Raw genomic sequence first — 57,305 nt, 5'->3', positions numbered from 1 at the left:
CCGCCGTGGCGTAGCAGCGCACTCCGAGCTCCTGCTCCTGCTCGTCGACGGAGTAGCCCCGCTCGCGGATGCGGTCGAGCTCCTCCTCCAGTTCTTCGAGCGAACGGATGCTGTGATCGGTGTGCGGCGGCAGGCCGGCGGTGTTGATGATCTGGCGGACCTGCTCGACGGGCAGCTGCGCGAGGATCGCCTTGCCCGCGCCGGTGTCGTGGGTGTGGGCGCGGCGGCCCACCTCGGTGAACATGCGCATCTGGTGCGGCGACGGGACCTGGTCGACGTAGACGACCATGTCGCCGTCGAGGGTGGCGACGTTGGCGCTCTCGCCGAGCTGATCGACCAGCGTGCGCAGATGAGGCCGGATGAGCGCGCCCAGCTGACGTCCGGCGAGTTCGCCCAGGCGTGCCAGCTCCGGGCCCAGGGCGTAGCCCCGGTCGGGTAGCTGCCGCACCACACCGATGCCGAGTAGCGTCTTCAGCAGGCGGTGGATCGTGGGAATCGGCAGGTCGACGGCCGCGGCCAGCTCGCTGAGTGTGGTGCGGCCACCGGAGGCGGCGATCACCGAGAGCAGGTCGAAGACGCGCTCGACGGATTGGACTCCGCCGCGCGTCGGCCGGTCGGCAGGGGTGCTGCTGACCATGGCGTCGGCGTCCTCCTCGAGGTCGGGAGTGGGCGCGGCGGGCTCCACCGGCACTCTAGATCGACTCTGGTGTGTCCGACTCTATCCGGTATCGGCCTCCGAGCCCCGACGGGGCGTTGCGGTGCGGCCGGATTCGCGCTGTGGGGTGGGCGGCGAGAGCCATCTAAGTTACCGTATCGCGGAGAGTATAGTTCGCATTGCGGAAAACCCTCCGGTGTTGAACCTCCCTGTGGAACGATGATCACTGTTGATCGGAAAGGCCCACTCCATGACACAGCCGAGCCCCGGACACTCCATCACGCTGCGGGTGGCGACACCCGCCGGACCGTCGTCGGCCACCGATCTGGTGGCGGCGGTCGCGGATGCCGGCGCGGCGCTGACCGCCTTCGACGTCGTCGAAGCCGCTCAGAACGAGCTGCTCGTCGACATCACCTGCGACACCCTCGGCGCCGAGCACGCCGCAGAGGTGGCCTCCGTCCTCTCCGCACTCGAGGGCGTGACGGTGAAGAAGTCCTCGGACCGCACGTTCCTGGTCCACCTCGGTGGCAAGCTGGAATCGACGCCGAAGGCGCCGATCCGCACCCGCGACGACCTCTCCCGCGCCTACACCCCGGGCGTCGCGCGCGTCTGCCGCGCCATCGCGGCCAACCCCGCCGACGCCCGCCGGCTCACCATCAAGCGCAACACCGTCGCCGTCGTCACCGACGGCTCCGCGGTGCTGGGACTCGGTGACATCGGCCCCGAGGCCTCCATGCCCGTCATGGAGGGCAAGGCCGTGCTCTTCAAAGAGTTCGCCGGCGTCGACGCCTGGCCGGTACCCCTCAACGCCCGCGACACCGAGCAGATCATCACGATCTGCAAGGCTCTCGCCCCGGCCTACGGCGGCATCAACCTGGAGGACATCGCCGCGCCCCGCTGCTTCGAGATCGAAGCCCGGCTGCGCGAGGAACTCGACATCCCGGTGTTCCACGACGACCAGCACGGCACCGCCATCGTCACGTTGGCGGCCCTGAGGAACGCGCTGAAGGTCGTGACCAAGCGGCTCGACGACGTCCGCATCGTGATCTCCGGGGCCGGCGCGGCCGGCCACGCCATCGCGAAGCTGCTGCAGGCCGCCGGCGCGCGCGACATCGTCGTCTGCGGCCGCAGTGGTGTGCTCGACCCGCGGGCCGAGTACGCCGACGCCCACCGCGGCTGGCTGGCCACACACACCAACCCGGAGGGCGTCACCGGCACGCTGAAGGAAGCCGTGGTCGGCGCCGACGTGTTCATCGGTGTCTCCGCACCCGACCTGCTGGACGGCGCCGACATCGCGGCGATGGCCTCGGACGCGGTGGTCTTCGCGATGTCCAACCCGGACCCCGAGGTCGACCCCGCGGTGGCGGGCCGCACCGCCGCCGTCGTGGCCACCGGGCGCAGCGACTACCCGAACCAGATCAACAACGTGCTGGCCTTCCCCGGCTTCTTCCGCGGCCTGCTGGACGCGGGGGCCAGCGACATCACCGATGACATGCTGGTCGCCGCCGCCGAGGCGATCGCGGGGTGCATCTCCGGCGAGGCGCTGAATCCGCACCACATCATTCCCACGGTCTTCGAACACGGGGTGGCCGAGCGCGTCGCAGCCGCCGTCGCCGAGGCCGCGCGCCGGGACGCGGTCGCGGCACGGTCCGCCGCGAAGGTCGTCGAGGACCACGCCCCGGTCGTCGCCGAGGGGGCGAGTGCATGAGTGCGCCGAGTTTCCACGGCGTGCTCGGCGAGGAGCTCGCCGCGGACCTGGATACGCGTCTGGCCGGTGTCGACGCCGAACTGGCAGCCCGCCACGACGGGGTCGCCGCACCGCAGCCGGTCCACACCGTCTACGTCCCCGCCGACTCCTGGCACCCGGGCCTGCCCGGGGAATGGGGCGAGCGCGCCCTCACGGCCGTCGAGCGACACGGCGGTATGCAGGCGCTGGCCGAGCGTGTGCTGCGCGCCGCGGAACGGGAGCCCGGCCCGGTGCGCACCACCGGATCGGCGCCGGACTCACCGGCCGGTGCGGCAGCCCGCGAGCAGGCGGCCGCCGGGCTCGCCGAGGCGGTGACCGCCAAGCTGCACAGCGAGCCGATCGAAGACCTGCGACTGGACTTCGAGGACGGTTTCGGCGACCGGAGCGACGAGGAGGAGGACCACTGGGCCGCCGAGGCGGGCCGCCGCGTCGGCCGGACATCGGGAGCGCCGGCTCCTCGCCGGATCGGACTGCGGATCAAATGCTTCGAGGCCCCGGTACGCCGCCGCGCACTGCGCACCCTCGACCTGTTCGTGGCCCACGTGCTCGAGGCCGCAGGGACCTGGCCGCGCGGCCTGGTGATCACACTGCCGAAGGTCTCCACCCCAGAACAGGTCAGCGCCATGGTGCAGGTCTGCCGCACGCTCGAGCGGGCCCACGGCCTCGGCGACGGCGTCATCGGGTTTGAGATCCAGGTCGAGACGCCACGGTTGATCCTCGGGCCCGACGGGACGGTGCCGCTGGCCGCGGCCGTGCGGGCCGGCGAGGGCCGGGTCACCGGGCTGCACTACGGCACGTTCGACTACAGCGCCGCCGTCGGAGTGCCGGCGGCGCAGCAGGCGCCCGATCACCCGGTGGCCGACGTCGCCAAGCACCAGATGCTGTTGGCCGTCGCAGGCACCGGCGTCGAGATCTCCGACGGGTCGACCAACGTGCTGCCCCTCGGCGACGACGACGCCGTGCTGGCCGCCTGGGACCTGCACGCCGCGCTGGTGCGGCGGCAACTGCAGCACGGCATCCGGCAGGGTTGGGACATGCACCCGCACCACCTGCCCACGCGGCACCTGGCGACCTTCCACTTCTTCCGGCTCGGTTTCGGCCCGGCCGCCGCCCGGCTCCGCGCCTACGTCCGCCGCGAGCACGGCGCGGTGCTCGACGAACCGGCGACCGCGATGGCCCTCGCAGGCCACATCCGCCGCGGACTCGACTGCGGCGCACTCGCCGTCGCCGACCTGGAGTGCTCGGTCGGCATCGACCGGGAGGAGCTGGAACACCTCACACGCACCGGACGGACGAGGATGCCCGGCTGAGCACATTCGGTTCCCTGACCGTCGTCCCTTCGAGGAAGGAGCCCCTGTGGCAGACCATCGAGACGCACCGGAGCGGCCCGCGGCCACGACCGGCTACTACGCCCCGCACGGCGGCCACCCGCCGCAGACCGACCTGCTCACCGACCGGGCGCGGGTCACCGAGGCATACACGGTGATCCCGCGTGGGGTGCTGCGCGACATCGTCACCACCGTGCTGCCGGAATGGCGCGACACCCGGGCGTGGGTGCTCCACCGGCCGGTCGCCGGGGGAGCGGTGACCTTCTCGCAGACCATCCTCGAGATCTCCCCGGGCGGCGGTTCCGACGATCCCGAGCCGCAGCCGGAGGTCGAAGGTCTGCTCTTCGTCATGGAGGGCGAGCTGGACCTGACCCTCGACGGCGCCGCGCATCGTCTCGGCCCCGGCGGATACGCCTTCGTGCCGCCTGCGGCGGCGTGGACGCTGCACGCCGCCGGCGAGCAGCCGGCCCGGCTGCACTGGTTGCGCAAACGGCACCAGCCGCTGCCGGGCAGGCGGCCCGGCCCCGTCGTCGGGCGGGAACAGGACATCGAGCCCAGCCCGATGCCGGGCACGGAGGGGCGGTGGCGCACCACGCGGCTGCTCGATCCGCAGGACGTCGCCTACGACATGCACGTCAACATCGTCACCTTCGAGCCCGGCGCGGTGATTCCCTTCTCCGAGACGCACGAGATGGAGCACGGGCTGTACGTGTTGCAGGGCAAGGCCGTCTACCGGCTCAACGAGGACTGGGTGGAGGTCCAGGAGGGGGATTTCCTCTCGCTGCGCGCCTTCTGCCCGCAGGCCTGCTACGCCGGTGGCCCCGGTCCCTTCCGTTACCTGCTCTACAAGGACGTCAACCGGCAAGTGATGCTGTGAGCGCGACGGCAGGCTGACCACCGCGTCGTTCCGCCGGCAGCTGCCGGTTTCGTCGCCGGTTCGTCGCGGCGGTCTGCGGCGCCCGGGCCGAGGTTTCGCACATCGGCCCGGGCGCCGTCGTGTCCGGACCGTCGTTCGTGGACAGCCGCTCCCCGGGCAGCCGGTTTGGGGAGGGCCGGTGGGCCGACGGTTCCGGGGGTCCGTGGGGCCCGGACCGTGTCGCGTGCGCCGGCGTAACGGCAGCGGGGACGACGGCTGCCGCCGTGTCTCGAAGCCGCGGCGTGCAACCCGCAACAGGCGCACACCCCGAACCCGCAACACGAGCCCCGACATCCGCAACACGGCCCCCGGAAAGCGCGACACGGCCCCCGGAAAGCGCAACACGATGGCGGGGCCGAGGTGCGTGCTGCACCTCGGCCCCGGATGTTCGTCGCCGCCCCGTGCCCGTACCCGCGTCCGGCAGGCCGGTGTGCGGCCGGTTCAGTCCTGGCGTTCGGCCGTGCCGTGGACCTGGGGCTCGCGCCGGGGCCGGGGCGGCTCCTGCGCGGCGCCTGTCTCGTCGGTGCGTCCGGTGCCGCCGCCGTCGGGTCCTGCATCCGACGGGTCGTCTCCGTCGGGGGCGACCACCTCGGGAATCTGGCTGGTGTCGGTGATCTCGCCGCACTCGATCTTCGCGCGGACCTCCTCGAGCTTGTCGTCGGGCACCAGCGGGACCTCCTCGCCGTCGCAGTCGACGAACCGCCCGTCGACGAACACGTCGCCTTCGCGCAGGTCCCGCAGATCCGACGGGGAGAGCACCCGCACCGGTTTGGCGGCGAACACCGACGGGTTGCGGGAATTGCCGGCGGTGAGCTCGTTGAACAACAGGTTCAGCAGCACCGCCATGATGGCCGCCGACGAGATGCCGGAGTGGAAGATCGTCTGGAACCACTCGGGGAAGTGGTGGTAAAAGTCCTCCTTCACCACCGGGATCATCGCGAACGCCAGCGAGGTCGACACGATGATGAGGTTCATGTTGCCGTCGTAGGACACGCTGCGCAGGTTCCGGATGCCGGACCCGGTCACCGTGCCGAACAGGACGACGCCGGCCCCGCCGAGCACCGGCATCGGGATCGCCGAGATGACCTGGCCGAAGATCGGCAGCAGCCCCAGCACGATCATGATGACACCACTGCTGGCGACCACGAAGCGGCTCTTGACCCCGGTCAGGGCCACGAGGCCGACGTTCTGGGCGAAGGCGGACTGGGTGAAGGAACCGAACAGCGGGGCCGCGGCCGAGGAGAGCATGTCGGCGCGCAGACCGTTGGCGATCCGGCGGCGGTCGACCGACGTGCCGATGATCTCGCCGACCGCGATGATGTCGGCGGCGGTCTCGGTCTTGATCACCAGGATGACGATGGTCATCGAGATGATCGAGGCGATGTCGAATTCCGGCACGCCGAAGGCCAGGAACTCCGGTGCGGCGACCGGCGAGCCGGAGCCCACCTCGCTGAAATCGGTCAGCCCGAGCAGTGCGCCGACGAGGGTTCCGCCGACGAGACCCAGCAAAATGGACAGTCGCGACAGCGTCGCCGAGCCGACCTTGCTCAGCAGCAGGATGATCACGAGCGTCAGGAACGCCAGGCCGATGTTGGCCAGCGAACCGTAGTCGTCGGACTCGGAGTCACCGCCCATCGCCCAGTCCGCGGCCACCGGTACCAGCGTCAGGCCGATGGCGGTGATGACCACTCCGGTGACCACCGGTGGGAAGAACCGGATGATACGGGCGAAGAACGGCGCCACCACGAAACCCAGGATGCTGGCCGCGACGATGGAGCCCGCCACCGTGGACAGGTCGTTGCCGGGTCCGGCGAGGATCGCCACCATCGTCGCGACCGACGCGAAGGACACGCCCTGCACCAGGGGCAGTTTGGAGCCGAGGAACGGTAGTCCCACGCTCTGCAGCACCGTGGCCAGGCCGCCGATGAACAGGCTCGCGGTGACGAGCACCGCCGTGCGGTCGGCACTCAGCCCGGCGGCCCCGCCGACGATCAGGGGGACGGCGATCAGCCCGCCGTACATCGTGAGCACGTGCTGCAACCCGAACGTGGCGAGCTTGCCGAGGGGCAGCCGTTCATCCTCCGGGCGCACCGGGGAGGGCGGGTTCGCCTGCCGCGGCTGCGCGTCTCGGGAGGTCTTCTTGCTCATCGTTGAGCACCTTTCTGAGGTGTCGTGCCTACCGCCGCCCGGGTCGTACGGCATCGATGGGGCTCGCGGCGGCGCGGGCGCCGGAGGCCGTGGGGCGGCGGTCTTGCACGGTCGAAGCTTGAACTCCGCGATGCGATATTGGCATTCCGTATGGTGATTCAGTCACCTGCTCGCGGTCAACAGGCGATGCGCCGACGCCTTGCGAGTTCAGCGATGAGCGACCGGCGTGACGGCGGCCGCGCTTCTGATGTGAATCGGATCGTCCCTGTTCGCGGCGGGTTCCACGGCGACTTCAGGCTGGCCGCGCCGCCGGTCCGGAATGTCTCCGGGGGTGTCGGTCATCCGTCCGTCGTCCGGGGTCGACCGGAGTGGGGTGGTTGACCACGCTTCGGCCCCCGCCCTATGCTTTTTTCATCTTACGGAGTCAAACTTCCACAATGTGGAGTTCTCCGCATTTGGATGTCCCACTCAGGTGTCCCACCGAGATCCCCACAGGAGGCCCTCATGGCATCGCGCATGAACGTCACCTCACCCGAGAGCTACATCGTCAACTGCTCGACACTGCTGACCGAGCATGCGGTCGTCGATCGCGCCGCGGCGGCTGCCCGTGCCGGCTTCACCCGCGTCGAGTTCTGGTGGCCGTTCGACGGCGAGCCCCACCCCTCCGACGCCGACGTCGACGCCTTCGTCGATTCGCTCTCCGCCGCCGGGGTTTCCTTGGCAGGCCTGAACTTCTGGGCCGGCAACATGGCGGGCGGTGACCGCGGCATGGTCTCGGTGGCGGGCCACCGCGCCGAATTCGCCGACAACGCCGCCCTCGCCGCCGAGATCGGCCGTCGCACCGGCTGCACGGCGTTCAACGCCCTGTACGGGCTGCGTCAGGGCGACCAGGAGCCGCAGGCCCAGGACGAGCTCGCCGTCGAGAACCTGATCACCGCCGCCCAGGCGGTGGCGCCCATCGGCGGCACCGTCCTCGTCGAGCCGGTGTCCGGCGCGGAGGCCTACCCGCTGAAGACCGCCGCCGACGCCCTCGCCGTCGTCGAGAAGGTCCACCGAGCGGGGGCGACCAACGTCGCGCTGCTGGCGGACTTCTTCCACATGGCCGTCAACGGCGACGACGTCGCCGCGGTCATCGAGCAGCACGCGCCGCAGTTCGGTCACGTGCAGATCGCCGACTCCCCGGGCCGCGGCGCGCCGGGCACCGGTGACCTGCCGCTGCAGGAGTGGATCGACCTCGCCTACGCCCGCGGCTACACCGGCTCCGTGGCGTTGGAATACAAGCAGGAGCAGGACACCGCGTTCGACTGGCTCCGGCAGCCCGCCGGTAGCTCGCTGGGCTGATCACCGGCCCGCGCGGACGCGCATACATCGCACCACCCGCCCCGCGCCGGGGGAGGCCGGCGTGGGGGACACACGTCGAGAGGACACCGAACTCATGAGCAAGAACATCGCCGTCATCGGACTGGGCATCATGGGCCTGCCGATGGCCAAGAACCTTGTCGGCGCCGGCTTCGCGGTCAGCGGCTACAACCGCTCCCCGGAGAAGGCGAAGGCGCTCGCCGCCGCGGGCGGCACCGCCGCCGGCTCGATCGCCGAGGCCGTCGCCGAGGCCGACGTCATCATCACCATGGTCCCGGACTCCCCGGACGTCGAGGCCGTGTTGACCGGTGACGACGGCATCCTCGCCAACGCCAGGGCGGGGACCACCTGGATCGACGCCTCCACGATCCGTCCGGACACGGCAATCGAGCTTGCCCGCCAGGCCCGCGAGGCCGGTCTCAAGCCGCTCGACGCCCCGGTTTCCGGCGGCGAACAGGGCGCGATCGACGGCGTGCTGTCCATCATGGTCGGCGGCGAGCAGGCCGACTTCGACGCCATGGCCGAGGTCTTCGACGCCGTCGGCAAGACGATCGTGCGCGTCGGCCCCTCCGGCTCCGGGCAGACCGTCAAGGCCGCCAACCAGCTCATTGTCGCGGTGAACATCCAGGCGCTCGCCGAGGCCGTGGCCTTCCTCGAGGCGTACGGCGTGGACACCACGGCGGCGTTGCAGGTCCTCGGCGGTGGGCTGGCGGGTTCCAAGGTGCTCGACCAGAAGGGCCAGAAGATGCTCGACCGTTCCTTCGAGCCGGGCTTCCGGCTCCAGCTGCACCACAAGGACATGGGCATCGTCACCTCCGCCGCCCGCGAAGCCGGCGTCGCGACGCCGCTGGCCGCGTCCGTGGCCCAGCTGGTCGCCGCGACGGTCCAGCAGGGCAACGGCCACCTCGACCACTCAGGGCTGTTCACCCTCGTCGAGCAGCTCTCCAGCGGTTCAGGGGACTCCGGCAGCACGCGGAACGTCGCCTGACCGGCGGCGGATCCGTGGTCGTGTCCCAACCACCCAGCCACGATCCACATCCCAGCAGACGTCCCACAGAGAAGGAGGCGCGCGATGACACGCATGCGCGCAGTTGATGCGATAGCGCTCATCCTCGAGAAGGAGGGCGCTGTGGAGACCTTCGGGCTGCCCGGTGCGGCGATCAACCCGCTGTACTCGGCGATGAAGGCCCGCGGAGGGATCCGCCACACGCTGGCGCGCCATGTGGAGGGCGCCTCCCACATGGCCGACGGCTACACCCGCGCTGCCCCGGGCAACATCGGGGTCTGCATCGGGACGTCGGGCCCAGCGGGCACCGACATGATCACCGGCCTCTACGCCGCGCAGGCCGACTCGCAGCCCATCCTGTGCATCACGGGACAGGCGCCGGTGGCCGTGCTGGACAAGGAGGACTTCCAGGCGGTGGACATCGCCTCCATCGCGGCGCCGCTGACCAAGATGGCCAAGACGGTGCTGGAGGCCGCCCAGGTCCCCGGCACGTTCCAGAAGGCCTTCCAGCTGATGCGGTCCTCGCGGCCGGGGCCGGTGCTCATCGACCTGCCGCTGGACGTCCAGCAGACCGAGATCGAGTTCGACATCGACACCTACGAGCCGCTGCCGGTGATCACGCCGAGGGCCACCGAGGCCCAGGCGGAGAAGATCCTGGACATGCTCGCGGAGGCCGAGCGGCCGCTGATCGTCGCCGGCGGGGGCGTGCTGAACGCCGACGCGGCCGATGAGCTGGTCGAACTCGCCGAGCTGCTGGACATCCCGGTCTCGCCCACGCTGATGGGCTGGGGTGCCATCCCGGACGACCACCCGTTGATGGCGGGCATGGTCGGCATCCAGACCCACACCCGCTACGGCAACGCCACGTTCCTCGAATCCGACGTGGTGTTGGGTCTGGGCAACCGCTGGGCCAACCGGCACACAGGCGACCTGGAGACCTACCGGTCGGGACGGCGCTTCATCCACGTCGACATCGAGCCCACCCAGATCGGAAGGGTGTTCGCGCCCGACTACTCGGTGGTCTCGGACGCGGGAGCCGCGCTGGAGGCCCTGTTGACGGCCGCGCGCCGTCGAGCGGAGGGCGGCCGCGGGCTCGGCTTCGCCGACTGGGCGCGCCGGTGCGCCGCACGCAAGGGCACGCTGCAGCGCAAGACTCACTTCGAGGACGTGCCGATCAAGCCGCAGCGGGTCTACCAGGAGATGAACGCGGCCTTCGGGCGCGAGGTCACCTACGTGACCACCATCGGACTCAGCCAGATCGCCGGTGCGCAGATGCTGCACGCCTACCGGCCGCGGTCCTGGATCAACGCCGGCCAGGCAGGGCCGCTCGGATGGACCGGGCCCGCGGCGCTCGGGGTGGCCCGCGCCCTGCCGGACACGACCGTCGTCGCGCTCTCGGGCGACTACGACTTCCAGTTCATGGTCGAGGAGCTCGCCGTCGGTGCCCAGCACCGGATCCCGTACGTCCACGTCGTGGTCAACAATTCGTACCTGGGGCTGATCCGCCAGGCCCAGCGCGGCTTCGAGATGGACTACGAGGTCTCCCTCGCCTTCGACAACATCAACGCGACGGGGCGCAACGCCGGTTACGGCGTGGACCACGTCGCCGTCGCCGAGGGGCTCGGCTGCAAGGCCCTCCGCGTCGAGGACCCGGAGAAGATCCGCGGGGCCCTCGAGAAGGCGGTGAGCCAGGCCGAGGAGTACCGGGTGCCGGTGGTCGTGGAGGTGATCCTCGAGCGTGTCACCAACATCTCGATGGGCACCTCGTTGAGCGCCATCAACGAGTTCGAGCCGATGGCCGAGCGGCCGGAGGACGCGCCCACGGCGCTCACGGCGCTCGCCGTCTCGGAGTGACGCCGATGGCGGGGGCGGCGGCCGGCGGGTCACCGGGCGGGTGCGCGGGCCGATCACCGGGCACGGTGGTGATCGCTCCGGACACGTTCAAGGGCTCCGTCCCCGCCCGGGACGTGGCGGCGGCGCTGAGCTCCGGGATCCGCCGGGCAGCACCGTCGGCCCGGGTGGTGGCCGTCCCGATGGCGGACGGGGGCGAGGGCACACTCGCGGCCGTGACCGCGGACGGGGAGGCGGACTGGGACATCGAGGTCCACCGGGTCACCGGCCCGGACGGGCGACCGGTCCCGGCACGGTGGGGTACCCGTGCCGGGACCGGGGGCACGCTCGCGGTCGTGGAGCTGGCCGAGGCATCCGGGCTGGGCGACATGGGCCCCGACGCGGATCCCATGCGTGCCACCAGCCGCGGGACCGGGGAACTGGTGCGGGCGGCGCTGGACCGTGGAGCGCGCAGCATCGTGCTGGCGCTCGGCGGAAGCGCCTGCAGCGACGGCGGAGCGGGGTTGCTGTCCGCGCTCGGAGCCCGGCTGCTGGACCACTCAGGACGGCCCGTCACCGAGGGGGCGGCGGGGGTGGCCGACCTCGCCGCGGCGGACCTGCGAACGCTGGATCCCCGGTTGCGGGACACCCGGATCGTCATCGCCGCCGACGTGGATTCACCGCTGGCCGGCCCGGGTGGGGCGGCCGAGGTCTTCGGTCCGCAGAAGGGACTCGACGCGCAGCAGGTGCGCCGCACCGCGCAGGCCCTCCGCAGGGCCGTGCCGATCCTGGCGGAGGCGGCGCGGCGGTCCGGGGGAGTGGCCTGGTCCGAACGGGTCGTCGGCGCCGCGGACGAACCCGGCGCGGGGGCGGCGGGTGGTGTCGGCTTCGCCGCGCTGGGACTGCTCGGGGCGGTCCGCCGACCGGGCGTGGAGGTCGTCTCCGAGCTCGTGGGGCTCGAGGACAAGGTCGCGACCGCGGATCTGGTGGTCACGGGCGAGGGCAGTTTGGACACGCAGTCGCTGGCGGGCAAGGTCCCGGTCGGGGTCGCAGGGTGCGCCGCCCGCCGCGGCGTCCCGGTGGTCGCGGTATGCGGGCGCAACGTCCTGGACCCGGCACAGTCGGCGGCCGCGGGGATCGACCGCGTCTGGGCGCTGAGCGACCTGGCCGCCGACGAGACGGAGTCGATGGCCCGGGCACGTGAGCTGCTGGAGACCGTGGGGAGTCGGATCGCGAGCGACCGTAGCCGCCTCGCCGCGGGGGTACCGGTGCAGGCCGGCTCCGGGGGCTCCCGGGAGGAGTGACGAGCGCTGCGCGGGTTCGGCGCTGCTGTCGGCCGGATGCCGGGCCGCAGAGAGCACCGCGACGGCCGGTGATCGCCACGGCGGCCGGTGCTCCGGCTCGGCCGCGCCGCCGGTCGCCGTCCGGTCGCCGTCCGGTCGGTGCACGCCCCAGAGCCGGACTGCACGGGCGACCATTCGACGACGCGGGTCCCGGCCGATTCAGGCCGGAACCCGCGTCGTCGGTGTGACCGTGCTCAGACTCCGAGCGTGCGCCGCAGCTCGGCGACGTGGCCCTGTGCGTCGACCTCGTAGGCGACGTGCGCGAGGGTGCCGTCGGGACCGATGACGAACGTGGACCGCAGCGTGCCCTCCACGGTGCGGTTGCCGAGCGTCTTGGTGCCGTACGTGCCGTAGGCGCGCGCCACGGACTGGTCGGTGTCGGAGAGCAACGGGAACGTGAGTGCCTGATCGTCGATGAACGTCCGCAGCGCCTCGGGCTCGTCGGGCGAGATCCCGACGACGGCGTAACCGGCGGCCTCCAGGGACGCCAGGTTGTCGCGGAAGTCGCAGGCCTCGGTGGTGCAGCCCGGGGTGGCGGCCTTGGGATAGAAGTAGACGATCAGGTGCCGGCCGGCGTAGTCGGCCGAGCTGACCTGCTGCTGACGGGCATCGGTCAGGGTGAAGGCGGGGGCCGGCTGACCGGCCTGCAGTCGAGTCATGGGGCACTCCTGGTCCGACGAAAGATGACACCCAACCCTATCGCAATGCAGAAGAAGTTATCCACGATGCGAAGTTTCGATGTCGGGGTGTCGATGCTCCAGGGCATGCGGCCACACCCCGGGTCGGACCGGGGGACGGGTACGGACCTGGCGTTACTCGGACTGATTGCGGGCGCGCGGGATCACGTCCGCGACGAGTGTGCGGAGCACGTGGGACAGCACCGTGTGCACCTGACCGCGGTTGAGCGTCTCGCGGTCGAGCCATTCGCGGCTGGCGGCCTTCACCATGCCCGCGTAGGTGCGCACGATCGCGATCAGCTGCTCCCAGCGCTCGTCCCCGCGGTCGAACCCCATCGCTTCCAGCACCAGACCCGCCGCCTCGCGATCGGCCTCGTCGAGGATGCGCTCGACCTCCTCGTCGCGGCCGATGCCTTCCGGGGTGATCGCGGCCAGCCACGTCTTCTGCTGTTTGCTGACCATGTCGAGGAACCAGTCGACGGCCGCGTCGGTGCGTTCGGTGAGGGAACCGTCCGGCAGGGTGGCCACGGCCGACGGCGGCAGGGTCAGCGCCCGCCGGACGACCGCGAGATACAGCTCCCGCTTCGTGCCGAAGTAGTGGTTGATCAGCCCGCGGGCGACACCGGCACGCGCCGCGATATCGCCAGTGGACACGGCGGCGTACGGCCGCTCGCCGAACAGCTCGGCGGCGCAGGCGAAGATCTGCTCCCTGCGTTCGTCGGGCTCGAGCCTGCGCCACTTCGGCGCGGATCCGGCGGTCATGCCGTGCAGTTTCGCATGTGCGCGTCCGGTTCACGCCGGTGACAGGGGGAGCCGCAGCGCACCCGGCGCGGCCTCGGGGACAACCGGGTTCTTCGGGGGCACCGCCCGGACGCGGCGGTAGTCGGAGCCGAGCGCGGGCCGCGGATCGGGCTCGCCCTTGTTGGGCCACAGCGCCATCGCTCGCTCGGCCTGCGCTGTGATGGTCAGCGACGGGTTCACTCCGAGGTTCGCCGAGATCGTCGAACCGTCCACGACGTGCAGTCCCTCGTACCCGTAGAGCCGCTGGTAGGGATCGACGACACCGGTCTCCGCGGAGTCGCCGATGGTGCAGCCGCCGATGAAGTGCCCGGTCAGCGGGACGTTGGCCAGGTCGTTCCAGCCGCCGCCGGGCAGTCCGCCGATCTTGTCGGCCACTCGCCGGGTGACATCGTGACCCGCGGGGATCCACGTCGGGTTGGGTTCGCCGACGCCCTGTCTCGTCCTGAGCCTGCCGCGCCTGGTGTAGGTGGTGACCGAGTTGTCGAGGGTCTGCATCACCAGGAGTGCGATCGTCTGCTCCGACCAGCGTTTCGGGTTGTGCAGTTTCGGCAGGTCCCGCCGCCGGCGCCACATCTCCAGCAGTCCGAGCAGCCAGCGCGGCCTGCCGGGCTTCGGGTCGACGAGCACCGCACCGAGCAGGGCGAGCAGGTTGCTGCCCTTGCCGTAGCGCACGGGTTCGACGTGTGTCACCTCGTCGGGGTGGATCGACGAGGTGATGGCGACGCCGCGGTGGTACTCGGTGTCCTCCCGGAGGGAGCGGGCGGCGAGAATCGCCTCCGAGTTGGTGCGTGCCAGTACCCCGAGCCGGTCCGAGAGCCGCGGCAGAACGCCGCGGTCGCGCATGCGGTGCAGCAGCCGTTGTGTGCCGAGGGCGGCCGCCGAGAAGACGACCTGTTCGGCGTGCAGCGTCCGCTTCCGCCATGGTTTCCCGGTGGCGGCGGTCTCGACGGCGTAGCCACCGCCGGGCCGGGGCCGCACCGCGGTCACGGTGGTGAGCGGGTGGACCCGTGCGCCAGCCCGTTCGGCCAGATACAGGTAATTCTTGACGGTCGTGTTCTTGGCGTTGTGGCGGCAGCCCGTCATGCACTCGCCGCAGTGGGTGCAGGTGCGCCGGTGCGGACCGGCGCCGCCGAAGTAGGGATCGGGCACGGTCACGCCGCGTTTCGTGCCCTCCTCACCGAAGAACACGCCGACCGGTGCGGGGCCGTGGGTGTCGCCGATCCCCATGTCGTCGGCGACCGAGCGCATGACCTCGTCGGCGGGCGTCGTGCACGGATAGTTGGTGACTCCGAGCATGCGGCGCGCCTGGTCGTAGTACGGCTCGAGCTCGGTCTTCCAATCGGTGATGTGAGCCCACTGCGGGTCGGCGTAGAACGCGTCGGGCGGTTGGTAGAGCGTGTTGGCGTAGACCAGTGACCCGCCGCCGACGCCCGCCCCGGAGAGGATCATCGCCTCCGTGAGTGGGGTGATGCGCAGAATGCCCGTGCAGCCCAGCGCGGGCGCGAACACGTAGTCGCGCAGCCGCCACGAGGTCCGGGGCAGTTCGTGGTCGGCGAACCGGCGGCCCTGTTCGAGAACACCGACCGAGTAGCCCTTCTCCGTCAGCCTGAGTGCGCTCACGCTGCCGCCGAAGCCGGAGCCGATGACCAGGACGTCGTAGTCGAACTGCGTCATGAGCACACGCTCGCCACTTGTTGGCGAAGTGTCAAGAGGAGGAGGTCGCGCGGCCGGGTCTTCGGTTGTGTGCGCGGAGTGCGGAGGTGCCGCGCCCCTCCCGTCCCGACCGGTGGTACGGGTGGGTGCATCCGGGTTTACCTAAGGGTAGCCTTACTTCTGGGAACGACGTGAGGTGAGGAGTGCACGGATGGTCGAGAAGCGAGGTCGCAGTAGGCCGGTGATGCGCGCCGAGGTGCGGCGCACCGAACGTCTCACCCCGCACCTGATCCGCGTCGTCTGTGGCGGCGACGGCCTCGCGGCGTTCACGCCGAACACGTGCACCGACAGCTACGTCAAGGTGCTGTTCGCGCCGGACGGGGTGACCTATCCGGATCCGCTCGACCTGGCCGACCTGCCCGCCGAGCAGCGGCCCCGGATGCGGACCTACACCGTGCGCGGATTCGATCCGGATGCCCGCGAACTCGTCCTCGACTTCGTCCATCACGGCGATCGCGGGCTGGCGGGCCCGTGGGCGGCCCGGTTGGACAAGGGCGACGAGGTGCTGCTGGTCGGTCCCGGCGGCGGCTACGCGCCGTCGGACGAGGCCGACTGTCACCTGCTCGTGGGCGACGAGAGTGCGCTGCCGGCCATCGCCAACGCGCTCGAGGCGATGCCGGACGGTGCCGATGCCCGGGTCTTCGTACTGGTCGAGGACGAGCACGAACAGCTGCCGCTCGTGACGAAGGCCGACGCCCAGGTGCACTGGTTGCACCGGTCCCGCGGCGACGACCTCGTCGCCGCGGTGCGCGAGCTCGACTTCCCCGCGGCAGGGGTGCAGGCGTTCGTCCACGGCGAGGCGGGGTTCGTCCGCGACCTGCGCCGGTACCTGCTGCACGAGTGCGATGTCTCCCGCGACCGGGTGTCGATCTCCGGGTACTGGCGCCGCGGCGCCGACGACGAGACCTGGCGCGAGGAGAAGGCCGCCGAGCGGGCGGCCGAGGAGGCCGCCAACGGCTGACACACCGTCGGAACTGTCGGTGGCCGCGTCCGGAGGTCGTCCGAGAGGCGGACGGCGGGCCCGGATCGTGGGCCGGGCGGCGGCCACGATGCCGACGGCAGCGGTCGCGTCCGGTCGAGACGTGGCTGGCCGGTGTTCCGGCGGCCGAACCGCCGGAACACCGGCCGGGGTCATGCGGCGAGCTTGCCGATGACGTCGCGGCCGTAGGCTCGCAGTGTCTCCTCGCGCCGGTCGTGCATGAGGTAGACGGCGAACTGGTCGACACCCAGCTCGGCGAGTTCCTCCAGTCGCCGGACATGGGCCTCGGCGGGACCGGTCAGGCAGAATCGGTCGACGATCTCGTCCGGTACGAAATCCGTCGACGGGTTGCCGGCGCGACCGTGATGGGCGTAGTCGTACCCGTCCCGCGCCGCGATGTAGTCGGTCAGCTCCTTCGGCACGGGCCCCGAGTCGCCGTAGCGTGCGACGAGGTCGGCCACATGGTTGCCGACCATGCCGCCGAACCAGCGCAACTGCTCCCGTTGGTGCGCCACGTTGTCGCCGACGTAGGCTGGAGCAGCGACACAGATCGTGATGCCCTCCGGATCACGGCCCGCGGCGCTCGCCGCGTCGCGCACGGCACCGATCGTCCACCGTGCGATGGCCGGGTCCGCGCACTGCAGGATGAAACCGTCGGCGTGTTGTCCGACCGTTTGCAGCGCCTTCGGCCCGTAACCGGCCATCCACATCTCCAGCCTGCCGCCCGACACCCACGGTATGCGCACCGCGGTGTCGTGCAGGGTCGTCTCGCGGCCCTCGGCCAGATCCTTCACGGTAGCCATGCAGTCGCGGAGGGTGGCCAATGTGGACGGAGGTTTGCCGATGACGCGGTGCGCCGAATCGCCGCGGCCGATGCCGCACACCGTGCGGTTGCCGTACATCTCGTTGAGCGTCGCGAACAGTGAGGCCAGCACCGACCAGTCCCGCGTACCGGGGCTGGTCACCATCGGCCCGACCGTCATCGACGACGTCGCGGCGAGGATCTGCGAATAGATGACGAACGGTTCCTGCCACAGCACCACCGAGTCGAACGTCCACCCGTAGCGGAAACCCTCGTCCTCGGCCAGGTCAGCCAGCCGCACGACGTCCCGCGCGGGCGGATCGGTCTGCAGCACCACTCCGAAGTCCACACCCGGCTCCTCTCAGTTCAGGTACTGGCACAGGTCGCGTTCGAGGAACCGGCCGTGTCCCGCTCGGCCGTGGTAGGTGCCGCGGTCGACCACGACGCTGCCGCGGGAGAGCACGGTCTCGCACCGGCCGGTGACCGTCATGCCCTCGTATGCGGAGTAGTCGACGTTCATGTGATGCGTCTCGGCCGAGATGGTCTGCTCGGCCGCCGGGTCGTAGACGACGATGTCGGCGTCGGCGCCCGGTGCGATCACGCCCTTGCGGGGATACAACCCGAACATGAGGGCCGGCGTCGTCGAACACGCTTCGACCCAGCGGGCCAGGGAGATCTCGCCGGCCACCACACCCTGGTGCAGCAGGTCGATGCGGTGCTCGACACCGGGTATGCCGTTCGGGATCTTGGTGAAGTCGCCGCGCCCGAGCTCCTTCTGGTCCTTGAAGCAGAACGGGCAGTGGTCGGTGGAGACCACCGACAGGTCGTTGGTACGCAGGCCCCGCCACAGGTCGGGCTGGTGGTGCTTCTCGCGCAGCGGGGGAGAGGCGACGTACTTGGCTCCTTCGAAATCGGGCTTTCCGAGGTCCTCGATGGACAGGTACAGATACTGCGGGCACGTCTCGGCGAAGACGTTCTGCCCCTCGTCCCGCGCCTCGGCCACGGCCGAGAGTGCCTGTGCGGCCGACAGGTGCACGATGTACAGCGGTGACCCGGTGACCTTGGCGAGGGTGATCGCACGCGACGTCGCTTCGCCCTCCAGCTCCGGGGGACGGGTGACACCGTGTTGGTACGGCTCGCTCCTGCCCTCGGCGAGCGCGCGGGCGACGAGTTCGTCGATCGCGATGCCGTTCTCGGCGTGCATCGCGATCGTGCCGCCGATGTCGGCCGCCTTGTTCATCGCGCGCAGGATCTCGCCGTCGGTCGAGTAGAACACCCCGGGATAGGCCATGAACATCTTGAAGCTGCTCACCCCGGCGGCCACGCACGACTCCATCTCCTTGAGCGTCGCGTCGTTGACGTCGGAGACGATCATGTGGAAACCGTAGTCGACGGCACAGTCGCCGTCGGCCTTCTCGTGCCAGTTGTCCAGTGTGGACAACAGGGAACTGCCCTTGGGCTGGACGGCGAAGTCGATGATCGTCGTCGTTCCGCCCCACGCGGCGGCACGGGTTCCCGTCTCGAACGTGTCGGCCGAGAACGTGCCCCCGAACGGCATCTCCATGTGCGTGTGGGCGTCGATCCCGCCCGGCATGACGTACTTGCCCGTGGCGTCGAACTCGGTGTCGACCTCCACGTTCTGCCCGGCCAGCATGCCCGGGGCGGTCACGGCGGCGATCGTCTCGCCGTCGACGAGGACGTCGGCGGTCACGGCACCGGTGCTGCTGAGCACGGTGCCGCCGCGGATCAGGGTGCGCATCGGATCGGCCTCCTCAGGGTTTCACCAGCGGGTCGTACGAGTCGGGCCTACGGTCGCGGTAGAACGCCCACAGGTTCCGCACCTCGGCGAGCTTGCCCATGTCCAGGTCACGCACGACGACCTCGTCGTCGGTGTCCGAGGCCGCGTCACCGACCAGCTGTCCCCGCGGGTCGGCGAAATAGGTCTGGCCGTAGAAATCGTTGTCGCCCAACGGTTCCACGCCGACCCGGTTGATCGCGCCGACGTAGTACTCGTTGGCCACCGCCGCGGCGGGCTGCTCGAGCCGCCAGAGGTACTGCGACAGGCCGCGGCTCGTCGCCGACGGGTTGAACACGATCTTCGCGCCCGCCAGGCCCAACGCCCGCCAGCCCTCCGGGAAGTGCCGGTCGTAACAGATGTACACCCCGATGCGCCCCACGGCCGTGTCGAACACCGGATAGCCCGTGTTGCCGGGACGGAAGTAGAACTTCTCCCAGAATCCCTTCACCTGGGGAATGTGGTTCTTGCGGTACTTGCCGAGATAGGTGCCGTCCGCGTCGATCACCGCTGCCGTGTTGTACAGCAGGCCCGGCTGCTCCTGCTCGTACATCGGGGCGACGACCACGATGCCGTGCCGTTCGGCCACCTCCTGCATGAGCCGGGTCGTCGGGCCGTCGGGAACCGCTTCGGTGTAGGAGTAGTACTCGGTGTCCTGTACCTGGCAGAAGTAGGGTCCGTAGAACAGTTCCTGCAGGCACACCACCTGCGCGCCCTGCGAGGCCGCCGAGGCGATGGCGTCGACGGACGCCTGGATCATCGAATCCTTGTCACCGGTCCACCGCTGCTGGACCAGGGCGGCCCTCACCACTTCGTTCACCTGTTTCCTCCTCCGGAATCGGGTTGTGCGACTTGGGGTTGTCCGAGGTCGGGTTGTTCGACCCGCCGCCACCGGGCAGCGAGAGCGCGAGGAATGCCAGGAACGCGACCACGAGGCCGACGATCCAGCTGTAGTCGTAGAGGGGCTGAAGAATCGGGATGAGCCCGTCCGCGGGGAACGGCCCCTCGCCCGGCGCGGAGTACGCCCCGCCGACGGCGAAGACCGCACCGATGACAGTCGCCGCGAGGGCGCGCCAGTTCCAGCCGCCCGTGAACCAGTAGCGTCCGCCGCCGTCGGCGAACAGATCGGTCAGCGACAGCGTTCGGCGTGCCTGGACCCAGTACCCCGCGGCGAGCACTCCTGCGGTCGTGGCGAGCACGCCGCCGTAGAAGCCCAGCCAGGCGTAGATGTAGATGTTCGGATCGGAGATGAGCCGCCACGGCTGGATCACGACGCCGATGACGCCGGTGATCAGCCCGCCCATGCGGAAGCTGATCCTGCGCGGGAACGCGTTGGAGAAGTCGTAGGAGGGGCTGACCGTGTTCGCCGCCAGGTTGGTGGTGATCGTGGCGAGCACGATGCCGAGGAGTGCGGCGATCACCACGATCGGCGAGTCGAACCGGCTGGCCAGTTCGACGGGGTCCCAGATGGCCTCGCCGTAGACCACCATGCCGCCCGAGGTGATCATGATCGACATGATCGCGATGAACGACATCGTGGTCGGCAGCCCGAGCACCTGCCCCCACGCCTGTTTCCGCTGGCCCTGCCCGAACCGCGTGAAGTCCGGCATGTTCAACGACAGCGTCGCCCAGAAGGCGATCATGCCGGTCAGCGACGGCGCGAACACCGCCCAGAACTCCGCGCCCCAGCCCAGCTGCGACTCCTGCGAGAAGATCGGGCCGAAACCGCCGGCCTTGATGAGGATCCAGATCAGCAGGATCACGAAACCGACGGTGACCAGCGGTGCGGCCCAGCTCTCGAGCCGTTTGATGGCCTCCATGCCGCGCCAGATGATCGCCATCTGCAGCGCCCAGAACGCGGCGAAGCACAGCCACAGGGTCCACGGCTGGTCGTAGAACTCCGCGGCGCCGGTCCAGCCGTCACCGAACAGTTTGCCGAGGATGACGAAGACGGCCTGGCCGCCGACCCAGGTCTGGATGCCGAACCAGCCACAGGCCACGAGCCCGCGCAGCAGCGCGGCCAGATTCGCGCCGCGAACACCGAAAAACGCCCGGGCGAAGACGGGGAACGGAATACCATATTTCGTTCCCGCGTGGCTGTTGAGCAGCATCGGCACGAGAACGATCACATTGCCGATCGCGATCGTCATGAAGGCCTGCACCCAGTTCATGCCGATGGCGATCAGGCCGGACGCGAGCAGATAGGACGGAAGGTTGAAGGCCATTCCGTTCCACAATGCGAAGTAGTTGTAGGTGGTCCAGGTTCGTCGCTCGACGGGTACCGGGGCTAGTTCGTCGTTGAAGAACCGGCTTCCGTGAAGTGACGACGCATCGCGTAGTTCCACCCGACCGTCCGGGTGGCGGAGTTGTGCGGTCGTCGACGCCATTGGCGCATCGTGCGCGCCGTGGCGTGACGGCAGGGATTGGCAGAGTGTTCAAAGATGTGTGACCGCGGCAACAGAATGTCGATTGCGCCGCTCGGGGAAACCCGGCCGATATCACGCACGAAACCGTTGAGAAACGAGAATACCGGGTCCGATCGCCACCGGCGGATGCCGGTGGCGACGGCGGCCTCCGGGAGGGAGTCAGAACCCGAACACACCGCCGGACTCGACGTCGGCGAGACACGCGTTGTTGTAGGTCGTGGTGAAGTGCACCGGCTCGCCGCGCCAGTGCCCGTGGGCCGAGGCACGCACCGGCGCGTGGATCATCGGGCATGCGGTGCCGGGTCGCACGGCTTCGAGAGCCGCGGGCTCGCCACCGGCGTCGTCGAGCGCCGCGCAGGCCTGGGCGCTGGCCGGGTGTGACCCTCCCGCCGGGTCGCAGAGCAGCTGCGTGATGGCGACCGCGCCGTCGTTGTGATGCAACGACAGGGTCAAGGACGATTCCGGCGGTGCGGCGGTCGCCTGGCTGCCCAGTCCGAGCACGGCGAACGTGCACGCGGCGGTGGTCAGGGTCCGGGACAGGCGGGCGCTGAACGTACGCATGCCCTCCCTATCGGCAGGCCCGCGGGGTCGACTGTGCTACTCCGTCGAGTGGTTGTTATCGCCCGATGGGGTGAGTACGTCGTGGATCAGCAGGGCGACATGCAGTGAGACGAGGGACTCCGGGTCCTCGAGCGAGACGTTCAGCGCCGCTTCGATGCGCGCCAATTGCTGGTAGTACGCCGTCCGTGAGGTGTGTGCCGCCGCGGCCGCCGCCGACTTGTTGCCGCCGTGGTCGCAGAACCGGCGCAGCGCTTCGACGAGGCGGCTGCCGGTCGCCGCGTCCTTCGCCAGCAACGGGCCGAGCTCGCGCCGGGCGAAAGCGCCCAGTCGGTCGTCGTCCGAGAGCAGATGCAGCAGACCGTGCAGCCGCACGTCGTCGAGCCGGTGATAGCCGCCGGGCGGATTCTCGTCGCGGTGCAGCGCCGCCGAGGCGACGTGCCCGGCCTCGGCGAGGCTGCGACCGGCGTCGGCGGGCCGGTCCACGGCGGTGCCGACGGCCAGCACGAGCGGCACCGCCTGCTTCGCCTGCCGCACCTCGCCGGCAAGACGGCGCAGTACCGCGTCCGTGTCGGCCCGGGGCGAGAGTGCCAGCAGTACATGGACGCCGATGCCGTCGAGGTCGGCGACCAGCGCGGCCGCGCGCGCCCGGCGGGTCGCCAGTGCCGTCGCCTCCGCGAGGTCGCGCAACAGTGGCCCGGTCGACGCCGCCGCAGGCGGGCCGGGCAGGTCCGACAGCCGCGGCCGGATCGCGGCGCCGATCAGGCGGTGGCCGGTCAGCGGCACGTGCAGCGCTTCGGCGCGCGCGACCAGCTCGGCGAGCGGGGTGACCGTCGACGGTGTGGCGAGCAGTTGCCGGAGCACGTCACGGTGGGCCTGCCGCTCCAGACTGTCGCCACCGGCGGCCAGCAGGTGGTGCACGGCGAGTGCCGACGCGGCACGTTCGGCCACCACGACGTGCCGGTGCGGCGGCTGCTCCCCGCACAGCAGCACCAGCCGTCCCCAGTCGCGCCCGCGGGCGCCCACGATGGCCACCAGCCTGCCCGAGGCGCGGTCGTATCCGGTGCGTTCGCCGGTCCGTACCCGGCGTGAGCGCTGCTGCCAGTCGGCCAGCAGCTCGGCCGGGTCCGCGCCCGCCGCGTCGTAGGCCAACACCTCGTGGCTGAGCGTTTCCAGCACCACGGCGTGCCCGGTCAGGCGCGCCACCTCGCGCAGCACCACCTGCGGTTCCGCGCCGGAGACGGTGAGCTCGGTGAACGTCTCGTGCACCTGAGCCGCGGCCCGCAGTTCGTCGACCTGGGCGTCGACGATGAGCCCGTTCACCGTCTCGGTCACCGTCACGTACCGCGTCTCCCGCGACAACGTCACCAGCGGCAGCCGGTGCTTGTCCGCCGCGACGACCAGCGCCTGCGGCAGCCGGTGGTGCCAGTGCCGCACGAGCTCCACGACCACGCCCGCCACGCCGACGGCGGCCAGGTCGTCGACGTACCGAGCCAGCGTCGCGTCGTCGTCCGGCAGCGCGACCCCGGTGGTGAGCACCAGCTCGCCGCCTTTCAACAGCGGGGCGATCTCGGCGATCTCGGCGACGTGGACCCATCGCACCGGGGTGTCGAGACCGTCGGCGCCCGCCACGACGTGGGGCCCGCCCTGCCGCATCACGGGCAGTGCGAGTACGTCGCCGACCGTCGGGTACATGTCACCTCCGCGAGGGACCTGCCGGAACGGCAGACTGTACGGGCCCCGAGGGGAGTCCGTACAGATTGTGTGTGGCCTCGGTGCACGGCGCGCGCCGAAACTCGGAGGCATGACGGAACCGGACCTGTCGCGAAGCCACCCGCCCGACCGCCCCCTGCTCGACCGTCACCGTGCCGTGCTGCCGAGCTGGCTGTCCCTCTACTACGACGAGCCGATCGAGATCGTGAGCGCCGACGGCAGGCGGGTCACCGACGGCGACGGCCGGACCTACCTCGACTTCTTCGCCGGCATCCTCACCAACGCGATCGGCTACGACGTGGCCGAGATCTCCGACGCCGTGCGCCGGCAGCTCGACTCGGGCGTGCTGCACACCTCGACGCTGTATCTGATCCGCAAGCAGGTCGAACTCGCCGAGCGCATCGCCGAGCTGTCGGGCATCCCGGACGCGAAGGTGTTCTTCACCAACTCCGGCACGGAGGCGAACGAGACCGCGCTGATGCTGGCCACGCAGTACCGGCGCAGCAACCAGATCCTGGCGTTGCGCAACTCGTACCACGGCAGGGCGTTCGGCACGGTCGGCATCACCGGCAACCGCGGGTGGTCGGCGAGTTCGCTCTCCCCGGTGAAGGTCAGCTACGTGCACGGTGGCTACCGCTACCGCGGTCCGTTCTCCGGATTCGACGACGCCGGCTACATCGAGGCCTGCACCGAGGATCTGCGCGACGTACTGCGCACGACCACCTCCGGTGACGTGGCGGCGCTCATCGCCGAGCCGATCCAGGGCGTCGGCGGTTTCGCCACGCCGCCCGACGGCCTGTTCGGCGCGTTCAAGGAGGTGCTCGACGAGCACGGCATCCTGCTGATCTCCGACGAGGTCCAGACCGGTTGGGGCCGCACCGGCGAACACTTCTGGGGCATCGACGCGCACGGCGTGACGCCGGACATCATGACGTTCGCCAAGGGGCTGGGCAACGGCCTGGCCATCGGCGGTGTCGTCGCCCGCGGCGAGGTCATGGACTGCCTCGGGGCGAACTCGATCTCCACGTTCGGCGGCAACCCGATCGCCACGGCGGGAGCGCAGGCGACCCTCGAGTACGTGCTCGACCACGACCTGCAGGGCAACGCCGCGAAACAGGGCGCGGCGCTGATGGTCGGCCTGCGGGACATCCAGGGCAGGTACGCCCTCGTCGGCGACGTCCGGGGCAAGGGCCTGATGATCGGGATCGAACTGGTGCGGCCAGGCGGCGACGAACCGGACCCGGCCGCTGCGGGCAGGGTCCTGGAGGAGACCAAGGCGCGCGGCCTGCTCATCGGCAAGGGCGGACTGCACGGCAACGTGCTGCGCCTCGCCCCGCCGATGACGCTCGCCGACGAGGAGACCACCGAGGCGCTCGGCATCCTCGGCGAGTCGATCGCCGCCGTCTGAGCTCACCGGCCGCCCACCGGCTCGCACCGTCCACCCGATCGCATCGAACGCCGAGGAGTACGTCGTGACCGAGCACATCACCCACCGGATCGCGGGCAAGCCGTGGAACGGAACCGCCGAGCGCACGGGGGAGGTGTACGACCCGGCCACCGGCAGCGTTCGGGCCTCGGTGGACTTCGCGGGGCCCGCCGAGGTCGGCGAGGCCGTGCGTGCCGCAGCCGCCGCCTTCCCCGCGTGGCGCGACACCTCGCTCGCCGGCCGCGGTCGGGTGCTGTTCCGGTTCCGCGAGCTGCTCGCGCAGCGGCAGGACGAGCTCGCCCGGCTGATCACCGCCGAGCACGGCAAGGTCGTCTCCGACGCCGCTGGCGAGGTCGCACGGGCACTGGAGAACGTCGAATACGCCTGCAGTGCACCGCAGCTGCTGAAAGGTGAGTTCAGCGAGAACGCCTCGACGGGTGTCGACGTGCACTCCACGGCCCAGCCGCTCGGGGTCGTCGGCGTGATCTCGCCGTTCAACTTCCCGGCGATGGTGCCGCTGTGGTTCGTGCCGGGCGCGATCGCCTGCGGCAACACCGTCGTCCTCAAGCCCAGCGAGAAGGATCCCTCGGCGTCGCTGCTGATCGCCGAGCTGCTCGCCGAGGCGGGCCTGCCCGACGGTGTGCTGAACGTCGTCCACGGCGACAAGACGGCGGTCGACGCGGTGCTCGAGCACCCCGAGGTGGCGGCCGTATCGTTCGTGGGCTCCACCCCGATCGCGCGCTACGTCTACGAGAAGGCCACCGCTGCGGGCAAGCGCTGTCAGGCCCTGGGTGGTGCGAAGAACCACATGGCCGTACTGCCCGACGCGGACCTCGACGGTGCCGCCGACGCCGCCGTGTCGGCCGGCTTCGGCTCGGCGGGGGAACGGTGCATGGCCGTGTCGGTCGTCGTGGCCGTCGACCCGATCGGCGACGAGCTCGTGGCGAAGATCACCGAGCGGATGCGCAGGCTGCGCGTCGGCGACGGCCGCGACCCGGACTCGGAGATGGGACCGCTGGTGACGGCCGCACATCGCGAGCGGGTCGCCTCCTACGTCGACGCCGGGGCCCAGGCGGGGGCCACCCTCGCCGTCGACGGCCGTGAGCCCGGCATCGACGGGGACGGATTCTGGCTCGGGCCGACCCTGTTCGACCACGTCCGGCCGGAGATGTCGATCTACACCGACGAGATCTTCGGCCCGGTGCTGTCGGTGGTGCGGGCCGAATCGCTGGACGCGGCGCTGGAGCTGATCAACGCCGGTCACTACGGCAACGGCACCGCCGTGTTCACCGGCGACGGCGCCGCCGCCCGCCGGTTCACGCGGGAGGTCGAGGTCGGCATGGTCGGCGTCAACGTGCCCATCCCGGTGCCGGTCGGCTACTACAGCTTCGGCGGGTGGAAGGACTCGCTGTTCGGCGACAGTCACGCCTACGGCCCCGAGGGTTTCCACTTCTACACCCGCCGCAAGGTCGTCACCTCGCGCTGGCCGTCCCCGTCGACCGCCGCGGCCGGCGGTGTCAACCTGCGGTTCCCCGGCAACACGTGACCCGCTCGCCGGCGCGTGGCCCGTAAACTCGTCGGGTGAGAGGCTCCGGTGACCCCGGCGGGCGGCGCCCGCCGGGGCGGCCGGTCCCGACGGGTGAGGAGGTGCTTGGTGGCCAGCGCTGACGAGCGACGGTTCGAGGTGCTGCGCGCGATCGTCGCCGACTACGTGTCCGAACAGGAACCGGTCGGTTCCAAGGCCCTGGTCGACCGGCACAACCTCGGCGTGTCCAGCGCCACGGTGCGCAACGACATGGCCACGCTGGAGGAGGACGGCTACATCACGCAGCCGCACACCAGTGCGGGCCGGATCCCCACCGACAAGGGGTACCGGCTGTTCGTCGACCGGCTCTCGGAGATCAAGCCGCTCTCCACAGCCGAGCGCAGGGCGATCCACCGGTTCCTCGACGGTGCGAGCGACCTGGACGACGTGCTGCGCCGGTCGGTGCGGCTGCTGGCCCAGCTGACGCGCCAGGTCGCCGTCGTGCAGTACCCGACACTGACCAACTCGACCGTGCGGCACGTCGAGGTGGTGCCGCTCACGTCGGCGCGGCTGATGCTGGTGCTGATCACCGACACCGGCCGGGTCGACCAGCGCAACGTCGACCTCGGCGATGTCGTCGCCGAGGACTCCGTGGCGCTGCTGCGCGACCAGCTCAACAACGCGCTGGCCGGCCGTAAACTGGCGGACGCGGCGGCGAAGGTGTCGGACCTGCCCGAACAGGGCCCGCCGGAGCTCCGCGACGTCATGACCAGGGTCGCGACGACGCTGGTCGAGTCGCTGGTCGAGGACCCCGAGGACCGGCTCGTGCTCGGCGGCACGGCGAACCTGACCAACAACGTCGCGGACTTCCCCGATTCGCTGCGAGAGGTCCTCGAAGCGCTCGAGGAACAGGTCGTCGTGCTGAAGCTGCTGGCGGCCGCCCGCAACCCCGGTTCGGTGACGGTGCGCATCGGTGAGGAGAATGAGGACGCGCAGATGCGGAGCACCTCGGTCGTGTCGATCGGGTACGGGTCCGACGATCTGTTGCTGGGTGGCATGGGCGTGGTCGGTCCGACACGGATGGACTACCCCGGGACGATCGCCGCGGTACGCGCGGTGGCCAATTACGTGGGCCGGATCCTGGCCGGCGGCTGACCCCGGTTTCAGGTGCGGTACTAGGAGGACGTCGAAACGGTGGCGAGGGACTACTACGGAACTCTGGGCGTGTCGAAAGACGCGAGCGACCAGGAGATCAAGCGGGCCTACCGCAAGCTCGCGCGTGAGTTGCACCCCGACGTCAACCCGTCCGAGGACGCGCAACAGAAGTTCGGCGAGGTCACGACCGCCTACGAGGTGCTGTCCGACCCCCAGAAGCGCAAGGTCGTCGACCTGGGCGGCGACCCGATGGACGGCGGCGCGGGCGGCGCCCGTGGCGGCGGCGATCCGTTCGGCGGCTTCGGCGGACTGGGCGACATCATGGACGCCTTCTTCGGCGCGGCTGCGGGTGGCGGCCGGGGCCGGGGACCGCGCAGCCGGGTCCAGCCCGGTTCGGACGCGCTGATCCGGCTGCGGCTGACGCTCGAAGAGTGCGCGACGGGTATCGACAAGGAGATCGCCGTCGACACGGCCGTGCTGTGCGACGAGTGCCGCGGTGCCGGTATGGGCGAGAACGGCTCGGTGGCCACCTGCGACACCTGCGGTGGCCAGGGCGAGGTGCAGTCGGTGCAGCGCTCGTTCCTGGGTCAGGTCGTCACGGCGCGGCCGTGCCCCGCGTGCCAGGGCCTCGGCGAGACGATCACCGATCCGTGCCGCAAGTGCAGCGGCGACGGCCGGGTGCGCGCCCGGCGCAACGTCACCGCCAAGATCCCCGCCGGTGTCGGCGACGGCATGCGCATCCGGCTGTCCGGGCAGGGTGAGGTCGGCCCCGGTGGCGGCCCCGCGGGTGATCTCTACGTCGAGGTCGACGAGGAACCGAACGAGGTCTTCGAGCGCCAGGGCAACGACCTGCACTGCCGGCTGCGGATTCCGATGACCAGCGCTGCGCTCGGCGCGTCCGTGCCGCTCGAGACGCTCATCGACGGCGAGGTGGACGTCGAGATCGAACCGGGCACGCAGCCGGAGACCGAGCTGGTGTTCACCGGCAAGGGTATGCCGCGGCTCCGGTCGTCCGGCCGTGTCGACGGCCGTGGCGACCTGCATGTGCACGTCGACGTCGTCGTGCCGTCGAAGGTGGATGACGAGCAGGCTGAGCTGCTGCGGCAGCTGGCGAAGCTGCGCGGCGAGGAGGCGCCCGAGCTCGCGGGCAGCAGTGCCCACCGCGGCGGGCTGTTCTCCAAGCTGCGCGCCAAGAAGTGACCGTGACCGGCGGTGACGACGCCGGCGGTGACACCGGCCGGCACGCGCCGGAACCGGAGTCGACACCGCCGGTGTTCCTGGTCGACGCGCTCCCTCCGGGGGAGCACGCCGTGCTCGACGGCGAGGAGGCGCGGCACGCGGTCACCGTGCGCCGCACGCGCGCAGGCGAGCGGCTGACGCTCTCGGACGGTGCCGGCGGGCTCGCCGACTGCGTCGTCGACGCGGTCGCGCCGGGCAGGCACCCGTCGCTCGAGGTCACGGTCCGCGGCAGGCGTGCGGATCCGCCGCCGGAGCTGCGCGTCACCATCGTGCAGGCGCTGGCGAAAGGCGATCGCGGTGAGCTCGCCGTCGAACTGGCCACCGAGGCCGGGGCGGACGCGGTGCTGCCGTGGCGCGCCGCCCGCAGCGTCGCGCGCTGGGACGACGGCCCGCGGGGCGCGAAGGCGCTCGCCCGTTGGCGCACGGCCGCCCGCTCGGCGGCGAAACAGGCGCGGCGCGGCCGGGTGCCCGAGGTGCCCGAGCCGGTCGACACGGCCGGTCTGGCCGCACTCGTGGCCGAGGCCGACGGCGGGTACCTGCTCGAGGCCACGGCCGAGACGGGGTTGAAGGACGTGTCGCTGCCGGAACGCGGCGAGCTGTACCTGATCGTCGGTCCGGAAGGCGGAGTCACCGGCGAGGAGCTGACGGCGCTCACCCGCGCCGGCGCGATCGGGGTGCGGCTCGGTCCGACCGTGCTGCGGACGTCGACCGCGGGCGCGGTGGCGCTCGGCACGCTCGGCGCGCTGACCGCACGGTGGTGACCGCTCACCGAGACACGGCGACGACGAGCGGTCACCGTGGTCGCTCGTTCGCGGAGAAACAGTTACGCTGGTTAACGATCGGCCGGATCCCCTGCATGCGGCCGATTCGTCGAGACCACGCCGGGCACCTCCCCCTCGGCCCGGCGGAGCCGCGGCGCGGGTGGCGCGCGTCCCCCACGTTCCACCCGCGCCGCGGTGTTTCGGTCACCGGATCATCCCGGTCCCCACGGTGCGGTGCTTTTCGGCGCGCCGCAGGCCTCCCCGCTCTCCGGTCCCCACCCGCTGTGTCCCGACCGCTACAGTTCCCGCCATGACTGAGTCCGACCCGTCGGAAACCCTGTTCGAACGGATCATCGCGCGCGAGATCCCGGCCGACATCGTCCACGAAACGGCCACCACATTGGCGTTCCGCGACATCTCCCCGCAGGCGGATACGCACGTGCTCGTCGTGCCGAAGACGCGGTACCGCAACGTGGGTGAGCTCGCGGCCGCCGATCCGGCGCTGCTCGCCGACGTGATCGCCACCGCGCACCGTGTCGCCGAACTCGACGGTCTGGTCGACAGCGGCTACCGCGTCGTGTTCAACACCGGTGCCGATGCCGGGCAGACCGTCTTCCACGTGCACGCTCACGTGCTGGGCGGGGAACAGCTCGGCTTCTTCGGGCGTTACCGGGACGAGGCCGACGACGACTGACGTCGACGTGGGTGAGGGCGCCACAGGGCGCGGGGGAGCCGAGAATCCGGGCGCCCACGTGCCGGTGCGGCCGTTAGCATGACAGGCAGACATCCGTTATCGATCGGCACGATGAGTGCAGAAGGCAGGCCAGAGGCCACGTGGCCGGAACCGTTCCGCAGCAGACCCCCGACAGCGGCGGCACCCAGGCGCGCTCGAAGTTCCCGATTCCCGACGCGGCAACGCTGGCGCTGCTCGGGTCGAGCGATGAGAACCTGCGCGTCATCGAGGAGCTGCTCGACGCCGATGTGCACGTACGGGGCAACGAGGTCACGCTGACCGGCGAGCCCGGCGAGATCGCCTTCGCCGAGCGGGCGCTGAGTGAACTCGTCACCCTGGCCTCCAAAGGACAGCCGCTCGGCCCGGACGCGGTGCGCCGCACCGTCGGCATGCTGTCGGCGGGTAATGCGGAGTCGCCTGCCGAGGTCCTGAGCATGGACATCGTGTCCCGGCGCGGGCGCACCATCCGGCCGAAGACGCTGAACCAGAAGCGTTACGTCGAGGCCATCGACCAGCACACGATCGTGTTCGGCATCGGGCCTGCCGGTACCGGCAAGACGTATCTGGCCATGGCGAAGGCCGTCCAGGCACTGCAGGCGAAGCAGGTCAACCGCATCATTCTCACGCGCCCGGCCGTCGAGGCGGGGGAGCGGCTCGGCTATCTGCCGGGAACGCTCAACGAGAAGATCGATCCGTACCTGCGACCGCTGTACGACGCGCTGCACGACATGGTCGATCCCGAGTCGATCCCGCGTCTCACGCAGGCGGGCACCATAGAGATCGCCCCGCTCGCCTACATGCGCGGCCGGTCCCTCAACGATGCCTTCGTCATTCTCGACGAGGCCCAGAACACCACGCCCGAGCAGATGAAGATGTTTCTGACCCGGCTCGGGTTCGGCTCGAAGGTCGTCGTGACCGGCGACATCACCCAGGTCGACCTGCCGGGAGGCCAGCGCAGCGGACTGCGGATCGTGCGCGAGATCCTCGACGGGGTCGACGACCTGCACTTCTCCACCCTGACCAGCACCGACGTCGTGCGGCACAAGCTCGTCGGCGACATCGTGGACGCCTACGAGAAGTGGCAGGCCACGCAGGACGCCGCGGCCGGCGAGGCGTCCGGGGCCGCTGCTGCGGACGGCCGCGGTGCCGGCGGCCGGGGCCGTGACGGGGCTGCGGGCAACGGCAAGCACAACGAGGATCGCGCGTGAGTATCGAGATCGCCAACGAGTCCGGGGTCGGGGTCGACGAGGAGTCGATCGTGTCGGCCGCCCGGTTCGCACTGGACCAGATGGAGGTGAGCCCGCTCGCCGAGCTGTCGGTGCTGCTGGTGAACCTCGACGTGATGGAGGACCTCCACGAACGGTGGATGGACCTGCCGGGCCCGACCGACGTCATGGCGTTCCCCATGGACGAGATGGAGGGCACGCGCAGGCCCGACGCGCCGGACGACACCTCGGCGCTGCTCGGTGACATCGTGCTGTGCCCGGCGTTCGCGCGCGACCAGGCCAAGAAGGCGGGTCATTCGCTGATGGACGAGCTGCACCTGCTGACCGTCCACGGCACGCTGCACCTGCTCGGCTACGACCACGCCGAGCCCGCCGAGGAACGCGAGATGTTCGGCCTGCAGAACCGCATCCTCGCCGACTACCAGGCGGCGCGGCTGGAGGCGTCCCGCCGGGAGGCGCAGCGCAGCGTCGACGACCGTCTGCTCGGCGCGGCCGGGCTCGACGGAGGGACGGATCAGGAGACGCCGTGAGCAGTACCGCGGCCCTGCTGCTGGCCGTCGTGCTGGTGTTGTTGGGCGGGGTGTTCGCCGCGGCGGACTCCGCGGTGAGTGCTGTGTCGCAGGCCCGCGCCGAGGGCATGGTCCGCGCGGGCCGCACCGGTGCCCGTCAGCTCGTGGCCGTCATCGGCGAACGCAGCAGGCACATCAACCTGCTGATGCTGCTCCGGCTCGCGTGCGAATTGACGGCGACGGTCCTGGTCACGGTCGTCAGCATCCGCTGGTTCCAGCAGGACTGGTTCGCCGTCGCCGGTGCGGGCGTGGTGATGGTGGTGGTCAGCTACGTGCTGGTCGGCGTCGGCCCGCGCACGATCGGCAGGCAGCATCCCTATCCCGTCGGACTGGTGGTGGCCGGTCCGGTGCGCGTGCTGGGGAAGGTGCTGGGGCCGCTGAGCAGGCTGCTCATCGCGGTCGGCAATGCGATCACACCGGGCAAGGGCTTCCGCGAGGGCCCGTTCACCACGGAGGCCGAACTCCGCGAGCTCGTCGACCTCGCGGGGGAGCGGGGCGTCGTCGGGACCGACGAGCGGGAGATGATCCACTCGGTGTTCGAACTCGGCGACACCGTGGCCCGCGGGGTGATGGTGCCACGCACCGAGATCGTGTGGATCGAGCAGATCAAGACCGTGCGGCAGGCGCTGGCGCTGTCGATGCGGACCGGGTTCACACGATTGCCGGTGATCGGTGACACGGCCGATGACGTCGTCGGCGTGGTGAACCTGAAGGATCTGGTGCACGCCTCGATGTCCCCAGGCGGCAACGCCCGTTCGGTGGCCGAGGTGATGAGCCCGGCGGCGTTCGTGCCCGATTCGAAGCGCCTCGACAGCCTGCTCAAAGAGATGCAGGTCTCCCGGCACCACCTGGTCATCGCGGTCGACGAGTACGGTGGCACGGCAGGGTTGCTGACCATCGAGGACGTCCTCGAGGAGATCGTCGGTGACATCACCGACGAGTCCGACACCGAGGAACGCCCCGACGTCGAAGAGCTGGACGACGGCGCCGTGCGGGTGTCGGCGCGGTTGGGTGTCGACGACCTGAGCGAACTGTTCGACGTCGATCTGTCCGATCACGACGTCGAAACGGTCGGCGGACTGATGGCGCAGCGGCTGGGAAGGGTGCCGCTGCCCGGTGCCGAGGCGGAGATCGGCGAGTTGCGGCTGCGCGCCGAGGGCGGCAAGGATCGCCGCGGCCGGATGCGGATCACGACGGTCGTCGTGCGTTCCACCGACGAGAACGCGGACCGGCCGCAGCGCACCAACGGAAGCGACGAGAGTGACAGCGATAGGAGCGTCGAACATGCCTGACCTCGACCCGGAGGACGAGAAGCTCGTCATTCTGGCCCGCTCGACGAGGGCGCGGATCCAGGCCGCCGAGGGCGCCGCGGTGCGCGACACCGACGGGCGGACCTACGCGGCGGCAACGATCGACCTGCCGTCGCTGAAGCTCACCGCGCTGCAGGCCGCCGTCGCGGCCGCGGTGTCGAGCGGGGCCGAGGGACTCGAGGCGGCGGCCGTGGTGACGGCGGAACCGCTCGTGGCTGAGACATCGGTGCACGCGGTGCGTGACCTGGCGGCCGACGCGCCGGTGCTGCGCGCCGACGCCGCCGGGGACGTGCAGGAGACCGTCCGGTGACCGCTGGCGGCGGTCGCGGCCGGGACGACACCGGTGGCACGGACGAGCCGGGCGACGACCTCGCCGCGAAGCTGCGCGAGGCCGGCATCCAGGACACCGGATGGCGCGAGACGCCGGCCGAACACCGGTCGGGGTTTGCCTGTTTCGTCGGACGCCCCAACGCGGGCAAGTCGACGCTGACCAACGCGCTGGTCGGCACGAAGATCGCGATCACGTCCAACAAGCCGCAGACCACGCGGCACGCAGTGCGCGGCATCGTGCACCGCGACGACGCGCAGCTGATCATTGTGGACACTCCGGGGCTGCACCGGCCGCGCACGCTGCTGGGAGAGCGCCTCAACGACGTCGTGCGCGCCACGTGGTCCGAAGTGGACGTCGTCGGGTTCTGCGTGCCCGCGGGCGAGAAGATCGGACCGGGCGACAAGTACATCGCGGCGGAACTGGCCAAGATCGCGCGGCGCACACCCGTCATCGGGATCGTCACGAAGACCGACCTCGTCAAGCCGGAGGTCGTGGCCGAGCAGCTGCTCGAGCTGCAGCACGTGATGGAGTTCGCCGACCTCGTTCCGGTGTCCGCCACCGGCGGCTACCAGGTCGACACGGTCGCCGACGTGCTGGTGAGCCAGCTGCCCGAGGGCCCGCAGCTGTATCCGGACGGCGACCTGACCGACGAACCGGAACAGCGGCTCGTCGCCGAACTCATCCGCGAGGCCGCGCTGGAGGACGTGCGCGACGAACTGCCGCATTCGATCGCCGTCACGGTCGAGGAGATGATCCCGCGCGAGGGCCGCGACGACATGGTCGACATCTACGCGCACCTGTTCGTGGAACGGCCGAGTCAGAAGGCCATCGTGCTGGGCCACAAAGGGAGCAGGCTCAAGCAGGTCGGTGCCAACGCCCGCACGCACATCGAGGCGCTGCTCGGGTCGAAGGTCTACCTCGACCTGCACATCAAGGTGGCCAAGGAGTGGCAGCGGGACCCGAAGCAGTTGGGCCGCCTGGGCTTCTAGGGCCTCGACGTGACCGACCGTTATCCGCCTTACCCCTTCGCAAGCGCTGGCGTGCCGCCGTCCGGAGGTGGGCCTGACCGCCCGGAGATCATCACTCCGGGAGCATGGATCCGGTTCCCTGGAACCGGGCCGCTCGTGCTTGCCACGATGGGCAGCAGGTTCGTTGCACGTTTGGTGGACGCGGCCATCCTCGTGATCCCGGCAGGAGCCGGATTCGTCGGATTGCTGTTGGCAGTGGTGGTCCACCAGCCGCGCCTGTGGTGGACGTTGCTGCTCATCGCACCTGCCACCTTGATCGTCTGGTTCGGTTACGAGGGACTGTCGATCGGTCTGTGCGGCGCGACCGTCGGGAAGACGGTCGCGGGGCTGCGGGTCGTCACGGCACGTTCGGCCGCGGCTCAGCGCGGAGGCCCTGGAGTCGGTGCGGGGATGGCCAGGGCGGCGATGCTCCTGCTGCCCGGGCTGGTGCCGTGCCTCGGGGGCTTCATCACAGTGCTCGTGAGTGTGTCGCCGTTCTTCGACGAGTTCGCCCGTCAGGGTTGGCCGGACAAGGCCGCGGGAACATACGTGGTGTCGACCAAACCGGTGCATTACTGACGTTCCTGGTGAAAGCCCGGAAAGGGGCAGATTACGGGGCGTCTCGCCGGGTGCGTCCATGGGGTACTCTCTCGCGCGATCATCGCCGCAAGGGGGAGACAGACCCGAATGACCAATCCTTACAACCAGCAACCCTATGGTCAGCAGCCGTACGGACAACAGCCCGGCCAGGGGCAGCAGCCGTACGGACAGCAGCCTGGTCAGGGGCAGCAGCCGTACGGCCAACAGCCTGGCCAGCCGTACGGACAGGGTGCGCCGGGGCAGTACGGACAGCCCCAATCGGGAGGCTTTCAGCAGCCGAATCCCCAGTCCGGTGGGTTCCAGCAACCCGGCGCGCCGGGCCAGCAGCCGTACGGACAGCCTGCGCCCGGGCAGCAGCCGTTCGGGCAGCAGCAGCCCTACGGGCAGCAGCCGTACGGCCAACCGGGAGGATTCCCCGGTCAGCAGCCCGGCGGTTTTGGGAGCGGCCAGATGGTGGCCGGTCAGGCCCGGATCATCGTGCCCGGCGCGCAGATCCAGTTCCCGAACACCGGCCCGCTGGTGCTCGGCACCATGGGTAGCCGGTTTCTCGCCAGGCTTGTCGACGGTCTGATCGTCGTGCTGCCGTTCGCGATCCTCATGATGGTTGTCCAGTTCGCCGTCATCGCCACGGATCCGGACCTGTACTGGATCCTCTTTTTGCTGGCGCCGCTGCCGTTCATCGGGTTGGTCCTGTACGAGGGCCTCATGCTCGGCTCCCGGGGGGCTACCGTCGGCAAGAGTGTCGCGGGCCTGCGGGTCATGACCGAGCTGAGCAGCATGCAGCAACAACCCGGAATCGGGAGCGGGCCGGCGTTCACCCGCGTCGCAACTCAGATGGCACCGGGCATCATCCCCTGCATCGGGGGGCTGGTGTCGTTGCTCATGAATCTCTCGCCGTTCTTCGACGAGCAGGCTCGGCAGGGCTGGCACGACAAGGCTGCCAAGACCTATGTCGTCTCGACGAAACCGGTCAACTACTGACATGACGTCTCCGCGGGTGGTCCGGCCGTGGCACGCCATGCGTGTCACGCCGGCGCTTGCGGGCGGTGGCCTGCTCGTCGGCATGGCGCTGGGTACCGGCGTCGTGGTGGTGCCGTGCTGGTTCCGCGCACTCACCGGGATCGATTGCCCGTTCTGCGGCGGTAGCCGTGCCATCGGGGACCTGTTGCGCGGCGACCTGCTCGCCGCCGTCGGGCACAACGCCTTCGCCGTCGCCGTGCTGGTGCCGTTGGCGGCAGTTGTGTTGTTCGCGTTGGCTCGCTGGGAAACCGGGCGGGCGCAGCGGTGGTGGCCGGCAGGGCGCGCCGGGCGAGCTGCGTTGATCACGCTCGTGGTCGTGACCGTCGCGTGGTGGGGGTTTCGCGGCCTGCCTGCGGGTGAGTGGTTCCGTTCCACGTGATCGGGAAGGCGTTCGGTGGGTACCGCTGTCCGCTGCGGCTCGCGTCGCCGCGGCCCCACCCGCCGTTGCGTCCGCGGCGATGAGTGTCACGCCTCGGCGCTGCTGGCCACGGGGTTGTCGCCCGGGCGTGGGATCATGGTCCGGTGAGCTTGTATCGGGACACCGGCGTGGTGCTGCGCGTGCACAAGCTCGGTGAGGCCGACCGCATCATCACCCTGCTGACGCGCCGCAACGGCAAGGTGCGCGCCGTCGCCAAGGGCGTGCGGCGGACGACGTCCCGGTTCGGTGCGAGGCTCGAACCGTTCGGGCACGTCGACGTGCAGTTCTACACCGGCCGCACGCTCGACGTCGTCACGCAGGTGCAGACGGTCGACGCGTTCGCACTACCCATCGTGAGCGACTACCAGGCGTACACGGCGGCCGCCGCGATCGTGGAGACCGCCGACCGGCTGACCGCCGAGGAGGAACAGCCCGCGCTGAAGTTGTATCTCCTCGTCGTCGGCGCGCTGCGGGCGCTCGCCGGCGGCCAGCGCGACTCGTCGCTCGTGCTCGACGCGTTTCTGCTGCGCGCCATGGCGTTCGCAGGCTGGGAGCCGGCACTCACCGAATGCGCCCGCTGCGGCGAACGCGGCCCGCACGCCGCGTTCAACGTGCAGGCGGGCGGCCTGCTGTGCCCGCGCTGTCGCGTCCCCGGTTCCGTGCACCCCGCACCGGACGTGCTGGCCGTGATGGCGGCGCTGCTGCACGGCGACTGGCCCGTCGCCGAGGACAGCACCCAGTCCGTGCGCCGCGACGTCAGCGGCCTGGTCGCGGCGCATCTGCAATGGCACCTGGAACGCCGCCTGCGCTCCCTGCCGTTCGTGGAACGCCGTGCCCGCGAGGCGCCGCTGACCGCCGCGTTAGGGTCGGACCCGCATGCCAGCGGTGACACCGACGACGGCACCGACGATCCGGGCACCGGTGCCGCCGACCCGGCAGCGGTCCACCCGGAACAACAGGCCCCAGAACAACAGGCCCCGGAACAACAGGCCCGGGCACCACAGGACCCGGCAGAACACGGCCCGGCACACTCGGACGCCGCACACTCGAACACTGCGGTGACTGCGGCGACGTCCACCGCGTCGACCGGTGGCCGGGAAGCAGGCGGCGAGCCGGCGGCAGCCTCCGACGACGAGGAGTTCGGGACGGTCGCAACGGCGTGGACGGACACGGCACGGGCGACCGCGCCCGGCGAGGTGGAGGTGACAGGTGCGCTGGAAGGCTCGCGACGCGACACGCATCCAGGAGGTGCGGGAACCTGACCCGCACCCGTCGGGTGCCCGTCCGCCCCGGATCCCGTCGGAACTGGTGCCGAACCACGTCGCCCTCGTGATGGACGGCAACGGCCGGTGGGCCAACCAGCGCGGCATGCCGCGCATCGAAGGCCACAAGCGCGGCGAGTCGGTGATGATCGACGTCGCCAGCGGCGCGGTGGAACTCGGCGTCAAGTGGCTGTCGGTGTACGCCTTCTCGACGGAGAACTGGAAGCGCAGTCCCGACGAGGTGCGTTTCCTGATGGGCTTCAACCGCGACACGATTCGCCGCCAGGTCGACTACCTCGGCTCCATCGGCGTGCGCATCCGGTGGGCGGGCCGCAGGCCCAAGCTGTGGCGCAGCGTGATCAAGGAACTCGAGGCCGCCGAGGAGAAGACCAAGCACAACACGCGCATGAACATGACCATGTGCGTCAACTACGGCGGTCGCGCCGAGATCGGCGACGCGGCGCGGCACATCGCGCGGCTGGCGGCCGAGGGCAAGATCAACCCCGACAAGGTCGACGAGCGCACCGTCGCCAAATACCTGTACCAGCCGCAGATGCCGGACGTGGACCTGTTCCTGCGGCCCTCCGGCGAACTGCGCACCTCGAATTTCCTGCTGTGGGAGTCGGCCTACGCCGAGTTCGTCTTCCAGGACACGCTGTTCCCCGACTTCGACCGCACCCAGCTGTGGGACGCGTGCCTCGAATACGCCAAGCGCGACCGCCGGTTCGGCGGCGCCGTCGACCAGAGCGACGGCACCGACGCCGCCGACACCACCGCCGAACCCGGGAAGGACACCGCATGACCTCTGAGGCCGCCGACACCGCCCAGCTGCTCGCCGCAGCCAAGGAAGCGCTCGAGAACTACCTGGACGTGCAGGTCGACGACGACGGCACGCTCACGTTCAAACACTCCGACGTGCCGTGCGTCGTGCAGGCGATGCAGCTGGCCGACGGCCTGCTGGTGCTGAGCCTGACGTGTGTCGTGGCGTGGGACCTGCCGGACGATCCGAAGCTGGCCGCGGTCGTGGCCGAGCGTGCGGGGCAGGGCCTGTTCGGCACGCTCGGCATCGTGCACGGCGACAGCGGCACGGACGTCACGCTGCGGTACGCGTTCCCCGCGCAGGGGCTCGACCCGGGGCCGCTCGGCACGCTGCTGATGCTCGTCGTGTCGACGGCTTCGCAGGTGCGCTCGGAGCTCGTCAGCGCCTGAAGGGCCGCGGAACGTCGCCTGGCATGATGGCGCACTGATGGAAACCGTTGTCGACAGTGCGCGCCGGGCAGGCCGGCCGGGCAGGCGGTGGCGCATCACCTCGATGCAGGTGCTGTGCGCGCTGTTGGTGCTGGCGATCCTCGCGCAGGATCAGCTCCGCGAGGCCGTCGACGTCCCGGTGCTGCAGACGGCGACGACGGTGTTCGTGGCGATCTGCGTGCAGGCGTTGCCGTTCCTCGTGCTCGGGGTGCTGCTCAGCGGGGCGATCGCCGCGTTCGTGCCCGCGCGGGCGCTACGCCGGGTGCTGCCGCGCAGGGACTCGGCCGCCGTCGGCGTCGCCGGAGTGTCGGGCGTCGTGCTGGCCGGGTGCGAATGCGCGTCGGTGCCCGTGGCGCGCCGACTGATCGGACAGGGCGTCGCCCCGGCGGCCGCGCTGGCGTTCCTGCTGGCGGCACCCGCGGTGAACCCCATCGTGCTCGTCTCGACCGCTGTGGCGTTCCCCGGCGAACCCGCCATGGTGGCCGCCCGTTTCGCAGGCTCGCTCGCCACGGCGCTGATCATGGGCTGGTTGTGGCTGCGCTGGGGCAAACTCGACTGGATCGCCGAGCGCGCCCTGCGGCGGCTGCCCGACACGGCAGGGCGCGACCGGTGGCGCGTGTTCGCCGAGACCGCCAGGGCCGACCTCGTCGACGCGGGTGGTTTCCTCGTGCTGGGCGGTCTGGTCGCTGCGGCGTTCGGCGTGGTTATCCCCGCGGACTGGTTCTCCTCCCTCGGTGAGCAGATCGTGCTGGGTGTCCTGGTCATGGCGGTGCTGGCCGTGGTGCTGTCGCTGTGCAGCGAGGCCGATGCGTTCGTCGCCGCGTCACTGTCGGCGCTGCCGCTGCTGCCGCGGCTGGTGTTCCTCGTCGTCGGCCCCGCCATCGACGCGAAGCTGTTCGCCCTGCAGGCCGGCACGTTCGGCCGGGCGTTCGCGCTGCGGTTCGCGCCGGTCACGTTCGTGGTGGCGATCGGCTGTGCCGTCGTGTCGGGATTGGTCTTCCTGGGAGGCGTGCGGTGAGGCGCGAGACCCAGAACGTCCTGCTGCTACTGCTCGGCGGTGCGCTGCTGAAGATCGCCGTGACCGGCGACTACCTGCGCTATGTCAAGCCCACACACCAGCCGTGGCTGGTCGGTGCGGGCATCGTCATGCTCGTGCTGGCGGGCGTGGCGATCGTGCGGGACGTCCGCGACGGAGCGCGCGCTGCGGCGGGAGACACCGACGAAACCGACGACGCCGGTGACGGCCGTGGCTGCGCGCCCGACGCGTGCGCGGGGGAGGGCGGACACGAACACACCGCGCGTTCGGCGTGGCTGATCGTCGTGCCCGTGCTCGCCGTGCTGCTCGTGGCGCCCCCGGCGCTGGGCGCCGACTCGGTGCTGCGGACCAGGCAGAACACCGAACCCGGAAACACGGAGTTCGCACCGCTCCCGCCCCGCGAGGTCGTGTCGCTGCCGGTGGGCGATTTCGTCGCCCGCGCCGGATGGGACGAACGCGATTCCCTCGACGGACGCACGGTGCGGCTCACCGGCTTCGTCGTGCAGACCGCCGACGGTCCGCAGTTGGCGCGCATGACCATGAGCTGTTGCGCGGCGGACGCGTTCGCCGTCCGCACCGGCCTCACCGGTGGGCAGGCGGACCTGCTGCCGTCGGACACGTGGGTCGAGGTCACGGGACAGCTGGTGCCCGCCGACGACACGCGCGCCCGCGACTACGTCCCCGACCTTGCCGTGCGCACGCTGCGGGAGATTCCCCGGCCGGAGGAGCCGTACGAGACGTGACCGGTCAGCTCGCCTGCTGCGCGGCGCAGGTCGAGCAGGTGCCCATGATCTCGATCATGTGGCTGATGTCGGAGAAACCGTTGCCGGAGGCGATCGCCTCGGCCCAGCGTTCCACGGCCGGTCCCTCCACTTCGACCGTATAGCCGCAGCTGCGGCACACCAGGTGGTGGTGATGGTGTTCCGAACAGCGTCGGTACAGCGCCTCGCCGGAGTCGGTGCGCAGCACGTCGATCTCGTCGGCGTCGCTCAGCGACTGGAGTGTCCGGTACACGGTCGTGAGGCCGATGCCCTCGCCGCGGCGGCGCAGTTCGTCGTGCAGCTCCTGCGCCGACCGGAAATCGTCCACCTCGGCCAGCAGCTCGACGACCGCGGCCCGCTGCCGGGTCGCCCTGCGCCCCGGCAGCGGGGCCTTGGACGCCTTGGCTCCCGCCGAGGTGCTGTCGGCCGACGAGCTGCTCGTCGAAGTGCTCATCGCTTCGCCTCCTCCTGCACGTGTGCGACGGCGTCCACCACGATATGTGCCAGGTGATCGTCGACCAGTCGGTAGGCGACCTCGCGTCCGCGTCGCTGACCGTGTACAACGCCGGCCGCCTTGAGGACACGCAGGTGCTGGCTGATCAGCGGCTGGGCCACGTCCAGGGCGTCCACCAGGTCGTGCACGCACCGGTCGCCGTCCCGCAGCTGCAGCACGATGGCGATCCGCACCGGTGCGGCCAGTGCCCGCAGCAGCTCGCCCGCATCGGTCAGCGCGGTCGGTGACGGCGGCGGCGTCAGCGGCACCGGACCGCCCGGGTGATCGTGCCCCGCGACATCGTGCCCTGCGACATCGTGTCCGGTGTCGTCGGGATGCGGGTGACCGTCGCGGTGGCCCGGTACGGCCGGGTCGTGGCCGGCGTCGACGTGACCGTCCGCGCCCGTCTCACCGGGGCCGGGTGGGCCCGCGGGCGCCGCGTCGGAACTCGCCGTCGCCATGTCGCATGCTCCAGCCTGCGTCCGCCGTGTGCCGGCACACGGCTCTCCGGTGGGTGATCTGTGTTGTGCGGTCGCTGTGTTGTGCGGTCGTGGTCGGTTGATGGGTGTGTGCGCGTCCATCCTAGTGCGCCGACGCGGCCGGTCCCGTCGCTCGGCCGCGGAGCGGCGAGCCGGGTGCACGGGTGGGGCCGGCGCCGGTGGCCGGACGCTGCGGATCGGCGGCCCCGCGGGAGCGGCCCGCCCCTCGCAGGAGCGGCCGCGGCCTCGGGCTAGTCTGGTGCTTCACATAATCCGACCCACCACTGCGATAGTTCCCACGGAGCGTGGAGTGCCCGCCAACAACATCGAGACCGTCGTCAACCTCTGCAAGCGTCGTGGCTTCGTCTTCCCCTCGGGGGAGATCTACGGCGGTACCCGGTCGGCGTGGGACTACGGACCGCTCGGCGTCGAGCTGAAGGACAACATCAAACGCCAGTGGTGGAAGACCGTGGTGCAGGGCCGTGAGGACGTCGTCGGCATCGACTCGTCGGTCATCCTGCCGCGTCAGGTGTGGGAGGCCTCCGGCCACGTCGGCGCGTTCCACGACCCGCTGGTCGAATGCCTGGAGTGCCACCGCCGGTTCCGTTCCGACCAGCTGGCCGAGGACTACGCCGAGCGCACGGGCACGCCGATCAACGAGGACGACCTCTCCGACGTGCCGTGCCCCAACTGCGGCAACCGCGGCCGGTACACCGAGCCGCGCGAGTTCAACATGATGCTCAAGACGTTCCTCGGTCCCGTCGAGTCCGAGGAGGGGCTGCACTACCTGCGCCCCGAGACCGCGCAGGGCATCTTCGTGAACTTCCTCAACGTGCAGACGACGGCCCGAAAGAAGCCGCCGTTCGGCATCGGCCAGATCGGCAAGTCGTTCCGCAACGAGATCACGCCCGGCAACTTCATCTTCCGCACGCGCGAGTTCGAGCAGATGGAGATGGAGTTCTTCGTCGAACCGGGCGAGGACGAGTCGTGGCACGAGTACTGGATCGAGCAGCGCAAGGCCTGGTACGTCGACCTCGGCATCCGGGAGGAGAACCTGCGGCTGTACGAGCACCCGCAGGAGAAGCTGTCCCACTACTCGAAGCGGACCGTCGACGTCGAGTACCGATTCCAGTTCTCCGCGGGCCAGGAGTGGGGTGAACTCGAGGGCATCGCCAACCGCACCGACTTCGACCTCACGACCCACTCGAACCACTCGGGTGTCGACCTGTCCTACTTCGACCAGGCTGGCGGTGAGCGGTACCGGCCGTTCGTGATCGAGCCCGCGGCGGGTGTCGGCCGTCCGATGATGGCGTTCCTGCTCGACGCCTACACCGAGGACGAGGTGCCGAACGCCAAGGGCGGCGTCGACAAGCGCACGGTGCTGAAGATCGACCCGCGGCTGGCGCCGTACAAGGTCGCGGTGCTGCCGCTGTCGCGCAACTCCGACCTGACGCCGAAAGCTCGGGACATCGCGGCGATGCTGCGCAAGCACTGGAACGTCGACTTCGACGACGCGCAGTCCATCGGAAAGCGGTACCGGCGCCAGGAGGAGATCGGCACGCCGTTCTGCATCACGGTCGACTTCGACACGCTCGACGACCACGCGGTGACGGTGCGTGAGCGCGACACGATGAGCCAGGAACGCATCGCCATCGACAAGCTCGAGTCGTATCTGGCGGCTCGCCTCATCGGCTGCTGAGAGGCGTTGCCGTGGGGGTGACGCGGTGGATCCGCCGCGCCGTCGCCGGTGTCCTGATCATGGCGCTCGTGCTGGTCGGCGGTACGGCACTACGGGTGTGGTACGTGGCGCGTGCCGACGAACGCCCGCAGGTCGACGCGATCGTGGTGCTCGGCGCCGCGCAGTACAACGGCACGCCATCGCAGGTGTTCGCCTATCGTCTCGGCCAGGCGAAGGAGCTGTACGACCAGGGCGTCGCGCCGCGCATCGTCACGACGGGCGGACGCGCTCCCGGGGACACCTACAGCGAGGCCGAATCGGGTGCCCGGTGGCTCACCGACAACGGCGTTCCGGAGAAGGACGTGCTGACGGTGCCGGAGGGTGCCGACACGTTGCGGTCGTTGCAGGCTGCGGCGCGGGAGCTGCAGGACCGCGGCTGGGCCACGACAGTGATCGTCAGCGATCCGTGGCACTCGCTGCGGGCCCGCACGATGGCCGAGGACGCCGGTCTCGAGGCGTGGACGTCGCCGACGCACTCGGGGCCGATCGTGCGGACACGGGAGACGCAGGCCTGGTACATCGGGCGGGAGACCGTCGCGTTGCTGTACTACCACCTATTCGGCACCGACAGCATTCGGTAGTGACGACCGGCGGGGCCCGACTGCCGAGGTCGCGGACCGGCGCGCCCGCGGCCGCCGCGGCGCGCTTGCCGTGACAGGACGGGCCGGGTTCGTAGACTGACGCGGGTGTCGTACACCGAGCAGGACCGCGCACGGTTGCATCCCGAACCGGCCAAGGGCGGTGCACTGAGCGGAGCGCGGGAGGACACCCGGTCGCCGTTCGCCAGGGACCGCGCCCGCGTGCTGCATTCGGCGGCGCTGCGCAGGCTGGCCGGCAAGACCCAGGTCGTCGGCCCGGGGGAGGGGGCCGAGGTGAGCGGTGTGCCGCGAACCCGGCTCACCCATTCCCTTGAAGTCGCTCAGATCGGCAGGGGGATCGCCGAGGACCTCGGTGCCGATCCGGACATCGTCGACACGGCGGGGCTGGCCCACGACATCGGACATCCGCCGTTCGGCCACAACGGCGAGCACGCCCTCAACGAGGCGGCGGAGCCGTGCGGCGGTTTCGAAGGCAACGCCCAGACCCTGCGCATCCTCACCCGGCTCGAACCGAAGATCCTGGGCGGCGACCCGGATGTCGCCCCCGGACTCGCGGACACGGTCACCGGTGGGCTCAACCTCACGCGCGCCAGCCTCGACGCCGCGACCAAGTATCCGTGGCCGCGGCGGCCCGGCACGGCGAAGTTCGGGGTGTACGCCGACGATCTGGCCGTGTTCCGCTGGCTCCGCGGTGGTGGTGGCGGCGACGGTGGTGGCGACGACGACGGCGTCCGCACGCACGGCAACACGGGCAGCGACCCCACGAACCGCGACCCCACGAACGGCGACCCCACGAACCGCGACCCCACGGGCAGCGACGGCGGGACCGGCGACGAGGCAGGGCCACACGGTGGCCGGCGGTGTCTCGAGGCACAGATCATGGACTGGGCCGACGACGTCGCCTACTCGGTGCACGACGTCGAGGACGCGGTCCGGGCGGGCCGGATCTCGTTCGGGATGCTCGCCGACCCCGTCGAACGGGCCGCCGTCGCGGCGCTCGCGGCGAAACACTTCACGGCCGAACCGGTGTCGGCGGTGGAGGACGCCGCGGCGGAACTGCTCACGTTGCCGGTCGTGGCCGAGCTCGCCGCGCGCGGCTACGACTCGACCCTGGGCGCGCAGGTCACGCTGAAACGGCTCACCAGCGAGCTCGTCGGACGGTTCGCCTCCGCGGCCGTGACCGCCACCCGCGAGGAGTACGGGCACCGCCCGCTGGGGCGTTACGAGGCCGACCTGCGGGTGCCCGCCCGCGTGGCGGCCGAGGTCGCGCTGCTGAAGGCGATGGCGCTGCGGTACGTCATGAGTGACCGGCGCAGGCTTGCGCTGCAGGAGGGGCAGCGGCAGCTGCTCGCCGAGCTGATCGACGTGCTGCTCGCGCGGTCCCCCGAGGCACTCGAGCCGGTGTTCCGGCAGATGTGGTCCGGCGCCGAGAGCGACGCCGAACGGCTGCGTGTGGTGATCGACCAGGTGGCGACGCTCACCGATGCGCAGGCGCACGCCTGGCATTCCTGGCACACGGGCCGCCACGCATAACCGCGCCGGATGACGATACGGTCACGGAATGGAGGTCACGACGGACCCGGCGGAAGCCGCGCACCGGACGTTCGCGCTCGCCGTGCATCGTGCGACCGCGGGGGACCCCGGAACCGACGACGCCTGCGTGTCGCCGTACTCGGCGGCGGGCGCGTTGGGGCTCGTGGCCGACGGTGCACGGGGTGAGACCGCCGACGAGATCACCGCGCTGGTCGCCGGACAGACGTCCGCGCTCGCGGACCAGACCCGGCTGCTGGACGCCGCTGCGGTGCTCGAGGCCAGGACCGGCCAGGAGGAACCGGTGCTCGCCGTGTCGAACACGCTGTGGGCGTGGGACGGCCTGGCCGTCGAGGACGGCTACGCGGAGGCGCTCGAACAGCGGGCTTCGGGCCGGGTCGCGGCCGCGCCGTTCGTCGACGACCCCGAGGCCGCCCGGGCCGCGATCAACGCCGACGTGGCCGCCACGACGCGGGACCTGATTCCCGAGCTGCTGCCACCGGGCTCGGTCGGCCCGGACACGGTCGCCACGCTGGTCAACGCGCTGTACCTGCGCTGCGCCTGGCGGCATCCGTTCCCCACCGACGCCACGGCCGACGCCGATTTCCACGGGCCCGACGGGCCGCTGACCGTGCCGATGATGCGGCAGACGGCGCGGATGCGTTACGCCGAGTTCGGGGGCTGGCAGGCCGTCGCCGTGCCCGCGGTCGGCGGTGTCGAGGCGGTGGTCCTCCTACCGGACCGCAGGCTCGCCGACGCCGAGGTCGCCCTGGACGAGACCGCGCTGGCCGACCTGCTCGCGGCGCTGGCACCGGAACAGGTGCGGTTGACGATGCCGCGGGTGTCGCTCGACGTGCCGGTTCCGCTCGGTGACGCGTTGCGGGGCCTCGGGGTGCGGCGCATGTTCACCCCGCAGGCCGATCTCGGCGGCCTGTCCGGCGATCCGCGGCTGCATGTCTCCGATGTACTGCACCGGGCGGTGCTGCGACTGGACGAGCACGGCCTCGAAGGTGCCGCGGCGACGGCGGCCACGATGCGACTCGTGTCCATGCCGACCGGTGAACCCGTGGTCGTCGACGTCAACCGGCCCTTCCTGTTGCTGGTACGCCACGCCGGTACCGGCGCCGTCTACTTCGTCGCGCGGGTGGTCACGCCGTGACATGCGCGTCGCCCGCCGCACCCTCCCGGGTGCGGCTCGACACGCGCGCCCGCGGCCGCATCGCCGACCTGCTCGTCGTGCTGGCCTGCGTGGCGGCGGCGCTGCTGGTCTACCGCGGGTTGTGGCAGAACCTCGACTCCGGCTACCTGGCGGGCAGCGGGCAGGACCAGAACATGTGGGAGTGGTTCTTCGCCGTCGCCGCGAAGAACGTGCTGACGCTGTCGAATCCGCTGCACACCGATCTGCAGAACCATCCGCTCGGCGTCAACCTCATGGCCAACACGGCGATGCTCGGCGTCGGCATCCCGCTGACGCCGGTGACCGTCCTGTTCGGACCGACCGTGACGTGGGCGCTCACCCTCACCGGCGGGCTCGCCGGGACGGCCGTCGCCTGGTACTGGCTGCTGTCCCGGCACGTCGTCGCCAGCCGAGGTGCCGCAGCGATCGGCGCGGCGCTCGCCGGGTTCGCTCCGCCCATCATCTCCCACGCCAACGCCCACCCCAACTTCGTCGTGCTGCTGCTGGTACCGCTGCTGGTGCACCGGTTGTTGTTGCTGGCGCGCGGTGAGCGGCCGGTCGCGGGCGGCGTGATCCTCGGACTGCTGGCGGCGTACCAGGTGCTGCTGGGCGAGGAGCCGCTGCTGATCGCGGCGCTGGCGCTGACGGTGTTCGCGCTGGTGTACGCGCTGTCGAGGCCCGCGGAGATCGGGCCGATGGTGCGCCCGCTCGGTACGGGCATCGGTATCGGCGCGATCGTCGCGGGCGCGATCGTGGCGGTGCCACTGTGGTGGCAGTTCGCCGGTCCGCAGAGTTACACGGGGATCGAGCACGGCTTCCAGGGCAACGATCTCGGTGCATTCACCGCGTACGCGACGGCATCGCTGGCGGGCACCGAGTCGTCGGCCGTGGACCTGTCGCTCAACCGCACCGAGGAGAACGCGTTCTTCGGCTGGCCGCTCGTGCTGGTGCTGCTCGGCGTGACGGTCGCGCTGTGGCGGGTCGCCGCCGCCCGCGCGGTCGCCGTCTCGATGCTGGCGATGGCGTGGTTGTCCACGGGGGTGCTGCTCGTCGTGAACGGCACGGGGACGTCGATTCCCGGGCCGTGGCTGTTGCTGGTCGACGCGCCGCTCGTGTCGTCGGTGCTCGAATCCCGGTTCGCGATGGCGTGCGCGCCGTTGGGCGGCATCCTGCTCGCGCTGGCCACCGAGCGCGTGCTGCGCCTGCCGTGGCTCCGGGAGTGGGCGTACGTCGCGCGGGTGGGCTGGTTCGGCGCGCTGCTGGTCGCGCTCGTGCCGATCATGCCCACCGAACTTCCCGTGGCAGAACGCGAGCCGGTGCCCGAGTTCCTCGCGTCCGGCCAGTGGGCCGACCATGTGAGGGACGGCCGATCGGTCGCCGTCGTGCCGCTGCCCGACACCGGCTACGCCGATCCGCTGCACTGGCAGGTCAGCCAGGGGCTCGGCTTCCCCCTCGCGGAGGGCTACTTCGTCGGCCCCGCCGAGGACGGTTCCGGCATCTACGGGGCGCAGCGCACGCTGCTGTCGTCGATCCTCGACGAGGTCGACGAGAGCGGTATCGCCGCCGACGTGGGAGAGGCCGAACGCACGCAGGCCGAGGCGGATCTTCGGCAGTGGCGGACCGACCTGGTCGTACTGGACGCGGATCACCCCCACGCGGAAGCGCTCCGCAGCACGACCGAAGGGCTGATCGGCAAGCCCGGACAGTTCCGTGGGGACATGTGGATCTGGGACGTCCGGTCGCTCACGTCCCCCTGAACGCGGCGGGCCCGGCTGTCGACCGTGTGCGGCAGGCGGGCGGAGCTCGAGGCACGGCCCTGCCCGAGGTACCGGCCTTCGACGTGGCGGCCGTAGGCGTGCCTGGCGCGCCGATCGGGGCTTCGACGCGGCATCCCCGTGCTGTCACATCGGCAGGCGCCGTCTCGTCCCCAGGGTGAGAATCGATCGCACACCCGAGGAGGAATCGCCATGCCCCGCATTCCCGTCGTCACCGCCGACCAGGCAGGCCCGGTGACGCGTGTGCTGTACCGCGTCGTCGCACGCAAGTACGGCGCCGTGCCGGAGCCGTTCGCCGTGACCGCCCACCACCCGAAACTGATGCGCGCCTACGGCGTGTTCGAGATGCTCGCCGAACGCGCCTCGACCGTGCTGCCGACCAGCGTGCGCGAGTTGGCCGTCTATCGGGTCGCGGTGCGGCTGGGCTGCTCGTGGTGCATCGACTTCGGGACGATGCTGCAGCAGCACGACGGACTCGACATCGACCGGTTGAAGGACATCGACCACTACGCCACCTCGCCGTTGTACACGCGGCCGGAACGGCTGGCGCTGGCCTACGCCGACGCCATGACCGACACACCGATCGCGGTGACCGACGAGCAGGTCGCCGAACTGGAACGCGAGTTCGGCCCGGCGGGTGTGGTCGAACTGTCGCTGCAGATCGGACTGGAGAACATGCGCGGACGGTCGAACGCCGCGCTCGGCATCGTCGACCAGGGGTTCACCTCCGGCGACGCCTGCCGGGTGGAACTCGGCGAGGTCAGGCGGGAGGGGACGGCAGGCGCGTGAGCTTGTCGGGGTTTACCTGGTCGTAGATCGCCACGATCCGGCCGCCGGCGACGGCGACCGTCTGCACGTGGGCGTCGAGGTCGTGGTAACCCTCGCCGCCCGGCACCGGCGGCAGGTACACGCCGAGGTCACCGTTGACCATCACCGGCCGGGCCGCCGCGAAAGCGCCCGGCCGGTAGACGGTGAGCAGGCCCACGAAGAACCGTGCGATCCTGTCGGCCCCCGACATGACGCGCCGCGCGGTGCGGGCCTTGCCGTCGGAATCGCCGATGAGCACCACGTCGGGGTGCAGCACGCGGGCGACCGCCTGGACGTCACCGGTTGCCATGGCGGTGAGCAGCTGCTCGACGACCCGCCGGTGGTCGTCGCCGGCGCGCGGCGGCGGATCCGCATCGCGCACCGTGCGCCTGCCACGGGAGGCGTACTGCCGCGCCGCGTCGGAGCTGCAGCCGAGGGTCTCGGCGATCTCGGCGAACGGCACCCCGAACGCGTCGTGGAGCACGAACGCCAGGCGCTGCTCGGGTGGCAGGGTGTCGAGCACGACCATGGCCGCCATGCGGGCGCCGTCGTCGGCCACCACGGCCTCGAGGGGGTCGGGCCTGCCGTCGGTGGCGGTCACGACCGGTTCGGGCAGCCACGGGCCGACATACCGTTCGCGGCGGGTGGCCGCCGACCGGAGCCGGTCCAGGCACAGCCGGGCGACGACGGTCGTCAGCCAGGCCGTCAGGTCGTGGATCGCCGCGCGCCGGTCGTCGTCGAGCGAGGTCAGTCGCAGCCACGCGTCCTGCACGGCGTCCTCGGCGTCGGCCAGAGAGCCGGTCAGCCGGTATCCGACGCCGACGAGATGGGCGCGTACGGCGGTGAAACGGGCGGCCTCGTCGGACGCCGCCGGAGTGTCGGGCATGGGCAGAGTATGCCCGGTCGGAGGCGATCGGGTCCTGGCCTAAAGTGGGGGCGTGGCGGGACGGATCCGGGACAGCGACATCGCGCAGGTACGCGAGCGCAATCGGATCGACGACGTCGTCGGCGAGTATGTGGGGTTGCGCCGAGCCGGTGGCGGGGCGCTGAAGGGCCTGTGCCCGTTCCACGAGGAGAAGACGCCGTCGATGAACGTGCGCCCGACGCACGGGACCTTCCACTGCTTCGGCTGTGGCGAGGGCGGCGACGTCATCAAATTCATCATGCAGATCGAGCACCTGCCGTTCGTGGAGGCGGTCGAACGGCTGGCCGACCGCATCGGGCTGCAGCTGACCTACGAGGGCGGCGGCCGTGACGTCCGCAGGGAGAACCGTGGCACGCGGCTGCGGCTGGTCGAGGTGCACAAGGCGGCACAGGCGTTCTACGCCGAGCAGCTCACCACGCCCGAGGCGGAGACGGCGCGGACGTTCCTGAAGGAACGCGGGTTCGATCAGGCGGCGGCGGCCCGGTTCGGCTGCGGGTTCGCCCCCGGCGGGTGGGACAAGCTCACCAAGCATCTGCTGAACCAGGGTTTCGAACTGGGGGAGCTGTACAAGGCGCAAATCTCCAAGGAGGGCCGTAACGGGCCGATCGACCGGTTCCACCGCCGCCTGGTGTGGCCGATCAAGGACCGCGGCGGTGACGTCGTCGGGTTCGGCGCGCGCCGGTTGTTCGACGACGACCCGATCCAGGCCAAGTACCTGAACACGAGCGAGAGCCCGATCTACAAGAAGTCACAGGTGCTGTTCGGGCTCGACCTGGCCAAACGGGAGATCGCCAAACGGCATCAGGTGGTCGTCGTCGAGGGCTACACCGACGTGATGGCGATGCACGAGGCGGGTGTGCCCACCGCGGTCGCCTCGTCGGGTACCGCGTTCGGCGAGGAGCACATGCGGGTGCTGCGCCAGCTGATGATGGACGACGACGCGTTCCGCGGCGAGGTCATCTTCACGTTCGACGGCGACGAGGCCGGTAAGAAGGCGGCGCTGAAGGCGTTCGAGGGCGACCAGACGTTCGCGGGGCAGACCTACATCGCGATCGCCCCCGAGGGCATGGACCCGTGCGAGTTGCGCCTGAACAAGGGCGACTCGGCGGTGCGAGACCTGGTGTCGCGCCGGACCCCGCTGTTCGAGTTCGCGATCCGCAGCCTGCTGGCCGAGTACGACCTCGACTCCGTGGACGGCCAGGTTGCCGCGCTGCAGCGCACCGTCCCGCTCGTCGCCCAGATCAGGGACCGCGCCAAGCGGGACGGCTACGCGACGAAGCTCGCGTGGTGGACCGGCTGGCAGGACGAGGCGATGGTCGTGCGGCGGGTGCGCGAGAGCGCGGGTGCGCCGGTGAAGGCGAGCGGGCGGAAACAGCCCTCGCGCGGTGCCGGCGCCGAGAACGGCGAGGCGCCCGCGTTCGCCCGGCCCGATCCGCGTGATCCCGAGCGCACGGCGCAGCGCGAGGTGCTGAAGGCGGCGCTGCAGGAACCCGCGCTGGCGGGCCCGCAGTACGACACGTTGCCCGAGGATGCCTTCACCCATCCCGCGTACGTCGCGGTGCACCGGGCCGTGCTCGCCGCCGGCGGCACCGGTTCCGGACTGTCCGGCCCCGCGCTGCTCGAGGCCGCGGCGCAGCACGCCGAGAACGCGGGGGTGGCGTCGCTGCTCTCGGAGCTGGCCGTCGAGCCGCCGCAGTCGGTGGGGGACGCCGATGCGCGCTACGTGCAGTCGATGTTCTCGGCCGTGCAGGAGAATCTCGTTGGCCGTCAGATCGGTGAACTGAAGTCGAAGCTCCAGCGACTGTCCCCTGTGGACTCACCGGACGAGTACCGGGACCTGTTCGGTGACCTCGTCGCGCTCGAGGAGTACCGGAAGGCCCTCAAAGGCCAGGCCGCGGGCGGGTTCGAATGACGGTGTCGCGGTGGTGGCGCAGGCTGTCGGGGCCGTCGGTGCCGGAGGAGATCCGGGCCGTGCTGGAGCGCGGCGAGGACGTCGTCGCCGCTGCGGAGGCCGACCGTGGTCACGTGGTGGTGACGCGGCTCGGGTTGTGGTTGCCCGGACAGGACGGTCCGCGGCGGGTGGACTGGCACCTGGTGAGCAAGGCCGGGTGGGACGCCGGGACGCTCACGGTGGTCGAAGCCGAGGAGGCCGAGGAGGTGGGCGGCGCGGTTCTGCTTCGTGATCGGCCACCGGTGCGGGTCGGGCTTCCGCGTGCGGGACGGCTGCCGGAGCTCGTGCGACGGCGCGTGGAAGGGTCCATTCGGGCGCGGCACCGCACCGACCTCGCCGACGGCGGGGGAGCGTGGTTCGTGCTGCGCAAGGTGCCCGGCGCCGACGGTGTGATGCTGCAGGCCCGGCCCGATCCCGGCACCGACGTCGACGCGGTGCGGGCCATGGCCAGGGAGGCCGCCGAACGCCTCTCCGGTGGACAGTCCTGAGGCCGGTGCCGACCGGGTCCCGGTGGCCGCGGATGGTGGGTTGTGACGCCGCCCGCCGCAGCAGTACGGTTGTACGGTATGTGGGATCCTGCTGCGTATCTGACCTACGGTGACCTGCGTGGCAGGCCCTTCCACGAGCTCGTCGCGCGGGTGCCGGCCGAGCGGCCACGACGGGTCGTCGACGCCGGCTGCGGGCCCGGCAACCTGACGGCGAGCCTGGCGCGGCGGTGGCCTTCGGCGCAGCTCGAGGCGTTCGACAGCTCACCGGAGATGGTCGAGGCGGCCCGTGCCGCGGGGATCGCGGCCGAGGTCGCCGATGTCGGCACCTGGACACCGAAACCCGACACCGACGTGCTGGTGAGTAACGCGGTGCTGCATTGGGTCAGCGGGCACGGCGACCTGTTGCGGCGCTGGGCGCGGCAGCTGCCGTCCGGGGCGTGGCTGGCGATGCAGGTGCCGGGCAACTTCAACGCGCCCTCCCATGTGCTCACCCGCAGGCTCGCCGCGAGCGAGCGGTGGCGGAGCAGATTGGCGAGCGTGTCACTGCGCGGTGCCGATGCGGTCGACGACCCCGAGGACTACGCCGACCTGTTGGCCGATGCCGGGTGCACGGTCGACGCCTGGGAAACGACCTACGTGCAGCCGCTGCACGGCGACGACGCGGTACTGGAGTGGATCACCGGCACCGCGCTGCGGCCGATCAGGGCGGCGCTCGCCGACGCCGACTGGGACGAGTTCCGCGGCGAGCTCGCCGAGCTGCTCGCCGAGGCCTACCCACAGCGGGCCGACGGGACGACGTGGCTGCCGTTCCGGCGCGTGTTCGTCGTCGCACGGACGCCGTGACCGACCCGGAGCGACCCGGCGTGGCCCGCGGCGATCTCGGCGCCGGACTGCCGCAGCGCCCGGCGCCGAGCCGGGTCAGTGCTGGGCCGACCGCCCGAACGGAACGCGTTCGCCCATCTTCTCGCCGAGCTTGGCACGCGCGACCCCCGCGGCACCCTGCACGGCGGGGTGATCGGCGACCTTGCGGTACGTCCGCACGATCTGCTCGTACCGGGTGCGCCCGGCGCGAGCGCCCAGGACATAGCCGACGGCCGCACCCAGCAGGAACTTGTTCATGGCGGTGAGCCTCCTCGTGCTGTTTCCTTGAAGCGCTCATTCTCCACCGGCCCCGTCCACGCCGAGGCACCTGGCCACCGGAAACGGTGGCGGCGCACCGGAGGGGGACCCCGTGTGAAGGCGCCAGCGGCCATGGTCTAAAGTTACTACCCGTCGACAGCGAGAGCGCCGACGACAACAGAACATTCCCCCATAGCTCAATTGGCAGAGCATTCGGCTGTTAACCGGAGGGTTGTTGGTTCGAATCCAACTGGGGGAGCAAACGCCCAGGTCGTAGACCTGGGCTTGTTTTTTGTCCGAGGTCGAGCCGGAGGGGCCCACGCGTCCCTCCGGTGCTGCGGGGACACGCCTCGATCACAGCCGATCGCCGTACCGGACGGTGCCGGGCCGTGCGCCGCGTCGTGGTGGGGGCCGTGCCGGCTCGGCGGGCCGTGGCAGGGGAGTCGGCGTGCGTCGCGGTGCGGCGTCCAAGGGGATCCACAGTGGACCGCGGGTGCGACCGCGGTGGCTGCGCCGTGACGACGTCGGTACACCCGGTGAATGCGCGACCGGAACCGGGACGATCCGGGCGCGCTGGGTACGCTGCTGCGGCGATTCGGCGGAAAGAGGGGCCCATGGAAACAGCAGCGATCTATCTCGTCGCCGCGTTCGCGGCCGGCGGCCTGGCATTGCTCGTGAAACTCCCACCGCTGGTGGGGTTCCTCGTCGCCGGTTTCGGTCTGCAGGCCGCGGGGGTCGACCACATGCCCGGCCTGCAGACACTCGCCGACCTCGGCGTGACCCTGCTGCTGTTCGGCATCGGCCTCAAACTCGACGTGCGGTCGCTGCTCAAGGCCAGGGTGTGGCTGACGTCGCTGGCGCACATGGCCTTCAGCGTCCTGCTGGGCGTCGCCATGCTGTTGGCCATCGCCCCGTTCGGCTTCGCACTGCTGGGCGAGGCCGACCTGACGGAGATGGCGATCGTCGCGCTCGCGCTGTCGTTCTCGTCGACGGTGTTCGTCGTCAAGGTGCTCGACGAACGCCGGGACAACCAGACGCTGTACGGCCGCATCGCCATCGGCGTGCTGATCATGCAGGACATCGTCGCCGTGATCGTGCTGACCGTGTCCAAGGGAACGCTGCCCTCGCCGTGGGCGCTGGCGCTCGTGCTGCTCGTGCCGGGAGTCTGGCTGGCCGGCAAGGCCTGGGACCGCATCGACTCGGTCGAACTCGGTGCCCTGTTCGGCCTGACGATGGCGCTCGTGCCCGGATACGTGCTGTTCGACCTGGTCGGGCTCAAAGGCGACCTGGGCGCACTGATCATCGGCGCGCTGCTGGCCGGTCACCGCCGCGCGGGGGACCTGGCACGGCTGCTGCTGACCGGCAAGGAAGTGCTGCTGATCGCCTTCTTCGTCAGCATCGGCCTGACGGGCACGCCCACGTGGGAGGCCGTCGGCATCGCCGCGCTGCTGGCCGTGCTGATCCCCGTGAAGTCGCTGGCGTTCTTCACGCTGCTGTGGCTGATGCGCCTGCGCTACCGCACCGCCACGCTCGCGTCCCTCGCGCTCGGCAACTACTCCGAGTTCGCCCTCATCGTCGCCACGGTCGTCGCCGCCACCGGAGGCATCTCCGAGGACTGGGTCGTCGTGCTGGCACTCGCCGTGGCGCTGAGTTTCCTCCTCTCGGCCGTGCTCAACCGGCTCGCCCCCGGAATCGAGGCGTGGGTGACGCGGCGGCTGCCCGAACGCGACGCCGAATCCCTCGCCCCGGACGACCGGCCGATCGACCTCGGCGACGCCGACACCCTGGTGCTCGGCATGGGCAGGGTGGGCCAGGCCGCCGTCCAACAGCTCCACGAGGTGCACGGCCGCAGGGCCGTCGGCGTCGAGCACGACAGCGGCCGTGCCGGGCAGCTGCGGGAACGCGGCTTCGACGTCGTCGAAGCCGACGCGACCGATCTGGACTTCTGGGCCCGAGTCAGGCGCTCGGGCCGGGTCGAGCTGATTCTGCTGGCCATGCCGTTCCACGGGGAGAACCTGCTCGTGCTCGACCTGCTCCGCAAGAAGGGTTTCACCGGAAGGGTGGCCGCGATCGCGCAACGCGGCGAGGAACTCGACGACCTGCGTTCCCGCGGCATCGACGCGGCCTTCAACCTCTACGGCAGCGCCGGCATCAACCTCGCCGACCATGCCGTCGAACAGACCTCGGCCGACTGACGGTCCGCCGCGCGCCTGCGGTGAGGCCTCACACGTCGGCGGTGAGGAAGTCGAGCACGAGCGGCCCGGCGATGTCGCGGCGCTCTTCGAAGTACGCGTGCCGTGCCCCCGGTATCAGGCGCAGCGTGGCGCCGGGGATGCGCTCGGCGAGCAGCGGGGCATTGGCCGCCGGGTTGAACACGTCGTCGGTGCCGTGGACGACGAGGGTCGGTGCGGTGATGTCGGGCAGCACGTCCCACGCGTCGTGCCGGTGACTGGCGATACGGTGCCGCCGCAGCACGTGCGGGGGCGTGTCGCGTTCGCCGATCGTGCGGTACGGCCCGGGATGGGCCGCCAGCCAGGCCGGGGTGTACATCAGATCGAGCAGTGCCTGCCGGACGGCTGCGGCGTCGTGTTGTGCGAGCCGCCGTGTCACGTCCGGGTCGCGGTCGACCGCGTGCGACCCACCGGGCGAGGTGCAGCCCAGCACGAGCCTGTCGACCCGCTCGGGGTGGTCGGCGGCCAGCCATTGCGCGACCCGCCCGCCCATCGACGTGCCGTAGACGTGTGCGCGTCCTGCTCCGGCGGCGTCCAGTACGGCGACCGCGTCCTCGGCGACCCGCGGTG

General features: G+C 70.8%; 52 protein-coding genes, 1 tRNA gene and 1 pseudogene (1 of these 54 running past the window's edge). 38 read left to right on the top strand and 16 right to left on the bottom strand.

The features are described 5' to 3' along the window. A protein-coding gene (locus FB384_RS21645) for an IclR family transcriptional regulator (protein ID WP_323985396.1) crosses the window boundary here: on the bottom strand, positions 1 to 691 show its 5' portion. Its footprint begins 137 nt before the window's first position; only the first 691 of its 828 coding nucleotides appear in the window; its start codon is at positions 689 to 691; its stop codon lies off the left edge, out of view. Positions 692 to 905: 214 nt separating this feature from the next. Here FB384_RS21645 and FB384_RS21640 point away from each other — a divergent pair, with 214 nt between their 5' ends. The 3 genes from FB384_RS21640 to FB384_RS21630 are packed head-to-tail and all read left to right on the top strand — an operon-like array spanning position 906 to position 4,607. Continuing rightward, positions 906 to 2,363, top strand: a complete 1,458-nt coding sequence (locus tag FB384_RS21640; RefSeq protein ID WP_183786654.1) for an NAD(P)-dependent malic enzyme — start codon at positions 906 to 908, stop codon at positions 2,361 to 2,363. Beyond that, positions 2,360 to 3,712, top strand: coding sequence for a DUF6986 family protein (locus tag FB384_RS21635; RefSeq protein ID WP_183786653.1), 1,353 nt, complete (start codon positions 2,360 to 2,362; stop codon positions 3,710 to 3,712). The genes FB384_RS21640 and FB384_RS21635 overlap by 4 nt, the downstream gene beginning before the upstream one ends. Before the next feature lie 46 nt (positions 3,713 to 3,758). Then, positions 3,759 to 4,607, top strand: a complete 849-nt coding sequence (locus FB384_RS21630; protein WP_183786652.1) for a bifunctional allantoicase/(S)-ureidoglycine aminohydrolase — start codon at positions 3,759 to 3,761, stop codon at positions 4,605 to 4,607. A gap of 480 nt (positions 4,608 to 5,087) precedes the next feature. On the opposite strand, the gene FB384_RS21625 is transcribed toward FB384_RS21630, so the two are convergent. Then, positions 5,088 to 6,794, bottom strand: coding sequence for a nucleobase:cation symporter-2 family protein (locus tag FB384_RS21625; protein ID WP_183786651.1), 1,707 nt, complete (start codon positions 6,792 to 6,794; stop codon positions 5,088 to 5,090). Between the two features lie 504 nt (positions 6,795 to 7,298). Here FB384_RS21625 and FB384_RS21620 point away from each other — a divergent pair. The 4 genes from FB384_RS21620 to FB384_RS21605 all read left to right on the top strand — a co-directional run bounded on the left by FB384_RS21620 (position 7,299) and on the right by FB384_RS21605 (position 12,293). Further along, on the top strand, positions 7,299 to 8,135 hold the full coding sequence (locus FB384_RS21620; RefSeq protein WP_228726578.1) for a hydroxypyruvate isomerase family protein: 837 nt from the start codon (positions 7,299 to 7,301) through the stop codon (positions 8,133 to 8,135). Between the two features lie 61 nt (positions 8,136 to 8,196). Further along, entirely contained in the window at positions 8,197 to 9,141 is a 945-nt protein-coding gene (locus tag FB384_RS21615) for a 2-hydroxy-3-oxopropionate reductase (protein ID WP_323985395.1), read from the top strand. 84 nt (positions 9,142 to 9,225) lie between these two features. Further along, positions 9,226 to 11,013, top strand: a complete 1,788-nt coding sequence (gene gcl / locus FB384_RS21610; RefSeq protein ID WP_183786649.1) for a glyoxylate carboligase — start codon at positions 9,226 to 9,228, stop codon at positions 11,011 to 11,013. A 68-nt stretch (positions 11,014 to 11,081) separates the two neighbouring features. Then, positions 11,082 to 12,293 (top strand): glycerate kinase, encoded by a 1,212-nt coding sequence (locus FB384_RS21605; protein WP_221213526.1) that lies wholly within the window; start codon positions 11,082 to 11,084, stop codon positions 12,291 to 12,293. Between the two features lie 233 nt (positions 12,294 to 12,526). Here the strand turns inward: FB384_RS21605 and bcp are convergent, their stop codons facing one another. The 3 genes from bcp to FB384_RS21590 form a co-directional block, all read right to left on the bottom strand. Further along, on the bottom strand, positions 12,527 to 12,991 hold the full coding sequence (gene bcp / locus FB384_RS21600; protein ID WP_183786647.1) for a thioredoxin-dependent thiol peroxidase: 465 nt from the start codon (positions 12,989 to 12,991) through the stop codon (positions 12,527 to 12,529). Positions 12,992 to 13,144: 153 nt separating this feature from the next. Beyond that, on the bottom strand, positions 13,145 to 13,771 hold the full coding sequence (locus FB384_RS21595; RefSeq protein WP_183786646.1) for a TetR/AcrR family transcriptional regulator: 627 nt from the start codon (positions 13,769 to 13,771) through the stop codon (positions 13,145 to 13,147). Positions 13,772 to 13,801: 30 nt separating this feature from the next. Next, a complete protein-coding gene (locus FB384_RS21590; protein ID WP_183786645.1) occupies positions 13,802 to 15,484 on the bottom strand; it encodes a GMC family oxidoreductase N-terminal domain-containing protein in 1,683 nt (560 codons plus the stop codon). 190 nt (positions 15,485 to 15,674) lie between these two features. On the opposite strand from FB384_RS21590, the gene FB384_RS21585 reads away from it, so the two are divergent. Continuing rightward, positions 15,675 to 16,484, top strand: coding sequence for a siderophore-interacting protein (locus FB384_RS21585; protein WP_183786644.1), 810 nt, complete (start codon positions 15,675 to 15,677; stop codon positions 16,482 to 16,484). A 170-nt stretch (positions 16,485 to 16,654) separates the two neighbouring features. Here FB384_RS21585 and FB384_RS21580 read toward each other — a convergent pair whose 3' ends face one another. The 6 genes from FB384_RS21580 to FB384_RS21555 all read right to left on the bottom strand — a co-directional run bounded on the left by FB384_RS21580 (position 16,655) and on the right by FB384_RS21555 (position 23,778). After that, positions 16,655 to 17,653 (bottom strand): TIGR03842 family LLM class F420-dependent oxidoreductase, encoded by a 999-nt coding sequence (locus FB384_RS21580; protein WP_183786643.1) that lies wholly within the window; start codon positions 17,651 to 17,653, stop codon positions 16,655 to 16,657. A 12-nt stretch (positions 17,654 to 17,665) separates the two neighbouring features. Then, a complete protein-coding gene (gene hydA, locus FB384_RS21575) occupies positions 17,666 to 19,063 on the bottom strand; it encodes a dihydropyrimidinase (protein ID WP_183786642.1) in 1,398 nt (465 codons plus the stop codon). Positions 19,064 to 19,076: 13 nt separating this feature from the next. Next, complete coding sequence (locus FB384_RS21570; protein WP_183786641.1) at positions 19,077 to 19,919, bottom strand: nitrilase-related carbon-nitrogen hydrolase; 843 nt, start codon at positions 19,917 to 19,919, stop codon at positions 19,077 to 19,079. Then, a complete protein-coding gene (locus FB384_RS21565; protein ID WP_183786640.1) occupies positions 19,870 to 21,486 on the bottom strand; it encodes an NCS1 family nucleobase:cation symporter-1 in 1,617 nt (538 codons plus the stop codon). The genes FB384_RS21570 and FB384_RS21565 overlap by 50 nt, the downstream gene beginning before the upstream one ends. A gap of 198 nt (positions 21,487 to 21,684) precedes the next feature. Then, on the bottom strand, positions 21,685 to 22,086 hold the full coding sequence (locus FB384_RS21560) for an SSI family serine proteinase inhibitor (RefSeq protein ID WP_183786639.1): 402 nt from the start codon (positions 22,084 to 22,086) through the stop codon (positions 21,685 to 21,687). Between the two features lie 36 nt (positions 22,087 to 22,122). Next, positions 22,123 to 23,778 carry a PucR family transcriptional regulator gene (locus tag FB384_RS21555; RefSeq protein ID WP_183786638.1) on the bottom strand — a complete coding sequence of 552 codons (1,656 nt, stop codon included), beginning with the start codon at positions 23,776 to 23,778 and terminating at the stop codon, positions 22,123 to 22,125. Between the two features lie 109 nt (positions 23,779 to 23,887). Between FB384_RS21555 and FB384_RS21550 the strand changes: the two genes are divergently transcribed. From FB384_RS21550 to FB384_RS21460, 19 genes and pseudogenes are all read left to right on the top strand, one after another. Next, entirely contained in the window at positions 23,888 to 25,204 is a 1,317-nt protein-coding gene (locus FB384_RS21550) for an aspartate aminotransferase family protein (protein ID WP_183786637.1), read from the top strand. Between the two features lie 64 nt (positions 25,205 to 25,268). Beyond that, positions 25,269 to 26,768, top strand: coding sequence for a CoA-acylating methylmalonate-semialdehyde dehydrogenase (locus tag FB384_RS21545; RefSeq protein ID WP_183786636.1), 1,500 nt, complete (start codon positions 25,269 to 25,271; stop codon positions 26,766 to 26,768). Positions 26,769 to 26,876: 108 nt separating this feature from the next. Continuing rightward, a complete protein-coding gene (gene hrcA, locus FB384_RS21540; protein ID WP_183786635.1) occupies positions 26,877 to 27,902 on the top strand; it encodes a heat-inducible transcriptional repressor HrcA in 1,026 nt (341 codons plus the stop codon). A gap of 39 nt (positions 27,903 to 27,941) precedes the next feature. Next, entirely contained in the window at positions 27,942 to 29,102 is a 1,161-nt protein-coding gene (gene dnaJ, locus FB384_RS21535; RefSeq protein WP_183786634.1) for a molecular chaperone DnaJ, read from the top strand. Positions 29,103 to 29,104: 2 nt separating this feature from the next. Continuing rightward, positions 29,105 to 29,902 carry a 16S rRNA (uracil(1498)-N(3))-methyltransferase gene (locus FB384_RS21530; protein WP_258936030.1) on the top strand — a complete coding sequence of 266 codons (798 nt, stop codon included), beginning with the start codon at positions 29,105 to 29,107 and terminating at the stop codon, positions 29,900 to 29,902. A 310-nt stretch (positions 29,903 to 30,212) separates the two neighbouring features. After that, positions 30,213 to 30,596, top strand: a complete 384-nt coding sequence (locus tag FB384_RS21525) for a histidine triad nucleotide-binding protein (protein ID WP_183786633.1) — start codon at positions 30,213 to 30,215, stop codon at positions 30,594 to 30,596. A 140-nt stretch (positions 30,597 to 30,736) separates the two neighbouring features. Further along, a complete protein-coding gene (locus FB384_RS21520; RefSeq protein WP_183786632.1) occupies positions 30,737 to 31,843 on the top strand; it encodes a PhoH family protein in 1,107 nt (368 codons plus the stop codon). After that, entirely contained in the window at positions 31,840 to 32,391 is a 552-nt protein-coding gene (gene ybeY, locus FB384_RS21515) for an rRNA maturation RNase YbeY (protein WP_183786631.1), read from the top strand. The genes FB384_RS21520 and ybeY overlap by 4 nt, the downstream gene beginning before the upstream one ends. Next, entirely contained in the window at positions 32,388 to 33,722 is a 1,335-nt protein-coding gene (locus FB384_RS21510) for a hemolysin family protein (RefSeq protein WP_183786630.1), read from the top strand. The genes ybeY and FB384_RS21510 overlap by 4 nt, the downstream gene beginning before the upstream one ends. Then, entirely contained in the window at positions 33,715 to 34,050 is a 336-nt protein-coding gene (locus tag FB384_RS21505; RefSeq protein ID WP_183786629.1) for a cytidine deaminase, read from the top strand. The genes FB384_RS21510 and FB384_RS21505 overlap by 8 nt, the downstream gene beginning before the upstream one ends. Before the next feature lie 86 nt (positions 34,051 to 34,136). Further along, positions 34,137 to 35,060, top strand: coding sequence for a GTPase Era (gene era / locus FB384_RS21500; RefSeq protein ID WP_183786714.1), 924 nt, complete (start codon positions 34,137 to 34,139; stop codon positions 35,058 to 35,060). 51 nt (positions 35,061 to 35,111) lie between these two features. Beyond that, positions 35,112 to 35,657 (top strand): RDD family protein, encoded by a 546-nt coding sequence (locus FB384_RS21495; protein WP_407676107.1) that lies wholly within the window; start codon positions 35,112 to 35,114, stop codon positions 35,655 to 35,657. 108 nt (positions 35,658 to 35,765) lie between these two features. Further along, the gene (locus FB384_RS21490; RefSeq protein ID WP_183786627.1) at positions 35,766 to 36,659 is read left to right on the top strand and encodes an RDD family protein; all 894 of its coding nucleotides are present in this window, start codon (positions 35,766 to 35,768) and stop codon (positions 36,657 to 36,659) included. A gap of 1 nt (position 36,660) precedes the next feature. Further along, on the top strand, positions 36,661 to 37,077 hold the full coding sequence (locus tag FB384_RS21485) for a DUF2752 domain-containing protein (protein ID WP_183786626.1): 417 nt from the start codon (positions 36,661 to 36,663) through the stop codon (positions 37,075 to 37,077). 143 nt (positions 37,078 to 37,220) lie between these two features. Then, a pseudogene (gene recO / locus FB384_RS21480) lies at positions 37,221 to 38,054 on the top strand (DNA repair protein RecO); the annotation flags it as partial. A 271-nt stretch (positions 38,055 to 38,325) separates the two neighbouring features. Further along, on the top strand, positions 38,326 to 39,180 hold the full coding sequence (locus FB384_RS21475) for an isoprenyl transferase (protein ID WP_183786625.1): 855 nt from the start codon (positions 38,326 to 38,328) through the stop codon (positions 39,178 to 39,180). Continuing rightward, positions 39,177 to 39,587, top strand: a complete 411-nt coding sequence (locus tag FB384_RS21470) for a YbjN domain-containing protein (protein WP_183786624.1) — start codon at positions 39,177 to 39,179, stop codon at positions 39,585 to 39,587. Before FB384_RS21475 ends, FB384_RS21470 begins: the two co-directional genes overlap by 4 nt. Before the next feature lie 37 nt (positions 39,588 to 39,624). Further along, positions 39,625 to 40,644 (top strand): permease, encoded by a 1,020-nt coding sequence (locus tag FB384_RS21465; protein WP_183786623.1) that lies wholly within the window; start codon positions 39,625 to 39,627, stop codon positions 40,642 to 40,644. After that, a complete protein-coding gene (locus tag FB384_RS21460; RefSeq protein ID WP_183786622.1) occupies positions 40,641 to 41,405 on the top strand; it encodes a TIGR03943 family putative permease subunit in 765 nt (254 codons plus the stop codon). Before FB384_RS21465 ends, FB384_RS21460 begins: the two co-directional genes overlap by 4 nt. Before the next feature lie 4 nt (positions 41,406 to 41,409). Here the strand turns inward: FB384_RS21460 and FB384_RS21455 are convergent, their stop codons facing one another. Then, positions 41,410 to 41,877, bottom strand: coding sequence for a Fur family transcriptional regulator (locus FB384_RS21455; protein WP_183786621.1), 468 nt, complete (start codon positions 41,875 to 41,877; stop codon positions 41,410 to 41,412). Then, the gene (locus tag FB384_RS21450; protein ID WP_183786620.1) at positions 41,874 to 42,377 is read right to left on the bottom strand and encodes an ArsR/SmtB family transcription factor; all 504 of its coding nucleotides are present in this window, start codon (positions 42,375 to 42,377) and stop codon (positions 41,874 to 41,876) included. Before FB384_RS21450 ends, FB384_RS21455 begins: the two co-directional genes overlap by 4 nt. Positions 42,378 to 42,705: 328 nt before the next feature. On the opposite strand from FB384_RS21450, the gene FB384_RS21445 reads away from it, so the two are divergent. From FB384_RS21445 to FB384_RS21420, 6 genes are all read left to right on the top strand, one after another. Further along, on the top strand, positions 42,706 to 44,094 hold the full coding sequence (locus tag FB384_RS21445) for a glycine--tRNA ligase (RefSeq protein WP_183786619.1): 1,389 nt from the start codon (positions 42,706 to 42,708) through the stop codon (positions 44,092 to 44,094). A gap of 59 nt (positions 44,095 to 44,153) precedes the next feature. Next, entirely contained in the window at positions 44,154 to 44,714 is a 561-nt protein-coding gene (locus FB384_RS21440; RefSeq protein WP_183786713.1) for a YdcF family protein, read from the top strand. Between the two features lie 105 nt (positions 44,715 to 44,819). Further along, positions 44,820 to 46,265: a deoxyguanosinetriphosphate triphosphohydrolase family protein gene (locus tag FB384_RS21435; RefSeq protein ID WP_183786618.1), complete on the top strand. Its 1,446-nt coding sequence runs from the start codon at positions 44,820 to 44,822 to the stop codon at positions 46,263 to 46,265. 28 nt (positions 46,266 to 46,293) lie between these two features. Continuing rightward, on the top strand, positions 46,294 to 47,421 hold the full coding sequence (locus tag FB384_RS21430; RefSeq protein WP_183786617.1) for a serpin family protein: 1,128 nt from the start codon (positions 46,294 to 46,296) through the stop codon (positions 47,419 to 47,421). Continuing rightward, entirely contained in the window at positions 47,418 to 49,196 is a 1,779-nt protein-coding gene (locus tag FB384_RS21425) for a glycosyl transferase (protein ID WP_323985394.1), read from the top strand. The genes FB384_RS21430 and FB384_RS21425 overlap by 4 nt, the downstream gene beginning before the upstream one ends. A gap of 210 nt (positions 49,197 to 49,406) precedes the next feature. Beyond that, complete coding sequence (locus tag FB384_RS21420) at positions 49,407 to 50,003, top strand: carboxymuconolactone decarboxylase family protein (RefSeq protein WP_183786616.1); 597 nt, start codon at positions 49,407 to 49,409, stop codon at positions 50,001 to 50,003. On the opposite strand, the gene FB384_RS21415 is transcribed toward FB384_RS21420, so the two are convergent. After that, the gene (locus FB384_RS21415) at positions 49,975 to 50,907 is read right to left on the bottom strand and encodes a sigma-70 family RNA polymerase sigma factor (protein WP_183786615.1); all 933 of its coding nucleotides are present in this window, start codon (positions 50,905 to 50,907) and stop codon (positions 49,975 to 49,977) included. The two genes, FB384_RS21420 and FB384_RS21415, sit on opposite strands and share 29 nt — an antisense overlap. A 52-nt stretch (positions 50,908 to 50,959) precedes the next feature. Between FB384_RS21415 and dnaG the strand changes: the two genes are divergently transcribed. The 3 genes from dnaG (at position 50,960) to FB384_RS21400 (ending at position 54,228) form a co-directional block, all read left to right on the top strand. After that, the gene (gene dnaG / locus FB384_RS21410; protein ID WP_183786614.1) at positions 50,960 to 52,858 is read left to right on the top strand and encodes a DNA primase; all 1,899 of its coding nucleotides are present in this window, start codon (positions 50,960 to 50,962) and stop codon (positions 52,856 to 52,858) included. Next, positions 52,855 to 53,385: a hypothetical protein gene (locus FB384_RS21405; RefSeq protein WP_183786613.1), complete on the top strand. Its 531-nt coding sequence runs from the start codon at positions 52,855 to 52,857 to the stop codon at positions 53,383 to 53,385. Before dnaG ends, FB384_RS21405 begins: the two co-directional genes overlap by 4 nt. Positions 53,386 to 53,463: 78 nt before the next feature. Further along, the gene (locus FB384_RS21400) at positions 53,464 to 54,228 is read left to right on the top strand and encodes a trans-aconitate 2-methyltransferase (RefSeq protein WP_183786612.1); all 765 of its coding nucleotides are present in this window, start codon (positions 53,464 to 53,466) and stop codon (positions 54,226 to 54,228) included. A 75-nt stretch (positions 54,229 to 54,303) separates the two neighbouring features. Here the strand turns inward: FB384_RS21400 and FB384_RS21395 are convergent, their stop codons facing one another. After that, positions 54,304 to 54,504 (bottom strand): hypothetical protein, encoded by a 201-nt coding sequence (locus FB384_RS21395; RefSeq protein WP_183786611.1) that lies wholly within the window; start codon positions 54,502 to 54,504, stop codon positions 54,304 to 54,306. A 186-nt stretch (positions 54,505 to 54,690) separates the two neighbouring features. Here FB384_RS21395 and FB384_RS21390 point away from each other — a divergent pair. Further along, positions 54,691 to 54,763 (top strand) — tRNA-Asn (locus FB384_RS21390). Between the two features lie 355 nt (positions 54,764 to 55,118). Then, positions 55,119 to 56,699: a cation:proton antiporter domain-containing protein gene (locus tag FB384_RS21385; RefSeq protein ID WP_183786610.1), complete on the top strand. Its 1,581-nt coding sequence runs from the start codon at positions 55,119 to 55,121 to the stop codon at positions 56,697 to 56,699. Between the two features lie 28 nt (positions 56,700 to 56,727). On the opposite strand, the gene FB384_RS21380 is transcribed toward FB384_RS21385, so the two are convergent. Next, positions 56,728 to 57,305, bottom strand: a 578-nt coding sequence (locus FB384_RS21380) for an alpha/beta fold hydrolase (RefSeq protein ID WP_183786609.1), incomplete at its 5' end; no start/stop codon positions are given.

The organism is Prauserella sediminis (assembly GCF_014195435.1).
Classification (GTDB): Bacteria; Actinomycetota; Actinomycetes; order Mycobacteriales; family Pseudonocardiaceae; genus Prauserella; species Prauserella salsuginis.
Note: the sequence above shows the minus strand (reverse complement) of the source record. Positions and strands in the feature narration are given on the sequence as shown.

What these genes read in the sequence shown, in the direction of transcription:
- FB384_RS21640 (WP_183786654.1), top strand. Translation starts at nt 906, where the DNA reads ATGACACAGCCGAGCCCCGGACACTCCATCACGCTGCGGGTGGCGACA.
- FB384_RS21635 (WP_183786653.1), top strand. Translation starts at nt 2,360, where the DNA reads ATGAGTGCGCCGAGTTTCCACGGCGTGCTCGGCGAGGAGCTCGCCGCG.
- FB384_RS21625 (WP_183786651.1), bottom strand. Translation starts at nt 6,794, where the DNA reads ATGAGCAAGAAGACCTCCCGAGACGCGCAGCCGCGGCAGGCGAACCCG.
- FB384_RS21620 (WP_228726578.1), top strand. Translation starts at nt 7,299, where the DNA reads ATGGCATCGCGCATGAACGTCACCTCACCCGAGAGCTACATCGTCAAC.
- gcl (WP_183786649.1), top strand. Translation starts at nt 9,226, where the DNA reads ATGACACGCATGCGCGCAGTTGATGCGATAGCGCTCATCCTCGAGAAG.
- bcp (WP_183786647.1), bottom strand. Translation starts at nt 12,991, where the DNA reads ATGACTCGACTGCAGGCCGGTCAGCCGGCCCCCGCCTTCACCCTGACC.
- FB384_RS21595 (WP_183786646.1), bottom strand. Translation starts at nt 13,771, where the DNA reads ATGACCGCCGGATCCGCGCCGAAGTGGCGCAGGCTCGAGCCCGACGAA.
- FB384_RS21590 (WP_183786645.1), bottom strand. Translation starts at nt 15,484, where the DNA reads ATGACGCAGTTCGACTACGACGTCCTGGTCATCGGCTCCGGCTTCGGC.
- FB384_RS21585 (WP_183786644.1), top strand. Translation starts at nt 15,675, where the DNA reads ATGGTCGAGAAGCGAGGTCGCAGTAGGCCGGTGATGCGCGCCGAGGTG.
- hydA (WP_183786642.1), bottom strand. Translation starts at nt 19,063, where the DNA reads ATGCGCACCCTGATCCGCGGCGGCACCGTGCTCAGCAGCACCGGTGCC.
- FB384_RS21565 (WP_183786640.1), bottom strand. Translation starts at nt 21,486, where the DNA reads ATGGCGTCGACGACCGCACAACTCCGCCACCCGGACGGTCGGGTGGAA.
- FB384_RS21560 (WP_183786639.1), bottom strand. Translation starts at nt 22,086, where the DNA reads ATGCGTACGTTCAGCGCCCGCCTGTCCCGGACCCTGACCACCGCCGCG.
- FB384_RS21555 (WP_183786638.1), bottom strand. Translation starts at nt 23,778, where the DNA reads ATGTACCCGACGGTCGGCGACGTACTCGCACTGCCCGTGATGCGGCAG.
- FB384_RS21550 (WP_183786637.1), top strand. Translation starts at nt 23,888, where the DNA reads ATGACGGAACCGGACCTGTCGCGAAGCCACCCGCCCGACCGCCCCCTG.
- FB384_RS21525 (WP_183786633.1), top strand. Translation starts at nt 30,213, where the DNA reads ATGACTGAGTCCGACCCGTCGGAAACCCTGTTCGAACGGATCATCGCG.
- FB384_RS21505 (WP_183786629.1), top strand. Translation starts at nt 33,715, where the DNA reads ATGCCTGACCTCGACCCGGAGGACGAGAAGCTCGTCATTCTGGCCCGC.
- FB384_RS21490 (WP_183786627.1), top strand. Translation starts at nt 35,766, where the DNA reads ATGACCAATCCTTACAACCAGCAACCCTATGGTCAGCAGCCGTACGGA.
- FB384_RS21485 (WP_183786626.1), top strand. Translation starts at nt 36,661, where the DNA reads ATGACGTCTCCGCGGGTGGTCCGGCCGTGGCACGCCATGCGTGTCACG.
- FB384_RS21470 (WP_183786624.1), top strand. Translation starts at nt 39,177, where the DNA reads ATGACCTCTGAGGCCGCCGACACCGCCCAGCTGCTCGCCGCAGCCAAG.
- FB384_RS21465 (WP_183786623.1), top strand. Translation starts at nt 39,625, where the DNA reads ATGGAAACCGTTGTCGACAGTGCGCGCCGGGCAGGCCGGCCGGGCAGG.
- FB384_RS21455 (WP_183786621.1), bottom strand. Translation starts at nt 41,877, where the DNA reads ATGAGCACTTCGACGAGCAGCTCGTCGGCCGACAGCACCTCGGCGGGA.
- FB384_RS21450 (WP_183786620.1), bottom strand. Translation starts at nt 42,377, where the DNA reads ATGGCGACGGCGAGTTCCGACGCGGCGCCCGCGGGCCCACCCGGCCCC.
- FB384_RS21440 (WP_183786713.1), top strand. Translation starts at nt 44,154, where the DNA reads ATGGCGCTCGTGCTGGTCGGCGGTACGGCACTACGGGTGTGGTACGTG.
- FB384_RS21430 (WP_183786617.1), top strand. Translation starts at nt 46,294, where the DNA reads ATGGAGGTCACGACGGACCCGGCGGAAGCCGCGCACCGGACGTTCGCG.
- FB384_RS21420 (WP_183786616.1), top strand. Translation starts at nt 49,407, where the DNA reads ATGCCCCGCATTCCCGTCGTCACCGCCGACCAGGCAGGCCCGGTGACG.
- FB384_RS21415 (WP_183786615.1), bottom strand. Translation starts at nt 50,907, where the DNA reads ATGCCCGACACTCCGGCGGCGTCCGACGAGGCCGCCCGTTTCACCGCC.
- FB384_RS21405 (WP_183786613.1), top strand. Translation starts at nt 52,855, where the DNA reads ATGACGGTGTCGCGGTGGTGGCGCAGGCTGTCGGGGCCGTCGGTGCCG.
- FB384_RS21400 (WP_183786612.1), top strand. Translation starts at nt 53,464, where the DNA reads ATGTGGGATCCTGCTGCGTATCTGACCTACGGTGACCTGCGTGGCAGG.
- FB384_RS21395 (WP_183786611.1), bottom strand. Translation starts at nt 54,504, where the DNA reads ATGAACAAGTTCCTGCTGGGTGCGGCCGTCGGCTATGTCCTGGGCGCT.
- FB384_RS21385 (WP_183786610.1), top strand. Translation starts at nt 55,119, where the DNA reads ATGGAAACAGCAGCGATCTATCTCGTCGCCGCGTTCGCGGCCGGCGGC.